This is a genomic window from Streptomyces sp. NPDC004111 (assembly GCF_042874215.1).
Lineage (GTDB): Bacteria > Actinomycetota > Actinomycetes > Streptomycetales > Streptomycetaceae > Streptomyces.
Map to the genome: position 1 here is coordinate 115,344 of NZ_JBIAMU010000018.1, position 57,671 is coordinate 173,014.

The window sequence follows — 57,671 nt, forward strand, 5'->3', positions numbered from 1 at the left end:
CGTCCCGGGCGTGTTCCACGACACGCGGGGTGGTCATGTCGATGACACCGGCGAGGACCGGCACGCGTCCGGCGGCGGCCTCCACGACCGTCTCCAGGGCCAGGGCCCGCTGCCGGTCGGTGAGGAAGGCGACCTCGCTGCTGGAGCCCAGCGCGAACAGGCCGTGCACACCCCCGTCCACGAGATGCCCGACGAGCCGGGCGAGCGACGCGGTGTCGACCTCGCCCGCCGCGTCCAGCGGGGTGCAGACGGGCGGGACGACGCCGCCGAGGGGCTGGGACCAAGACATGGGAACTCCAGGTTGTGCGGGTGCGGTACGGGAGGGGCGGGGCCGTCCGGCAACGGGCGGCCCCGCCGGTGTCACGAGGTGGAGACGGTCAGCGAGGCGTCGCCGTAGGCGTGCTGCCAGCCGCGGATCCGGTAGTCCGCCGTGACCTTGACGGACCCGGCGGACGCGCCGGCGGGCACGGTGACGGGAACCTTCACGGTCGCGCCCTGACCGGGTGCGAGGGCCGGAACCGGCACGGCGGGCGCGCTGTAGCCCTGCGGCAGCGTCAGCGCGACGGAGCCCGCCGGGACGGCCACGTCGTTCTGGCTGACGACGCGTACGTCGATCCCGGTGGTGGTGCCCGCCCGCAGTGCCGCGGGCGGGGTGACGGTGACCGGCGCGCAGATGCCGCCGAGCCACCGCAGGTCGAAGGAGGAGTAGGTGATCCGGCGGTAGTCGTCGCGCTCCCAGAGCAGACCCGTGCGCGGGTTGGCCGCGGTGCCGTCGCTCAGCGGGGTGAGCGTCGAGTAGGCGGCGGAGCCGGTCTCGACGGTCCTGCGGATGGGCCAGTTCCTGCCGTTGTCGCAGGACAGTCGCACGGTGAGGTTGCTGCGACCGCTGGTGGTCGCGGTGTTGCTGAACATCAGCCACTGGGCGCGCGGGTGCGAGGGGTCGACGTTCGGCGCGAAGCGGGTGATCGAGCCGTTGTTGGCCGGGTCGGGCAGTTCGGTGTCCGGCTGGAAGGGCGTGTAGGTGACGCCGCCGTCGCTGGAGTACGCGACGGTGCGGTACGGGGCCGACCGGTTGTTGAGCATGACGCGTCCGTCGGAGAGTTCGACGGTCTTGTTCTCGTCGCCGCCGGGGCCCACGGGCGTGCCCGTCCGCCAGGTCTTTCCGTGGTCGTCGCTGTAGGCACTGACCGCGTAGTTGGCGCCGTCGCGGCGGATCGCGTACTGCTGGATCAGCCGGCCCTTGTGGGCGCCGCGGCGCAGCTGGATGCCCTCGCCGGAGGCCGCGAACATGCCGCCCCAGGCGGGGTTCTTGAGGTCGGCGGTGATGCGCTCGTGCCGCCAGGTCAGGCCGTCGTCGTCGGAGTAGCTGTAGTCGGCCTGGAGGACGTTCGGGTCGCTCTCGTCGTTCCCGGTGGCCGAGCCGAAGAAGCCCTGGTTCACGGACGCGGCGTAGAAGAGGAAGATCCGGCCGGTCTCCCGGTCCACCAGCAGGCTCGGGTCGCCGAAGCCCTTGGGGGCCGCCTCCTTGCGCACCACCTGCTGGGGCTGCCAGGTGGCGCCGCCGTCGGTGCTGCGCCGCATCACGACGCCGATGTTGCCGGGCAGGTCCCCGAGCGTGGGGCGGGCGTCGTAGGCGGCGAGGACGGTGCCCCGCGACGTCGTGGTGAGCGCGGGTATGCGGTAGTACGGCGAGCCGGTGCCGGCGGTCGCCAGGTCCTGCGAGGTGAGGGTGCCGGCCTCGGCACCGTGGGCGGCGGTCGTGGTGGCGGCGACGAGGGCGAGCGTCGCGGCCAGTGCGGCCAGGGGGACTCTTCGCTGCATGAACGGGCCTCTTCTCGGGAGGGAGTCGGTCGAGGGGCGAGGAGGGAATCAGGCGGGCTGGGGTTCGGGCAGGGAGGTGGGGCCGGAACGGGCACCGGGGGAGAGGAGCGCGCGCACCCAGGAGAGCTGTTCGCGCCGGTGGTGTCCGCCGCCGCCCTCGTGGCCGTTGAACTCGTAGACGCGGACGTCCTTGGGACCCGCGTAGCGGTGGTAGGCGGCGAAGCAGGTGGAGGGCGGGCAGACGTCGTCCATCAGGGCGATGGAGAACAGCGCCGGGGCCGAGGCCCGGGAGGCGAGCAGCGCTGTGTCGACGTGGTCGAGCGTGCCGAACACCGCGTCGGCGCGGTCGCGGTGCAGACCCAGGTACGCGGCGATCTCGGTGTACGGTCCGGTGGCGCAGATCCGGGCGGCGCGCCGGATGTCGCAGAGGAACGGCACGTCGGGCATCACCCCGGCGAGGCCCGGCACCAGGGCGGCCACCGCCAGGGCGATGCCGCCGCCCTGGCTCAGGCCGGTCACCACGATCCGCTCCGGATCGACGGCCGGGTGGTCGCGGAGCGCGTCGACACAGCGCACCGCGTCCGTGAACACCCGCCGGTAGTAGTGGGTTTCCGGGCTCTGTACGCCCCGGGTCAGGAAGCCCGGTACCGAGCCGCCCAGGGTCGCCGTGTCGGGGGTGTCCCCGCCGGCCGTGGACCAGCCCTGGCCGCGGGTGTCCATGACGAAGTGCGCGTATCCGGCGTTCGCCCACAGCACCTGCTCGTGGGCGAGGCCCCGGCCGCGTCCGTAGCCGAGGAACTCCACGACGCAGCCGAGGGGTTCGTCCGTCCCGGTCGGCAGGTGCAGCCAGCCCCGTACGGGTTCGCCCGCGTGGCCCGGCACCGTCGCGTCGTACGTCGTGACGTGGGTCAGCCCGCTGTCCACCGGGACGAAGCGCGGGCGCCCGCCGACGGCGCGGGACTCGGCCAGGGTCCGGGTCCAGAACCGGTCGAGGCCGGCCGGTTCGTCGAGGTCGGGCCGCAGCGCCAGGCACTGGGCGAGCGTCAGGTCCGTCAATGGCATGAAGGGGCCCCGCTGGGAGAGAGGTGGGTGCGGCGCGGCGCGCTGGCATGGCGCGCGGCAGCGGCCGGCACAAGACAACGGCAGACATCTGATGTCTGCTGTCCTGGGACCATAGAGTTGTCCGGCGAGGTGCGTCAAGTGCTGCGGGGCGAGGAGCAGTTCGCCGGGCGGGGCTCCCGCGGGGACCCGCGGGGGAGGGGCACAGCGAAACGGCGCACGCCCCCGGTGGGGACGTGCGCCGACGGCCGGTGCGGCCGGGTCAGCCGCGGGCGCGGGCCTCGGCGAGACGCCGGCGCACGGGCGCGTAGTGCTCGGTCAGCGCCGCGGCGAACTCCGCGGCGTCGCGGGCGCGCACGGCGTCCACGATGCGCTGGTGACTGGCGATGGTGGCCGCCTCGTGCTCGTGCGTGAACACGTCGAGGTGCGGCGCGACGATGACGTACACGTCCCAGAACGCCGCGGACAGCTGGCCTATCAGGTCGTTGCCGAGCGGGGTGACGAGCAGGGTGTGGAAGGCCCGGTCGGTGTCGACGAAACCGTTCCCCTCGCCCGCGTGCCCCTCGCGCATCGCGTCGACACAGCCCTGGAGCCGCTCCACCTGTTCCTCGGAGAGCCCGTGGACGAGACGCTCGGCCATGCTCCGCTCGAAGAGCTCCCGCACTTCGACGAGGTCGGCAAGGACCTGGAAGTCGTCGTCGGGGCTGAGCAGTCCGCGAAACGCCAGGCTCTCCACGAGCGCCGACATGCTGAGCCGGCCGACGTACGTGCCGTGCCCGTGCCGTACCTCGACGATGTCCAGGGCGGTCAGCACCCTGATGGCCTCCCGCACGCTGGAGCGGCTGGCGCCCAGTGCCTCGCACAGGGCCGACTCGGTCGGCAGCGGGTCACCGGGGCGGAGCTTGTTGCGCAGGATGTACGACTTGATTCCGTCGGCCACCTCTTGCCTGAGCGGCTGCCGCGCCGCCTTGGGCTCCGGCACCGTCGCCCTCTGTTCCACCGCCACCTCTTGACCCCTCCCGTTGGCCGGACTACCTTCCCACACTATCAAGGCATCGGACATCAGACATCTGATGCCCAGGGCAGTGGGGTGATCACCGCACTCGCCGCCGGAACGACTGCTTCCTCGGCCGTCGTCAGTCTCCCTCTCTTCCGCCTGGAGGACCCCCTTGCCCTCGCGCAGCACTGCCGGCGTGGACCGCCGCACCTTCCTGAGAATCACCAGCGCCCTCGGTGTGACGACCGCGATCACCACCGGCCTGACCGCCTGCGGCGGCCCGGCGTCCACCGGTGGCGGGCAGAGCACCGGCGGCGACACCTCCACCATCGAGGCCGGCCTGTCCTACCCGCTGTCCACCGGGTTCGACCCGATGATCACCTCCGGCGCCACGCCCTACGCCGCCAACATGCACATCTTCGAGGGACTGGTCGACCTCGACCCGGCCACCCTCACCGCCCGCCCCGCCCTGGCCACCGCCATGCCGCAGCGGATCAACGCCACCACGTACCGCGTCGCACTGCGCCAGGGAGCCACCTTCCACGACGGCTCCGCCGTCACCGCCGACGACGTCGTCTTCAGCTTCGAGCGGGTCCTCGACCCGAAGAACGCCTCACTCATGGCTCAGTTCGTGCCGTTCATCGACAAGGTGAACGCGGTCGACCCGGGCACGGTCGAGTTCAAGCTGAAGCACCCCTTCGCCCTGTTCCCGTCCCGGATCTCCGTGGTGCGCATCGTCCCCAGGAAGATCGCAGGAGCGGACGCCAAGGCGTTCGACGCCAAGCCCGTCGGCTCGGGCCCCTACCGCTTCGTCTCCGCGGTCCGCGAGGACAAGATCGTGATGGAGGCGTACGACAAGTACAACGGCCCCCGCCCCGCCAAGGCCAAGAAGATGGTCTGGCGCCTCATGTCGGACCCCTCCGCCAGGGTCAGCGCCCTGCAGTCCGGCCGCGTACAGGCCATCGAGGACGTGCCCTACATCGACATCAAGGGCTTCACCGGCAGGAACAAGGTCGAGTCCGTGCAGTCCTTCGGCCTGCTCTTCCTGATGTTCAACTGCGCGGACAAGCGGTTCGCCGACAAGCGCGTGCGCCAGGCACTGCACTACGCCCTGGACACCGAGAAGATCATCAAGACCGCGCTGCTCGGCAACGCCGAACCCGCCACCGGCTACGTACCCCCCACCCACCCCGACTACCACCGGGCCGCCACCGTCTACGGCCACGACGTCGCCAGGGCGAAGAAGCTCCTCGCCGACGCCGGAGCACAGAAACTGTCGTTCACCCTGATGCTCACCGACACCGGCTGGGTCAAGGACATCGCCCCCCTCATCAAGGAGAGCTGGGCGGCGGCCGGCATCGACGCCACGCTCGACATCGCACAGTCCCCGGCCCAGTACGCCAAGGTCGACAAGGGGAACTTCGACGTCCTGGCCGCACCGGGCGACCCGTCCGTCTTCGGCAACGACGCCGACCTCCTGCTGCGCTGGTTCTACTACGGGTTCTGGCCCGAGAAGCGCTACGGATGGACCGGCTCGCCCGCCTACAAGCAGACCAAGTCGCTGCTCGACCGGGCCGCGAGCGCCCCCGACGAGACCCGGCGCAAGGAACTGTGGGGACAGGTCATGGACCTGGTCGCCGAGGAGGCCGCACTGTACCCGGTGCTGCACCGCAAGCTGCCCACCGCCTGGAGCGGCGCCGCGCTCCCCGGCTTCAAGCCGCTGCCCACGACCGGACTGTCCTTCGTCGACGTCGGCCGCGCCTGAGCGGCACACCGCAAGGCCGCCGGGCCGGCCCGCTCCCCGACGTGCGGCCGGCCCGGCCCCAATCCCTAGGAACCTCACGATGGTTGCATTTCTCCGGCTCGCGCTGCGTCGCGTCGCGATGATGCCGGTGATGATCCTCGGCATCGCACTGCTGGTCTTCGTGGTCCTGCAGTTCTCGCCGGCCGATCCCGCCTACAACGCGCTCGGCGACAGCGCGAGCCCCGAGGCACGGGCCGCCTTCGCCGAAGCACAGGGCCTCAACGACCCCCTGCCGGTGCGCTACTTCCACTTCCTGGGCCAGCTGGTGCAGGGCGACCTCGGCGTCACCGTGCCCCCCAGCCAGCCCGTCGTCGACCGCATCACCACCGCGTTCCCCCTCACCCTCCAGCTCACCCTGCTCGGCCTCCTGCTCGCCGTCGTCCTCGCGCTCGTCCTCGGCGTCACCAGCGCCATGTACCGCGACCGCTGGCCCGACCAGGTCTTCCGCGTCCTGTCCATGGCCGGGATCGCACTGCCCTCGTTCTGGCTCGGCGTCCTGCTCATCCAGCAGTTCGCCCTGAACACACCGCTCTTCCCGACCGGCGGCTACGTCAACCCCGCCGAGTCCCTCGGCGGCTGGCTGCGCTCCCTGGCACTGCCCGCGATCTCCCTCGCACTGCCCGTCGCCGCCTCCCTCGCCCGCCTCGTCCGCACGTCGATGGTCGCCGAACTCGACCGCGACTACGTCCGCACCGCACGCGGCAGCGGCCTGCCACCGTTCCTGATCATCCGGTCGGTGCTGCGCAACGCCCTGGTCACCCCGCTCACCGTGCTCGGCGTCAAGGTCGGCTACCTGCTCAGCGGCGCCGTCGTCATCGAGGCGATCTTCGACCTGCCCGGCATGGGCAAGCTGATCCTCGAAGGATCCACCGGCGGTGACGTCGCCCTCGTCCAGGGCACGGTGCTCACCATCGCCCTCGCGTTCCTCGTGGTGAACGTCGTCGTCGACCTGCTCTATCTGCTCGTCAACCCGCGTATCAGGACGGTGTGATGTTCGCCCCAAGCTCCCTCGCCGGGCGTCTCGCCCGGCCCGGCACGCGGCTGCGCCGCCTGCCCCCGGCCTCCCGGATCGCGCTCGGCGTCCTGCTGGTCGTCGTCCTCGGCGCGCTCCTCGCGCCACTGCTGACCCAGGACCCGCTCGCCACCGGAATCCCGGCCCAGCCGCCCGGCGGCGACCACTGGTTCGGCACCGACCGGGCCGGCCGCGACGTCTTCGCCCGCGTCGTGCACGGCGCCCGCTACTCCCTCGCCATCGGCCTCGGCGCCACCCTGCTGGCCCTCGTCCTCGGCTCACTGCTCGGCGCGCTCGCCGCCACCTCGCGCAAATTCGCCGACGAGTCGGTGATGCGCACGCTGGACGTCGTCATGTCGTTCCCGCCGATCGCCCTGGCGGCCGTCCTGGTCGCCGTGTTCGGCCCGAGCCTCCCGGTGATCGTCTTCACCATCGCGTTCGTGTACGCACCCTCGCTCGCCCGCGTCGTGCGCGCGGGCGTCCTGGAGCAGTACGGCGAGGACTACGTCGCCGCCGAACGAGTCATCGGAGCCCGGCGCGGCCACATCGTGCTCCGGCACGTGGCCGTCAACTGCGCGGCCCCGGTGCTGGTGTTCGCCACCGTCATGGTCGCCGACTCGATCATCTTCGAGGCCAGCCTGTCCTTCATCGGCGCCGGAGTGCAGGACCCCGACCCGAGCTGGGGCAGCGTCCTGGCGTACGGCCGCCAGATCCTGCTGTCCGGCGGCTGGTGGGCCACCTTCTTCCCGGGCCTGTGCCTGCTGATCACCGTACTCGCGCTGAACATCCTCTCCGAGGGCATGACGGACGCGGCAGCCTCCCCCGACAGGTCCCGCACCGACGGCGAGGCGCCCGCCAAGGCCCCCGCGGCCGCCGTCACCGACGCACACGACGTGGACGCCGCCCTCACCGAACTGGCGGCGCGGCTCACCGGCACCGAACCCGCCGTCCGCCCGCTGCCCGACGACGCCCCCGCCCTGCTGACCGTACGCAACCTCACCATCCGCTTCCCCGACCGCTACGGCGACACCCGCGTCGTCGACGACATCTCCTTCACCGTCCGCGAGGGCGAGACCCTCGGCCTGGTCGGCGAATCGGGCTGCGGCAAATCCGTCACCAGCCTCGCCGTCATGGGCCTGCTGGCCCGCAACGCAGAGGTGGAGGGCGAGATCCGCTACCGCGACCGCGACCTGCTCAAGCTGTCGCCCAGGGAACGCCGCGCCCTGATGGGCCCACAGATCGCGATGGTCTACCAGGACGCCATGTCCTCCCTGAACCCGTCCGTCCTCATCGGCACCCAGCTGGGCCGGCTCACCTCGCGCGGCGGCACCCGCACCCCGGCCGAACTCCTCGACCTGGTCGGGCTCTCACCCGAACGCACCCTGCGCAGCTACCCCCACGAACTCTCCGGCGGCCAGCGCCAGCGCGTCCTGATCGCCATGGCCCTCTCCCGCAGCCCCCGCCTGCTCATCGCCGACGAGCCGACCACCGCCCTCGACGTCACCGTCCAGGCCCAGGTCGTCGAACTGCTGGTGCGACTGCGCGACGAACTCGGCTTCGCCATGGTCCTCGTCTCGCACGACCTCGCCCTCGTCGGCGACCTCGCCCACCGGGTGGCCGTCATGTACGCGGGCCAGGTCGCCGAGGCCGGCGCCACCCGTGCCCTGCTGACCGACCCGGCCCACCACTACAGCCGCGGCCTGCTGGGCTCCGTCGTCTCCCTGGAAGCGGGGGCCCAGCGGCTGCACCAGATCCGCGGTGTCGTACCGGCGCCCCGCGCGTTCGGTGCGGGCTGCCGCTTCGCCTCACGGTGCGCCGCAGCCATCGGACTCTGCGCCACGACCCCGCCACCCGCCGCACCTCGCGGCACCGACGAGGACCACCTGTTCGCCTGCCACCACCCGGCTCCCGCCGCGCAGCCGGCGCAGCCCCTGGGGAGCACCCGATGACCACCGAGCACCCGCACCCCGGCCCCCGGGACACGGCAGCCGACCCGCACGGCACCACCGCGGCCCCGCGGACCACCACCGCGGCCCCGCGGACCACCACCGCGGCCCCGCGGACCACCGCCGGGGCCCCGCTGATCCGGCTCGACGGCATCCACGTACAGCACAGGGCCCGCAGCGGCGGCGTCTTCCGCAGGGACACCGTCCACGCCCTCACCGACGCCACCCTCGAAGTGCGCCGCGGCGAGATCCTGGGCCTGGTCGGCGAGTCGGGCTGCGGAAAGTCGACACTGGCCCGCGTGGTCACCGGACTGCAGCGCCCGACCGAGGGACAGGTCCACTTCCGCGGACGCGACCTGTGGGCGATGAGCGCGGCGGAGCGGCGCGGGGAGTTCGGCCCCGCGGTGGGCGTGATCTTCCAGGACCCCTCCACCGCCCTCAACCCGCGCCTGCCGGTCCGCCGTATCCTGCGCGACCCCCTCGACGTGCACCGCCGCGGTACCGGGGAGGCCCGCGAGGCACGGGTGGCGGAACTCCTCGACCTGGTCGGGCTGCCCGGCCACACCCGGGACGCCCTGCCGGGCCAGCTCTCCGGCGGGCAGCGCCAGCGCGTGGCCATCGCCCGCGCGCTCGCGCTCGAACCGGAACTGATCGTCGCCGACGAACCCACCAGCGCGCTCGACGTGTCCGTCCGCGCGCAGATCCTCAACCTCCTCACCGATCTGCGCGCACGCCTCGGCCTCGGCATGGTGTTCATCTCCCACGACGTCCAGACCGTGCGCTACCTCGCGGACCGCATCGCCGTCCTCTACCTCGGCCGAGTCGTCGAGGAGGGGCCCGCCCACGAGGTCACCGGCGGCCCCCGCCACCCGTACACCGAGGCCCTTCTGTCGGCGACCCCGAGCCTGCTGGAACGCCCGGAGCGCATCGTGCTGCACGGCCCGGTGCCCTCCGCCACCCACCCGCCCACCGGCTGCCCCTTCCGCACCCGCTGCTGGAAGGCGGACGACGAGTGCGCGACCGCGTTCCCCGCCCGCACCGAACCCACCGAAGGACACCGCTGGCACTGCGTCCACCCCCAGCCGGACCCGCTCGGGGCCGCACGCACGCGCTGACGCACGGCGGGAGCCCGCCCGCGGGCGATCCGGCCGGACGGGTGTAGGTGTTCCGTGCCGTCAGCGGGGTGTGCGGGTGACGGTCAGGCCGTGGGCCTCGACGAGGGCGACGGCCTTGCCGAGTGCCTCGTCGTCCAGCCGGCAGTGGTCGGGAACGGTGATCCGCGCGGTACCGAACTCGTTGGACAGGGCAGTACCGGAAGCGACGTCCGCCGCCTGCGACTGGTACGCGCCGTGCACGGCCTTCGCGAAGAGCTTCATTCCGAGGGCTCGATCGGTGAGTCTCATGGTTCCCCCTGCTGGTCGGTGTCCGCCTGCGTGGTCCGCCGCGTACGAACTCATGATCATGCCGTACGTCCGCGCGGGAGGACCTCCCCACCCGAAAAAGGCCTCGCGGGCGCGCAACGCCACGAGGCCGGCCGGGGCGTGCGGCCGGCCGCCGCGGGGGACGGGCCGCCGCCGCGAGGAGTGCGGCGACGGCCCGTCCAGGTGCGGCGGGGTCAGCAGGGCTTGATGTACCAGGTGCGGACGCCGACGCTGTGCGCCACGTTCCGGTCGGCGTACGGGGCCGCCGTGGTCAGGATCGTCCTGCGGTCGTGGTTCTTGAACTTGGCTTTGGTGCCCCGCGTCTGGTTGTTGATGTAACGGGTGGGGACCCACTTGCCGCTGATGTACCAGTTCTTGCAGTAGTAGAGGTCCTTCCACGTCGACTTCCCGGTGGAGGTGTTGCGCAGCTTCACGCACAGCGCGCCGGACGGGCAGCTCTTCTGCACCGACACCTCCGCCGGCGCCGACGCCTGGGCGGGTGCGACACCGGCGCCCAGCGCCAGAGCCGCCGCACCGGCGACGGAAACCGCGGCCACTCGTCCCTTGATGTTCGACAGTGCCATGACACGTCCTCATGTGATCGGTCCTCTGCGCGACTTCTGCCGCGTGCCGAGCAGCGTCACCGGCGGCCGCACGACCGGACAACGTGCTTCGGCCCTGCCCGAAACACCCGGGACACGTTGTCCGACGGGGGCGTACGGTACCGGCTGACGGCGGGGAGGTTCGGTGCCGAGCCTGCCGCGACGGTACGAGCGGCCCGGCAGAGGTGGGCGGGACCGGCCGCGGGAACCACTCACCCCAAGCCCCCACCAACTCTGACAGGAAGCCGATATGACGCTCCAGCAGATGAGTCGCACCACCCTGTGCATCGCGACCCGGATCACCGGCCGGGGCCGGTGGGAGGTGCTGCTGGGGGAGAAGCTGTCCGGGCCCGGGACCGGGAAGATCGTGGTGATCGGCGGGCATCTGGATCCCGGCGAAAGCCCCGAGGAAGCCGCCGTTCGCGAACTGGAGGAGGAAACCGGGCTCCGCCCGTCCGGCGACGTGCTGCACGTCGCCAACCTCACCTTCACCTTCCCGGAACAGCGCTGGGACCACAGCACCCCGGTCTTCCTCGCCACCGGGCTCGAAGGCAGGCTGCGGGAGTGCGAGGAGATCCGCCCCGGCTGGTACCCGGCCGACGCCCTGCCGCTGCACCGCATGTGGGCCGACGCCGCCTACTGGCTCCCGCAGGCACTGCACGGCATCCGGATCAAAGCCGCCGTCACCTACACCTCCGGCAGCCGCGAACACGTCGTCACCGCCCGCCTCGCACCCCTCACCGACCTCGACGAACCGCTCTCGCTGGGCGCCCCGGTGCCGACGACCCCCCGACCGGCGCACCACTCCGGCACGGGCCCCTCGACCGGGCTCTGAGTACGCTCAGCCGCCGTCGCCCTCGAATGCCCGCAGCAGGTCCGCCGCGATGCTCACCGCGATCGTGGCGGGCTCCTTGCCGGTGATCCCGGGGATACCGACCGGAGTCTTGATCCGGTCGATCGTGCTGTCGTCGTGCCCGCCCTCGGTGGCCAGGCGCTTGCGGAACCGGGCCCACTTGGGTGCGGAGCCGATCAGCCCGATCGAGCCGAGACCGGGCGTGCGCAGAGCCGCGTCGCACAGCGCGGCGTCCTCGGCGTGGTCGTGGGTCATGATCAGGACGTGGGTGCCCGGCGCCAGATCCGCGAGCACCTCCTCCGGCAGCAGCGGCACGTGGTGCACATGGACCTCCGCCACCGCGTCCGCCAGCACGCCGAGGCGCTCGTCGGTGAGGACGTCCGGGCGGGTGTCGATCAGATGCAGGTCGAGGTGGTGCCGGGCCAGGAGGCGCGCGAGTTCCAGCCCGACGTGGCCGACACCGAAGATCGCCACCGCGGGCACCACCGGCAGCGGTTCGGTCAGTACGGTGACGACTCCGCCGCAGCACTGCACACCGTGCCGGTTGGTGACCTTGTCGTTCAACGCGAACTCCCTGAGCTCCGGCTCCGCACCCGATGCGGCGATTAGCTCGCGGGACCTGTCGATCGCGACGGCCTCGATGTTGCCGCCGCCGATCGAACCCCACGTCTCGGTCAGCCCCACGACGAGCTTGGCACCGGCCTTGCGGGGCGCGTGGCCGCGCACGGCCGCGACGGTCACGAGCGCGCCGGGTTCCCGGCGGGCCCGCAACCGCGCGACCGCGGCCACCCACGTCATGTCAGGCATTGCTCAGAGCACTCGTGCCGGTGCGGATCCCGTCGCCCTCGTGCCGCCCGTCGCCCTCGCGCGCGGACTCGACGGCCCAGTACACCGCCTCCGGGGTCGCCGGAGAGGCCAGTTCCACACTGGTCCCCGCGGGCCCGAAAGCGGCGGCGGCCTGCCGCAGCGCTTCGCGGACCGAGAAGGCCAGCATCAGCGGAGGCTCGCCCACGGCCTTGGAACCGTAGACCGCGCCCTCCTCGGTGGCGTTCTCCATCAGCGTGACGTTGAACTCCTCGGGCATCTCCGAGAAGCTCGGCAGCTTGTACGTGCTGGCCGCCTGCGTCTGGAGGCGGCCCCGGTGCGGGCCCTCGCCGGTGTCCCAGCGCAGGTCCTCCAGCGTCAGCCAGCCCGCGCCCTGCACGAACCCGCCCTCGACCTGACCGATGTCGATCATCGGGGAGAGGCTGTCGCCGACGTCGTGCACGATGTCGACCCGCCGGATCCTGTACGCACCCGTGAACCCGTCCACCTCGACCTCGGTCGCGGCGGCCCCGTTGGAGAAGTACTTGAACGGCGTGCCGCGGAAGCTCTTGGCGTCCCAGTGCAGCCCCTGCGTCCGGTAGAAGCCGGCCGCCGAGAGCTGGACCCGCTGGAAGTACGCGGTGCGCACCAGGTCGTCCCAGGCCAGCTCCTTGTCACCGCCCAGGACGCGGGCGACGCCCTCGACGATGCGGACGTCCGAGGCGTTCCCGCCCAGCTGGGACCCGGCCACCTGGTGCAGCCTCTCCCGCAACTGCTCGCAGGCGTTCTTGATCGCGCCGCCGTTGAGGTCCGCGCCCGCACTGGCCGCCGTGGCGGAGGTGTTGGGCACCTTGTCCGTACGGGTCGGAGCCAGCCGCACCCGGTGCAGCGGGATGCCGAGCGTGGTCGCGGCCACCTGCATCATCTTGGTGTGCAGGCCCTGGCCCATCTCGGTGCCGCCGTGGTTGATCAGGACGGAGCCGTCCTTGTAGATCAGCACCAGCGCGCCGCCCTGGTTGAAGGCGGTCAGGTTGAACGAGATGCCGAACTTGATGCCGGTCAGGGCGATCGCCCGCTTCGTGTGCGGGTGGGCCGCGTTGAACGCGGCGATCTCGCGCCTGCGGTCGGCGAGGTTGCCGTTCTCCTTCACCTGCTCCCACACGGCGGAGATCCGGTCGGCCTGCGTGACCGGCTGGCCGTACGGTGTGGTCTGGCCCTGCCCCGGCCGGTAGAAGTTGCGTTCGCGCAGCTCGACGGGGTCCAGTCCCAGCAGGGGGGCGACCCGGCCGAGGATGTCCTCGATGACGAGCATGCCCTGGGGGCCGCCGAAGCCGCGGAACGCCGTGTGGGAGACGGTGTTGGTCTTCGCGATACGTCCCGCGACGCGCGCGTTCGGAATCCAGTACGTGTTGTCGATGTGGCACAGCGCGCGGGCCAGCACCGGCTCGGACAGGTCCAGGCTCCAGCCGCCGTCGGCGGTCAGCGTGGCGTCGAGGGCCTGGATGCGGCCCTCGGCGTCGAAGCCGATCCGCCACGAGGAGTGGAAGCCGTGCCGCTTGCCGGACATGGTGAGGTCCTGCGTGCGGTTCAGCCGGAAGCGCACCGGTCGGCCGGTGAGCTTGGCGCCGAGCGCGGCGACGGCAGCGAACCCGTGCGGCTGCATCTCCTTGCCGCCGAAACCGCCGCCCATCCGCAGGCACTGCACGGTGATCTCGTGCGCCGGGACGCCGAGCACGTGCGAGACGATCTCCTGGGTCTCGGACGGATGCTGGGTGCTGCTCTGGATGAACAGCTGCCCGCCCTCGTCGACCATGGCGAGCGCGGCGTGCGTCTCCAGGTAGAAGTGCTCCTGCCCGGAGAAGGTGAACTCGCCGGTGAACACGTGCGCGGAGTCGGCGAACCCGGCGTCGATGTCCCCGGTCTCCATCAGCGGCCGGGCGCCGTGGAAGCTCCCGGCCTCGATGGCCTCCGCGACGGTGACGATCGAGGGCTTCTCGTCGAGCTCGACCTCCACGGCCGCCGCGCCGAGGCGGGCCGCCTCCAGGCTCTCGCCCAGCACCCACGCCACGGCGTGGCCGTGGAACATGACCTCGTCGGGGAAGAGCGGCTCGTCGTGCTTCATACCGGCGTCGTTCACGCCCGGTACGTCCGCGCCGGTCAGGACGCGGACCACACCGGGCACGGCCAGTGCGGGCCCGGTGCGGAGCGCGGTGATGCGGCCGTGCGCCTTCATGACCTGGACCGGGTAGGCGTGCAGGACGTCCTTGGTGCGGTACACGAGGTCGTCGGTGTACAGCGCGCCGCCGGTGACGTGCTGGTAGGCGCTCTCGTGCGGCATGGAGACGCCGACGACCGGCTTCTCGGGGCGTTCGGACAGCTGGCTCATGACGAAACCGCCTCGGTGGTCTGTGCGTACAGCTTCTTCAGGCTCGTACCGAGCATCGCGGACCGGTAGAGGGAGCTGGCGCGGTGGTCGCTCATCGGCGTGCCCTCGCCGCGCAGGACGCGGGCGGCCTCGTCCACGGTCTCCTGCGACCAGGGCCTGCCCTCCAGGGCGGCCTCGGTGGCCAGCGACCGGATCGGGGTGGCGGCGACGCCGCCCAGACCGATCCGGGCCTTGCGGACGATGCCGCCCTCGATGTCGAGCGCGAAGGCGACGGCGACGCTGGAGATGTCGTCGAATCGTCTCTTGGCGATCTTGTGGAAGGCGGTGGTGCGGGAGAGCGGCGTCGGAATGCGCACCGCGCGGATCAGCTCGTCCGGGCGGCGCACGCTCTGCCGGTAGCCGGTGAAGTAGTCGGCCAGCGGGACCGTGCGCTCGCCGTCGGCGCCGGCGAGCACGAGCGAGGCCTCCAGCGCGAGCAGCACCGGCGGGCTGTCGCCGATGGGGGAGCCGGTACCCAGGTTGCCGCCGAGGGTGGCGCTGTTGCGGATGAGCCGGGAGGCGAACTGCGGGAACAGCTGGTCCAGCAAAGGCACGCCGCCGTCGAGACGGCGCTCGATCTCGGTGAGAGTGAGTGCCGCACCGATCTCGACGTACTCGGACTCGGCGCGCAGCACCCGCAGTTCGGGCAGCCGGTCGACGGCCACGACGCAGTTGTCCCGGCGGGAGCGGATGTTGACCTCGACGCCGTGGTCGGTGCTTCCGGCGACCACGACCGCCTCCGGACGCTCGCGCAGGGTCCGCAGCGCCCCTTCGAGGGTCGCGGGGCGCAGGAACGTGCGACCGCCCTGGGTGTACTCGGAGGCGACCGGCTCGGGCGGGGACTGCTCGCGGCGCCGGGCCAGCGGATCGTCCTCGGCCGGCCGGTCGAGTGCGTACGCGGCATCACGGATCGGCCGGTAGCCGGTGCAGCGGCACAGGTTGCCGCTCAGCGAGTGCAGGTCGAACCCGTTCGGACCGTGCTCGGCATCGGCGCCGTGGCCGGCGGCACCGTCCGCGTCCTCGTGCGCGCAACGGTCCGGCCGGTAGTACTCCGAGGCCATGCTGCAGATGAACCCCGGTGTGCAGTAACCGCATTGGGAACCCCCACGGTCCGCCATCTCCTGCTGTACGGGGTGCAGGGCCGGGGGAGTGCCGGCCGCGCCGGGGGTGGCGAGGCCCTCGGAGGTGACGACCTCCTGGCCGTCGAGCGCCACTGCCGGGACCAGGCAGGCGTTGATCGCCACCCAGTCGGTCGGCTTGTTCACCCCGGGCCGGGCCACCAGCACGGAACAGGCCCCGCACTCACCCTCGGCGCAGCCCTCCTTGGTGCCCGTGAGGCCACGCTCGCGCAGGAAGTCGAGCACTGTGGTGTGGGGGGCATCCGGTGCGACGGGGGTTTCTTTCCCATTGACTGTGATTCGCGCACCTACCATGGCAAAACCTCTTTTTTGGGCACAGTAAACCTCGTTGCCGTCATGGCTATTTCGGAAGCTCTCTATTTCGGTGACGCAGCCTTCGACGGCGCGGCCGCACAAGCGGGCGCGCAGACCGGCACGCGGCGAAGTCCGCGCGATGCCACAGGCGGTGAAAGAAATCAAAGGGGGCCGTACGTGCGCGATTTGGGCACATCGGCGAGGCTGCCTCAGCAGCCGTGTGCTACCCGCCCCGGAGTCCAGGCGGTCCGCCGAGCGAGGCGCTGCAGGTCGGAGAGTATCGACATCCGACTTCGCCTCCTTACGGCTTGACGGTGCACGGATGAATCCGTTCGAAATTACGACGCCGAGGGGAGGCCGGTCAAGCAACCAGCGAAAACTGGCAAGCAATTGCAAGTATGAGACGAAATAGAATTCAATTGCCCCATTTTCACAGAATAGGTTGCATTGCCCCCTGCACTGACTCGATCACAGCCACCCCTCTGCCACTCCGCCCACCCCGATCACTCCAACCACTCCAACCGCTCAGGGCGCGGAACTCCGACCACGGACCACGGCTCCGCACCGAAGTGACCGGCGGCAATGGAGGATTGGCGCCATGGAATCTTCTCGTTTCGATGTGGACGCCTTTCTGCGGCAACCGCTCACCGCACGCATCGCGACCGGCGGGCCGACGGTGCGCCCCGTCTGGTACCTCTGGGAAGAGGGAGCCTTCTGGATCCTGACAGGCCGGTGGGCCCGGCTGTGCGACCGCGTGAAGGACGACCCGAACGTCGCGCTGGTGGTGGACGAGTGCGATCTCGCGACGGGGCTGGTCCGGCAGGTGGTCGCTCGCGGCCGGGCCGAACTGGTGCCCTTCGACGTGCCCCGGGGGCGGCGCAAGCTCGCCCGCTACCTGGGACCGGATGCCAACTTGCAACAGGATGTCCGAGCCCGTGCAGCGAGATGTCACGAAGGCTTGCAAGGTTGTGGCCTGCGAGAAGGTCTGCATTCAAGTGCGCTCGGGCGTGGTGTGGCGTTGTCACCTCGCTGCAAATCCGCAGGACGTCTCGCTGCAACCCTCAGTCAGATTGACATGTACGCATCACTAGAGTGAATTCCTACCCTTGCCCTTGAGGAACGAATCATGACGGGAGAATGCCGATTAATCAGCGCTCCTGAGTGCGCGGGTTGCCGGCGTCCCTTTGTGTGTGTGGTGAGGATCATGAGCTGCGCGGTGGCCGGAAAGTCGCGCGTACGGCCGACCCCTACTCGCGTGGGGAATTCGCCTGCTATTCGGCGTACACCGGCATCAAGACCGCAAAACCCCTGCTCGCGCGGGGAGTGAGCCAGCCGTGTCGGGCGATTTTCGCGAAGGCCACCACAAGATCCCTACATGCGCTGGGAGCCCGAGGAGGCCGGCCGCAAGGTGGATGTGGCCGCCGCAAGGCCCCTGCTTGCGCTGGGAGCCCGGCACCGTCGACAGAACCCGCAGGGCCCGGGCCGCAAGACCCCTGCTTGCGCTGGGAGCCCGTGGGTCGCGCATAGTCCTGCGGAGTTTCCCGCGCAAGACCCCTGCTTGCGCTGGGAGCCCTCTTTTTGACCTGCGCTCTTGTGATGGTTTTGCCGGTTCTTGACTGGGTTTGATGGCATGGTCAATGTGAAGGGTTTTTTGATCTTTTCTTGTAACTCAAGGCGAATTTTAGCAGTCCGGTTCGGACTGCAGGGGAGAATTATCGGGATTCTTACCCGTGGGGGTGGTTGTGGACCCCGTGGTGCCGGGACTGAGGTCCAATTGCGGGAGGATGCGGGCCGGGCGCAGCGAGGTTCCGGGGCTTTTGTACCCTTCCGTCCCGTGGGGAGGTTCCCATGAGTGTGGCGATCAGGAGTGCCGTCGTTGCTGACGAGGCTGCCCCCGATATCGATGTCAAGGACACTCGGCTGCGTGCTGCCGCGGTAGCCCATCTGCTGGCGTTGGAGCGGGCCGGTATGTCCGGCGGCGGCCAGGTGGCGATCTCAGCGGATTCGTTCCGGTGCACGAAGAGGACGGTCTACCGGTGGATGGCGAGGGCCCGTGCTGCGGGCGGCCAGTATGTCCCGGCAGAACGGAAGCGGCACCATCTGACGCAGGAAATGCACGATGCGTATGCGCTGTTCTGCGGCCGCGCCAAGGAGGCCTACGACGACCTCAAGAAGCGTGGCCGACTGGGGCCGAAGCCCTTCAGCTACGACACGTTCTGCCGCATGATCCGCCGTGAGTTGACACCCGCGTACCGGGCGGGTCTGCGGGGCGGCGAGGTGGCACGGCGCGCCTACGACCTGCGCTGTGAACGGCCGCGCGGGCACCGCAATGAGGCCTGGGAGGCGGACCACAAGGAAGCAGACGTGTGGGTGGATGTGGAAGGCACGCCCCGCAAGCCGTGGATCACCCTGTTCGTCGGCTGCTCCCACGACGGCATCATGGGCTGGGCCGTCACCCCGCACGAGGCAAGCAGCGATGCGGTCCTGCTGGCCTTTCGTGACGCGGTGCAGACCGGAGGAGACCACGGGCCCTTCGGCGGGCTTCCCGCACTGGTGCGCGTCGACGGGGGAAAGGACTTCCGGTGCGATGCGCTGAAGGAATCGTTCGGGAAGTTCGGCATCGCCCACGTGATCCTGCCGCGCGGGCACCCGGAGCTGAAAGGAACCGTCGAGGCCATCAACGGTGCCATGAAGGAGATGCTCTTCGTCGGTCTGCCCGGGTTCACCGAACGGCCGACGAACGGGGTGAGCCTGAAGAGGAAGCCAAAATCGGTCGAAGGGCTCCTAACCTTCGAGCGGTTCGTCCACGAACTGCGCACCTGGGTGCACCAGTGGAACTACGAGCACCGCATCCGCAACCTCGAGAACCGGACGCCCAAGGAAGTGTGGGACGCCGACCTTACCGTCCTCAGGGAGGTTGACCCCGCAGCCCTGCACGCCTACAGCCTCAAGGCCGCCCGCGGCGACCGCGTGATCGGCGGCAGCGGCATCGCCTGGAACAACGCCCACTACCTCACGCACGAGCCGTGGATGAGCCAGCACATCGGGGACAAGGTGACGGTCCGCTACCAGCCCCACCACACACAGCAGATCGAGGTGTACGACGCCCGCACCGGACGCTATCTCGGTTCGGCCACCCGGCAGGACGAGATCTCCGCACAGCAGCGCAAACTGCTCCGCGCGGCCAGCTCGCGCGAGGCACGGCGGCTGAAGCAAGCTCTGGATAGGACTGCGAAGCAACTCCGGGAGCGTTTCGCGGCGACCACCGAACCGGCGGCGCCCCAACGTCTCGACGCGCTCACCCGGCGTGAGGCGGACGCGCAACTGCGCACCCTGGGCGCGGCCCCCGACCTGTACCTGCAGCCACAGGACCTTGGCTGGCTCCCGGAGCCTTCCCCCGTCTGGCACCAGGACGGCCGCCCCGGCGGCCCCAACGCCACGGCCTGCGCGGCCACCGCCACCGACCGCGGTGGTCCGCTGCTCCCGCGGCGCAGCGTGTGGCGCGACGAGGACCTGCCGGAGCCCAACGCCGCCTGGCTTGCCGCCGTCCAACCGGACCCGAAGGAGGAACGGTGAGTATCTACGGCGCGGAACATGATCACTTCATACAAGTGCCGGGCATGCGGCACGTGGCCACCCGGGCTACCCGGCTCAACGAGAAGAACCTTCGACTTGCCATCGACACGGCGCGCATCATGTGCGTCGACGGAGGCGTCGGTCTCGGCAAGTCCGTGGCGGTGAGGAACAATCTGCGCTACCTCGCGCCCGACGACACCCTCTACTTCGACCTCCCGCGGCCCTTCCTCGCCCCGCGGGAGGCGGAGCGGCAGGTGGCCGAGGCGCTGGGGCTGCCCGAAGGCACTCCGAACACGGACGCCTACATCAGGGCAGCGCTGCAGGACCGGCAGCGTGTTCTGGTCTTCGACGAAGCGCAGAACCTTCATTCCCTGTTCCTCGAGTACCTCCGAAATCTCTGGGCCGACACCACCAACCGGACCACCATCGTCCTGGTCGGCACCGGCATCCGGCGGCGGCTCCACCGGCTGCACGCCTTCTTTTCCCGCGTCAACCCCTGGCAGCCGTTCAGCCCGCTGCTCCCCGACGAGATCCTCACCGTGATGCCCCACCTCCATGCGGTGTGGGCCCCGCTCAGCCACGAGGACCTCCTGTGGGTCAACGAGAGCGCCTGCCACGGCAACTTCCGAATGTGGGCTGCCAGCACCGACGTTCTCACCCGCGCCCTGGAGGAGGAGAAGCAGCGAGGCAACCCCGACCCGCAATTCACCCGTGAGCTCTTCACCCGGGCCGTGCAGGGACTCACCGCCCGCCCCCCGGAGGCGCTCCCCGTCTACCGGCTGCCGGAACCGCAAGCCGCAGGAGCTGGCCCCGAGCCTCTTTCCCCTCCAGCGGAGACCCGAGGGGACACCGCGCCGGGCGACGACACCCCTCCGCCGGCGTCGTCCGAGAACTAGGCCGGCGGGCGTCCCGGCGAGGGTGCTCCCGGCCGCCGTGCCCTGCCGCCGGGGTTGTTGCCGGGTCCGCCCACGCGAGGAGCCGACACCGGGGCCGGGAAAGGCACCGGCCCCAAACCCAACGAACGCTCAGCCCGCTGGCCCCCGGGGCCCTTCGGGCCCGGGGCGGGAGCACAGGAGGTGCGCTGTGGGAGTGGTCGAGGACGGTGCGGTCCGGGGCCTGGACCTGCGCCCGTGGGGGAAATGCATACCGGGAGTGGAACTGCTGGTATACGCGCTGCTGTTCCACCTGATCGATGTGGCCGCCCTGGTGGGGGAGCTGTGGGACCGGTTCCTCACTCCGTCCCAGCGCGCTGTCATCACCCAGGGGCTGGGGGTGCGGAGGAAGGAGGCCCGCGCCCTGGCGATGTTCTGGGGAGGCTGCCACGACCTGGGAAAACTGAGCCCGTTCCAGGCGTGCGAGCCCGCCGTCTGGGCGGGCATCGGCGAGGACCTGCGCGCTGACGCCTGCGGCTGGCGGCTGATGCGCCACGAACGTGCCTCCATGCACGCCATGGTGGGCATCCTCGCCCGCTTCGGCTACCCGCTGGACGGCAACGCGAGCCCCGCGGCGCGGGTGGCCCAGATCGTGGGCAGCCACCACGGACAGTGGCTGCAGCTCGACCTGCACGGGGCGGCCAGCCCCGCCCGGGTCCGCCAGGAACTGGGCGGGGCCCTGTGGCAGGGCCTGCGCTACCGGTACGCGGCGCAGATTCGCCACCTCACCGGCGCCCATGCGGTGCCGTCCCAGGTGTCGGTGCCCGCCGCGGTCCTGCTCTCCGGGTTGATCATGGTGGCCGACCGGCTGGCAAGCCAGCCTCACGTCTGGATTCCGCTGGCGCAGAATCCCAGCTTCGGGGCTGCCCAGCACTACGCCTTCGTCCGCGGCCCGGCCCTGAGCGGTCCTCACGAGCCGGAGGACACCTGGGCGGGGGAGATCGTCACTGCCTCCGGTCTGGACCGCGTGGCCCTCTCGGCGTCCCCCTTCCCCCAGGTGCACCGCGGCGTAGCCGCCCCCAACTTGATGCAGCGCTCCGTCATGCAGCAACTGCCTCCCGTGGTACGGGAGGTGGGGGCGGGCATCCTGGTGATCACGGACGGCACCGGCACCGGCAAGACCATCACCGCCCTGGAGGCTGCCCGGATCTTCAACACGCACTGCGGGAGCGCCGGGATCGCCATCCTGCAGCCCACCACGGCGATCGCTGACGCCATGCACGAGACACTCGTGGACTATGTGGCCGCGCACCACCCCGACCGGGCGCCGGTCACCCTGGTGCACAGCCACAGCTGGCTCTCCGCCGCCTTCCCCGACTCCCACCTGGCACCCGGCGGACAGATCACCCTCGACGACCTCGCCCCGGACACCGAGGAGAACGGCCGCCCACCGCGCCAGGTGACCGTGCCCGACGCGTTCCTCCGCGGCTGGGACCGGGCCCTCCTCGCCCCGTTCACCGTCGCCACCGTGGACCAGGACCTCATGGGCGTACTGCCGGTGCGGTACAGCGCCCTGCGCCTGCTGGGCCTGTCCGGGCACACCGTCGTCATCGACGAGGCCCACACCTACACCCCCTACACCCAACATCTCCTCGGGCGGCTGCTGCACTGGCTCGGTGCGATGAAAGCCCCGGTCGTCCTGCTGTCCGCCACCCTGCCTGCGGACACCGGCCAGCACCTGGTCCGCGCCTACCTGGCCGGAGCCGGCCACGACGCCCGCCAGCTCGCCCGCAGCGACTACGCCACCGCCTACCCCGGCTGGCTGTTCGCCGCCGCCCGCGACGGTACCCGCACCGTGATGCACCCCGCCCGACGTCGCGCCCACATCACGGAACACCGGCGCTCGGTGACCCTCCGGCGCCAGCCGGTCCACTACCGCGAACTCGAGGACGTCCAGCGGCACTTCGACCCCGCCGAGCGCCTGGCGTGCATCGCCGACACCCTGACCCCCCTGGCCCGCCACGGCGGCTGCGCCGTCGTGGCGAACGCCTCCGTGGCCGACGCGCAGGACACCAAGGTCTACCTTGAGCACCATCTCCCCTGGACACACGCCGAGGACGAACTCCTGCTGCTGCACGCCCGGACCCCTGCCCAGAAGCGCGAGATCCTCACCCGGCACGTCCGTACCGTGCTCGGCCCGCGCGGTCCGCGCCCGCACCGGCTGGTCGTCGTCACCACCAGCCTCCTCGACATGAGTCTCAACGTCGACGCCGACCTGATCATCAGCGACCTCGCCCCGTACGCCGACCTCATGCAACGCCTGGGCCGGCTCTGGCGCTTCGAACGCACCTGGCAGCTCCAGCGCCCCCGGGCGGTGGGGGAGCGGCCCGCCTGGGTCCGCGACCAGGGACCCCTACTGATCGTCCTCGACCCGCTCGGGCACAAGCCCCACACCCTCCCCGAAGCCTGGACGTCCATCCACTCCCCCTACCTCCTGCACGCCACCTCCCGCCTGCTCACCGCGCCTCCCACCCACACCCACCACCTCACTCTCCCCGACGACGTGGCCACCCTGGTGTCCGCCGTCCATGCCCCCACCCCCGCCCAGCAGGCCGCCCTGCCCGCCCCCCCTCACCGCGCTTTACCACGCCCACAGCGCCCACCAACAGGTCGAAGACCACCTCGGCCTCACCCGGGCGATCCCGCCCCCCAGCCGGGTCGCCTCCATGGCCGACCTGCACCGCCTGCCCACCACCGCCGCCAGGGCCCCCACCCGCACCGGCGCCCGCCCCCGCCGCCTGCTGGCCTGCTACCGCCAGCTCACCGGCCTCACCCTCGACCCCCACGGCCACCTGCCCCTGCCGGCCGGCCCCACGCTGCGCCCCGCCGAGATCCGCACCGTCCTGGACCGCACCCTGTCCGTGCCCGACGCGTGGACGAACGGACAGCCACCCCACCCGGAGATCCCCGAGGCGTGGCACGCACACCCGCTCCTGCACGATCTCGTCCTGCTCGTGCACGACCCGGCCGCCCCCGCAGCCGTGCCCTTCGGCCGGCACCTGCTGCGCCTGGACGACGCCCTCGGCCTGGTGCACAACCTTGCGGACCGGCTGCCCCGGGACCGTCGGCGCTGAGCTGCCGCACACAGCCCAAGGGACGAGGAAGCCGCGAACCTCGCAGACCGGACCGCGCAACCGCCCCCACCACCGGTGCGCGACCGGCTGCCAGGCGACATGCGCCTGCCCGGGCAGTTCCCGCCCTCGAGCGGCCGCTGGCCGCCGAGAGAGCCCGCCGCGCGGACCGAGCCCCACATGTTGCCGGAGGCCGTCCGAACCGTCGTCCACAGGCAAGCAGCAGGGCTCGCCCCGTGGACGAGCCCTGCCCGAGCCGCCCCGGCTCAGAGGCCGAAGCTGCTCTTGTCGTAACGAGACCTGCACCTTGTGCACGGCAGCTTGTCCGTGCTGGTCCGCTGCACCCGTGTGAGTACCGCACACCGGGCACTTGTGTCCCCTGGGCATGACGCCTTTCCCCATACGCCGTCGGGCACCCCATCGTCGCGCATTGGGCCGGAGAGCAGTCCGTGAGCTGCGGACACGGAGGGAGAACCGGCTAATGATCAATCAGCAGCCCGGGCACCGTGTGGTCCCGGGACGGCGGCGAGCCCCATGCTGGCCGGGGAGCGAAACGCCTGCAACCGCCCCTCGGCGGCCCTATGCGGACGCGCGGGGCGGACGGCGCCGAAAGCTCCCCGGGAGCACGCGCGGTCGGCAGAGCGCCGGATGGGGCGCGCAGTGCCTGACGGGCGCGAACGGCGGCCGCTGGGGCACCTCGCTCGGGCAACTCTTCCCCAAGGAGCGCCCCGGCAGGGCCCCTGGGGGGGGGCACACAGGAGCTACGGGCCGCGGACAGCAGCGGGAAAGTGTACTCCGCGATGCAGTCGCCCATGGGCGCATCCGCAATATCCGGTCCCCGCAGCGGGCACCTGCTTCGCTCGAAAGACAGCGCGGGAACGGCCCTGCCGTTCCCCCGCACCGCGCGCCACCCGACGGGCCCCGGCCCTGGCCGTCCCGGGCCTCGCCTCGCCGCCCGGCCCGAGGGAGTCGCGCAGGAAGGCCCCTGCGCATGCCCACCGCGACCTACCCCACCGACCTGAGCCCGTGGATACCGGTCCACGCCCAGGACGGCCCCGCCATGCTCGGCCTGCGTGCCCTGTTCTCCCGCGCGCACCGCATCACCCAGCTCACCCTGCCAATACCGCCCGCCGCCTCCGGGCTCTACCGCATCCTCACCGCCATCACGGCCCGGCTCACCCGCCTGGACGACCCGCAGACCCCACTGAGCGCCTGGACCAGGGAACGCAGCCGCCTGCTGACCGGGGACAGCGGATTTGACGAGGCCACCGTCCACGCCTATTTCGACAGCCACGCCTGGGACCTCTTCGACCCCTGCCGGCCCTTCCTGCAGGACCCCTCCCTCGCCACCCAGTGCACGGAGACCGCAGGGATCAACACGCTCGTCTACGGTCGCCCCGCTGGCAACAACCTCGCCTGGCACTCGCCCCACAACGACACCGCCCCCCAGCCCGTGTCCTGCGACGAAGCGCTGTGGCACCTGCTCATCCACCACTACTACGGACGCTCGGGAAACGTCACGCCCCGCACCGTCGGCCACGTCAAGAGCTGGAAAGGAACCGCCGGCCCGCTGCGCTCCACACTGTCCTTCCACCCCCTGGGCGCCACCCTGTACGAAACGCTCCTCCTGCACCTGACGCCCTACCAGGGAGACGGGGACCAGCCGCCCGACCAGTGCCCCTGGGAACGGGACGCACCCCCCGACCCGGTCGCCCCGCAGCCGCCGCTCACCTGGCCCGGTCGCCTGCTCACCGGACGCTCCCGGCACGCCGCCCTGCTGGTGCCCACCGAGGACGGCAGCGCCGTTGCCGACCTCTACCTGACCTGGGCCGCCCACCACCGTACCGCTCCCAAATTACCCGCCACCGACCCTTATCTGATCTACGATGAGGTCGCCGTCCGCCCGCAGCTGCCCGTCCAACAGCACCGCCACCCGCGCAAGGCCGACACCGCCCGCGCCCTGTGGCGCGACCTCGACGCCCTGCTCCTGGCCGGCGACGAAACCGCCACCACCCAACGGCCCACCGTCTTCGCCACGCTCAACGACCTGCCCGAGCGGATTGCCATGCGCCTGCGCGTGCAGGTCTGCGGCTTCGTCCAGGAAGGACAGGTTCGCGACACCGCCTGGTACACCGCCTTCACCCCGCCCCTGTGGACCTACGCGCAGGAACACGACCCCGCCGCCGCACGGCGCATCGCCGACGCCCGCACCGCCGCCGAAGCCCTGGCCGGCACCCTGTCCCAGGCCGCGACCCGGGCCTGGCAGGACGCCACCGCCCCGCGCGCCACCACCCGGCCCCGGACCCCCCGCACCCCCTCCCCATGGGCCCGGGACGCGCTGGAGCGGTACTGGCCCCAGGCCGAGACCGTGTTCTGGGACCTGGTCCGCCACCCCGACCCGCACGACACACAGATCCGCCCCGCCTTCGCCCGCGCCGCCCTCGCCGCCCTCCACGCGGCCACCGCCCCGGCCCTCGCCCAGTACCGCAGCGCCGGCCCGGCCCTCGCCCGCGCCACCGCCGCCGTGCGTGCCGCAGCAGCCCCGCACCGCCCCCGCCCGAAAGGCCGCCGCCGTGCCCAGCCCTGAACCGCCCCGCCCGCCGCAGACCACCCCCAGGCACACCCCGGAAGAACGCCGCCTGCACTGCGACCAGTTCGTTACCGAGGTCCGCGAGCTGTGCACCGTGCCCCAGATCCGCAACACCCTCGCCCGCGGCCTGGGCCGCCCGGTGACACACTGCCAGCCGCAGCAGAAGTACCTCACCCGCCTCGCCGACGGGTACGGCGCCCGCCGCGCCCACTTCACCCTCGCCTGCCTCATCGCCCAAGAACGCCCCAGCCACCAGGACTCCGCCCCGCCCCGCTTGGCGTCGACTGGCACCGGCGCCCCAACCTCGGAGCCTCCTTCGCCCGCGCCGCCGCCCACCACCCGCGCGACCGGGCCCACACGGAGGAGAGACTGCAGGTCCTCATCCGGCTCTCCGCCGACCTCCTGCACACCATGCTGCCCGGCACGGCCCGCTACCTCCTGGAGCGCGGTGCGGTCCCCGACTGGGCGGTCCTCCTCGCCGACCTGGCCCTGTGGGACTACGCCCGGGACACCATCGCCACCCGCTGGCTCGACGCCTACTACCTCGCCCCACCCGCCAGCACCCGGCCGGACCCCGGCCCGCCCCGCAGCACCCCCACCCCCCTACGCACCCGGGAGATCTGACATGCCCGCCCGCTACCTCGACCTGCACGTCCTGCAGGACATCCCGGTGTCCTGCCTGAACCGCGGCGACCACAATCTGCCCAAGACCATGACGATCGGCGGGACGCCGCGCAGCGTACTCAGCAGCCAGTGCCTCAAACGCGCCTGCCGCACCGCCCTGGAAGCCGACCTGGGCGAACCGGCCGCCCGCACCCGCCTGCTGCCCCTGCGCCTGGCCGAGGCCCTGCGCACCGCCGGCTGGCCCGCCGACCTGGCCGCCTTCGCCGGCGCACAGATTGCCCGCTGCGCCACCGCGCAGGGCCTGCCGACCGACCCGGAGCACGCCCTGCGCACCCGCACCACGCTCTACCTGCCCACCACCGATCTCCTGGACCGGCTCACCGCCCTGTGCACGGCACACCGTCCCGCCCTCGAGCGCGGCCTCGCCACCGCGCAACAGGAGGCCCCGGTGGGCACGGAGGCAGATAAGGGCAGCACCGCAGACCGCTGCCTGCCCACCGAGGCGATCGTCGACCTGGTCACCGCCCGCACCGCCACCATCAACCTCTTCGGACGCTTCCTGGCCGAGCTCCGCGCCGCCGACGTTCCCGGCGCCGTCCAGATGGCCTGGGCCTTCACCACCCACACCGCCGACCTGCAGCCAGACTTCTTCACGTCCGTCGAGGACTGGGCCCGTCCCGGCGAGCCCGGGGGCACCTACCTGAGCAGCACCTTCCTCACTGCCGGCGTCTTCTACCGCTACTCCAGCGTCAACCTCACCGAACTCACCCACACCCTGGGCGGCGACCGCGAGCAAGCCATCGAACTCGCCCTGCTGTACGTCGGCACGTTCCTCACCGCCCTGCCGAAGGCCAAGACCAACTCCACCGCCCCGCACACCCTGCCCGACCTCGCCCACTACGTCGTCCGCGACCGCCGCCCCGTCTCCTACGCCGCCGCCTTCCACCGGAGCGTCCGTGCCGACCCCCACGGCGGCGGCCATCTCAGCCCCTCCCGCCGGGCACTTGCCGAGCACGCCGCCGCCCTCGACCGGCTGCTGGGCACCCGCCACCGGATCGCCCACGGCTACTGCGCGGGCTCCACCGACACCCTCGATCCCCTCGGTACCCGCCACGACAGCTACGACGACCTGCTCGCCGCCCTCGCCCGTGCCGCCGCCGAACCCTCCGCACCCCTACCGCCCGCACGCCTCAACCCAAGCCCCGCCAAGGCCTCCCGATGAGCACCCCCGCCCCACCCCCGACGCCGCACCCCGGGCTCCTGCTGCGCCTGGCGGGGCCCCTGAGCGCCTACGGCACCCCCAGCACCGTCGTGCACCGCCCCACCGCCCCGCACCCCACCCGCGGCGCCCTCATAGGCCTGTTCGCCAGTGCCGCCGGCCGCGCCCAGGAACACGCTCTCGCCCCGCACACCGACCTGCCCGGCACCCCCGCCTACCACGACCTCACCTTCACCGTGCGCATCGACAACCCCGGCACCCCCTACACGGACTTCCACACCACGGGCGGCGGATACCCCCGCGACCAGCAGCTCCGCACCAGCAGCGGCGGCCGCCGGGCACCCGGCAAGTCCACCGCGACCAGCCGCCGCCAGTACCTCGCCGACGCCGCCTTCACCGTTGCCGTCCAAGGACCCGCCCCCCTCCTCGACCGCCTCGCCGCCACCCTCGAGCACCCCCACTGGGCCCCCTACCTCGGGCGCCGCCCCTGCATCCCCGACGAACCCCTCGTCCTCGGCCGCCCCCTCCGGGACCCGCTCACCCAACTCCTGCACCACGTACCGCTCACCCTGCCCACGCCCCCGCCGCACGACCAGCCCACCGTCCCCGTCGCCTTCTGCTGGGAATCCCCGCCCACCCACACCCCCGCAGACGCCCACTACTACCTCGCCAACGACCCCGTCGACCTCGTCCGCACCCGACGCCGCCACCGTCTCTATCCCGTGTGGCGCACCACCGAGCACCTGCCCGCCGCCCTGTACGCCGGGCCGCGTCCACTGCCCGCCCTGACCGCCTATCTCCAGCGGGAGACACCGTGCACACCGCCACGCTGACGCGCATCCACCTCAACCTCAACAACCGCACCGTCCGCCGGGACCTCGCCGACTACCCGACCCTCCACAGGACCGTCATGCTGCTCGCACCCGACGGGCTCGGACCTTGCCCCCGCCAGGAAGCCGGACTGCTCTTCCGCCTCGAACCCGAGAGCGACCCGCCCGTCCTCCTCATCCAGAGCACCCAGCCACCCGACCTCTCACGCCTCCCGCCCCTCTACGGCACCACCGCCATGCACAGCCTTGAGCACCTCTTCGCCGGCCTGCACCCGGGCCGCCGCGTTTGCTACCGCATCACCGCCAGCCCCCTCCGCTGGGCACACCACCCGCCCACCCAGGACCCCACCACCGCGCCTCCCCGCCGCAGCACGCCCGTGCTCCTGGCCGGCGACGACGCCCTCGCCTGGTGGCACCGCCGCGCCACCGCGGCCGGGCTCGCCCTGGAGAGCAGCTCCATGAGCCCGCGTCCCTTCCGCCGCGCCAGCGCCCGGCCCGGCCCCTGGTACCGGCTCACCCAGTTCGACGGCACCGCCCGCATCGCCGAGCCCGAGATCCTCGCCCAGGCCCTGTGCGCCGGCATCGGCAAGGCCAAGTCCTACGGGGCCGGCCTCCTCACCCTGGCTCCCGCCTGACCCGTCCGGGCCCCTCCGGCCGGGCACACCGTGCGCGGCACCGGTGGGCGCCTGGGCGCCCACCGGTGCCGCGGTGACGGCTCTGCCGCGGTGCGCCGGGCGGTGCACACCCGCCCGGCCCGCGGGCCCGCCCGCACGAGGGCGCCCGCCCCCGGCAGCGGGGCACGCTGTCAACGGCACCATTCCCGCCGCGGCCGCACGAGTGCGGGCCGCGCCGCGCGCTGCCGCAGTCCCGCAGGAGCGCACAGCCCCGCCCCCATGAGCAGGGCAGGTCGCAAAGGGTCTCTCGCCCAGCACACCCGCACCGGGCGGAAACCGGAAACCAGATGTCGATGTTGAGCGAGAGGCCTGTTTCAGGTCATCCCACCCCAAGCCGGTCCCTCGCAGCCTACGGTGTCGCATGCTGTAGGCACTTGCATCCGCACCGTGACACCTCCGGTGGGGACTCCACAGGGGGAGGAAACGCAATGAGCGATGCACTGGGATTTCCGGTACTGGCCGCATCGGCGCTGACGCAGGCCATCGGGTTTCTCTACCGCCGTGCCGAGGCGGTCCTCGACCGCCGGGCGGCGCGCAGGGGCGCTGGGGAACCGCACCCTCCGGAGGAGATCCCGGAGGTCGTGGCGGGAGAGCCGGGCGGCGAGCGCGACTTCGACCCGGGCAACGTGACGGACGACCGGGTCCACCAGCTTGAGACACTGCTGGAAGTACTTGCGCTGTACGAAGAGCAGGGACTGTCCCTCAACGGCCAGGACGAGCGGTTGCGGCGGACCCTGGGCCGGATCCGCGCTCTGCTGGAGGAGATCTACCAGCGGCGCATCACCTTCGTCGGCGAGGACCGTCCGGCGAGCGGCAGGCGGATCGTGGCCAGGGCCGGCGACGTGCACGGGGTCTCCCGGGCGCTGAAAGCCCGCCGTGCCGGCAGCGGCGCGACCTTCGACGTGGAGCACACGGCAGAGGTCATCCACCCCGGCGGCGAAATGACCAGCGTCGAGATCGACGACCTGAACTGAGCGCGCCGCCGCGGCCCACTGCCGCCGGGCCGACGGGATCACCATCAACGGGGGAGACCTCCATGGACCCAGCCCTGCCCCAGGAACCCATCGAGACCGCCGGAACCACCCGTCCGGCGGACACGGCCGACCTGCCCAGCACGGAGCGCGACGGTGACTGGCCACCCCGGCAGGACCCGCCCAAGCCGCACAGCACGAACGGGCCGGCGCCCGCCCCCGCCCCCCTCGGTCGACTCCCCGGCCAGCCGGCAGAGCCGGGCGCGGCAGGCGGAGCACAGACCATCACCCGGGCACTCGCACCAGAGGACCCCGCCGTGCGGGAGGCGCGCCGCGCGCTGCAAGGAGCAGTGGCCGATCTGCGCCAGCAGGCGCTGTTCAACTTCGGTGAGATGAACGCGGTCAAACTCACCGCAGTGCTCGGGCAACTGCTCGAACACTCGGAACTGCCGCGCCCCTACCTGGAGACGGTCCGCGCTGTCTTCGCCGAACCCGAAGGCTACCGAACCGCCTACGCACGGCTCCGGCAGCCGGGTGCCGTCCTTGTGCTGCTCCGTGAGCCCGGGGCCGGGCGCACCTTCGCAGCCCACGCCCTGCTGGCGGACCTGCACGTGAACACCGGTGCCAGAGTGGGGCCGCTGAGCTTCGGCGGCTCCGCCCGCTTCCCCTTGGGCCGCCTGCCCACGGAGCAGAACGCCGGATACCTGCTGGAACTGCCCACCGACGAAGACGACACGCTGGCAGTCGCTGACGACTTTGGGGCACTGCTCCCCAACATCCAGCAGGCCCTTGCCCGGTACTCCTCCCGGCTGATCGTGCTGACCACCCCCGAGCAGTGGCAGCGCATCCGGGGCGGTGCGCCCCACGACGCCGTTCCCCACCTGGGCCGCCCCGACCCGGTGGCGATGGCCCGTGCCTGGCTGAACGCCGAAGCCCCGGACCTGGACACCGGCAGCTGGCTGGCCGACGCGCGCATCCAGGAGCTCCTGTACGGGCAGGCCCCCTCGGACGTGCTGTCCGTCGTTGCACTGATCCTGAAGGCCGACCGCTCCCGAACGCACAGCAGGGTGCAGTCGGCGACGGACGAGCAAGGCACCCGCACCACCGAAGCGGACGCCTTCAACGCCAGCGTGCAGAGCGTGGTCCACGCCCGCACCGCCTGGCGCCGGGAGCTCCTCGCCTGGCACAGCACACCCGGGCGTACGCACTTCGAGCGGAACTTCCTGCTGGTCGCGGCGCTGCTGCGCAATGCGTCCGCCGCGCACATCTACGTCAAGACGGCGGAACTGTGCCGCGAATTCGCCACCCAGGTCTCGCTCCACGGGCAGGAGGCGCCCGGCGTCCTCGAACTGGTCGACAAGATCGAAGCCGATCTCGACCCCACCGATGACACCCTCAGCTTCAGCCGACCAGGCTGGGACGACGCGATCCTGAGCTACTTCTGGGTCGACCGCCCCGCCGCCCGAAAGACCTTCCTGAGCTGGATGGCCGAGGCCCCCACCGCCGCCAAGCCGAACGATTTCCTGGAGTCCTTCTCCCCAGAGGAACGACTGCTGTTGGCCAACCGCGTGGGTGCCTTCGCCGTCCGCTGGGCCGCCCGGCACCGCAAGCCGGATCCCCTGGAACGGATCATCTGCGCCTGGCAGCGGGACGAGGACCTGTGGAAGGCGGCGATCGAACTGGTCTCCGCAGCCACCTTCCATCCGAGGTTCGGGCGGTTCGTCCACGAACTGCTCCTGCGCTGGTCCAAGAACAAGGAGGAAGCGGCCCTTCCCCGGCTCACCGTCGACGTGTGCGCAGGAGAATTCGGCCGCCGCCACACCGCCAAGGCCATGGTGCGCCTGCAGCACGCCGCAGCCTCGGACGATCCGGCCGTACAGAAATCCCTGCACGCCGCGGTCCGCACCATCTGGGCCGACAGCACCGCCCGCGAGGGCCTGTTCAAGGCCGTCTCCGCCTGGTGCGCCCCCAGCTCCCCGCGGCGCGTCTCGGGCCGCCGCTCCTTCGCAGCCCTGGCCACTTTGACCGCCGCCCGCGGGCAGAGCGAGCCCGCCGTGCCGGTCCTGCTGCAGAGGAGCGACGAGGACGACTACCTGCCCCCGCCCCAGGACCTGGCCACCGGCTGGAGCGCCCTCCTGTCAGCCGCCGAGGACGACCCCGAGCCCCTGGCCGCCCTCGCGCTGTGGATGGACACCGCCCACCAGCGTCAGGAACTGCGGCCACTCGTGTTCGGTGCGCTGCGCGGCGCCCTCACCGCGGCCGACTCCGACCTCGCCCGCGCACTGCGCAACCGGCTCACCGACCTGCTCTACGCCTGGCAGCCGTTCCCCGCCACGGAAGCGGACCCGCAACGCGTCCGGCTGCGCCACGAACTCACCGACCTCCTGTTCCACGACCGGCGCCAGGCCGTCGCCCCCTACCACCCACGTGCCGCACGCACCGCGGAGACGAGGTGAGGCGGCGCACGCTCCGCACGCCCTCCCGGCAGGAGGCGGAACACGGCGGCAGCTGGGTACGGGAGTTCACGGACGTGCTCGCCAGCTGCGACGCCGGCCTCACCTTCACCGCAGTCTTCCGTGTCGAGTGGCAACGTTCACCCGACGAGAGATCCGCCGCTCCGCCGGGAGACGCCGGGCGGGCCATCCGGATGCTCGCCGAACACCTCGCCGGGCAGCGCAGCGTCCTGCGCTGCGCGGCTCTTGAACAGGACATCAACTACGACCTGCGCCAGCGCCTGCCATGGACCACCGACGGAGTGGAGATTGTGCGGGCACACGTCACGCTGCGCTGCGACGAACACACCCGTACCAGTGCCCACCGTCTTGCCCAGCTGCACCGGGAGGAGGAACTCGCAGAACTGGCGCGCCGCCAGGCCTCAGCACGTCTGCAATTCCTCCAGCACGAAGTACTGCGCACCCCCGCCACGGCTCGCCTCTACCTGATGCTGGAGCGCACGGGACCGCAACTGCCGTCCGAGACCGACCTCGACGCCCTGGTGCAAGACGTCCAGAAGTGGCATCCCCAGGCGCAATGGGTCGTGGTGGCGCAGCTTCTGCACACCTTTCTCGGCAAACTCAGTCCCGGAGACACCCGGGACCTCCTGCGCACCTTGCGCGCCCTGTTCCTGGACTACGGAGAAAAGGAGCTCGCCGAACGGCTCCCTGCCGGCGAGCCGGCCCCGACGACCGAACACCCGACATGAGGCCGTCGAGCGGCACTGGCCTGACTCTGTTGCGCGTGGTGCTGTCCCCGCGGACGAGCTGGCGCGCCTACAGGGCAATGCGCCGCACCCCCGGCGCCCTCGGCTTCGACACGGCCTGGCGCCGGGCCCGACTGGCGATCCACCCCGACGAGGCCCCGTACCTGATCCGCGGACACCGTGCCGAGCAGCCAGAGCCCCGACGGCGCCCGCCATGCTGACCCTGCACGCTCGGTGCTGCGCCGGATGCCGCCGAGGCCAAACCGCCGGCCCGATCCGTGCCGGCCCTCACCTGTCCGGGCGCCAGGCAGGATCGTGGCGGGCGGCGGGTTCCTGGGCGGGCAATGAGCCGTCCTCGGGTTCTGTGTCCTGCGGGGCAATGTTCCCCGTCTGGGCGGGGCAGAGCATTTCAACGCCCTCTGCTTCGAGGGGTGTTGCGGTCGGAATTCGCGCCCACACGGTCTTTCCCGTGCTTTCCGGCCGGGAGCACCCCCAGGCGGTGCTGAGCGCGGCCACGATGTGCAGGCCGCGTCCGGTCTCGCTGGGCACGGGGAGGTGCTGGGGCGTGGGTACGCAAGGGCTGGGATCCGCCACGGTGCATATGACAGCCTGGTGCCTGCGTACCAGGCCGAACCAGGCCAGGGCGCCGCTGTCCTGATACTGCAGGGCGTGCTGGAGCGCGTTGGCGCTGAGCTCCCCGGCGACGGTCACCGCGTTGTCCGCGTAGGCGGAAAGCCCCCATTTGATGAGAACATCCCTGACAAATCGCCGGACCTGCTGGAGGTCTGCGGGATCGGAGCCGAAGCTCCGCGCGGAGAATTCCCCCGCGCTGATTCCCAGAGTCAGTCGGCGGCGGCTCTGCCGAGGTTGAGGGCGATGCGGTAGTCCACGTACCGCTGCGCGAGCAGGAACTGCATCACGACCAGGGCCCAGAGCAGCGGGCTCTGCCCAAAGCGGCGCATCAGGAAGAACGCCATGCCCGCGATGAAGTACGGGGCGTAGATCGGCATGGCGAACACGTTGACGAACTCGCTGTGCAGGGAGGGGCCGATGGCCGCGAACACGGTCCATACCCCGCAGAACACCAGCAGGTTGCGGTACGTGATCCCGAACAGCATCACCACCGCGATCAGCAGGTAGAACTTCAGCTCCACGAACAGCGTCCAGTACACATGGTCGATGTCCGGCGTCCCGTTGCCCGCCTGCAGCATCGTCATGTTCACGACGACGTGCTCCCACCCCTTAATCGGAAAGACCTCAGGGAACATCTTCAGGAACACCGCCGTCAGCGGCACCGCGACCCAGTACGCGGGAAAGATCCGCGTCACCCGCGAGACGGCGAACTCACCGACGGTGCGCCCCCACAGGCTCATGGGGATGACGAAGCCGCTGATGAGGAAGAACAGCTCGACGCCGAGCCAGCCGAACTGGGCGAAGTCGAACAGGGTCGGGAAGATCGTGGCGGGCTTGTGGCCCCAGGCGTGGTTCAGCGCCACGTAGTGGTAGAGCACCACGATCAGCGCGGCGACGAGCCGCAGCCCGTCCAGCGCGCTGAGCCTGCTCTTCTTCGCCGTCGGGCGTGTGTTCATGCCGAACCTTCACCGCACCCGCCCTGGTCAGGGGCCGGCGCATGAGTGGAACACCCCGTGGTCAGCGAGGCGTAAACGATAGGTGATCGATGTATCGGTGCGTATGCCGCACATTCCTCGTGCGCAGTTGGTGGTACGCCTCACGCACCGTCATGCGCACTCGGGTAGTCCCGGCTCCTGCGGCGTGCCCGTGCGAGCGAGCTGACAAGCGCACGACGACGTGGCGCGGTGGGTGGTGTTGGTGGCAGCGGTGGCCGGCCAGTGTGTGAGGACGGGCCGGCCACCGGTCGTGTGGTGCTGGTGTTACGCGGTGGCGAGCTTCAGGGTGCCCCAGGTGTTGCCGGGGGTGGCGACGTTGTGGGCGGAGGAGATGTTGCCCTTGCCGTCGCCCTGGTAGTGGTGCATGGTTCCGTCGGCCCAGACGGCCATGACGTCGTCAATGCCGTCGCCGGTGAAGTCGCCGGCGACGATCTGCTTCATGCCGCCCCAGTTGGTGCCGCCGGGCTGGACGGTGTTCGTGCCGGCGAGGACGCCGTCAGCCTTGCCGGGGTGGATGTGCAGGCTGCCGTCGTGCCAGACGGAGGGGATGTCGGCGATGCCGTCGCCGTTGAAGTCACCTGCCGCGAGCAGCTTCATGGAGCCCCAGCCGGTGCCGCCGGTCTGGAGGATGTTTTTGCCTGTGAGCCCGCCCTGTCCGTTGCCGGGGTGGATGTGGAAGGTGCCGTCGTACCAGATACCGGCCAGGTCGGCGACGCCGTCGCCGGTGAAGTCGCCGGCGATGACCTGCTTCATGCTGCCCCAGCTGTTGCCGTCACCCACCGGGACCTGGTCGGCGACCTTGCCGTTGCCCAGTCCCTTGTACAGGTGCAGGGTGCCGTCGCCCCAGATGGCCATCAGGTCTGCCGTGCGGTCACCGGTGAACTCACCGACCATGAGGCGCTTCATGCCGCCCCAGTTGGTGCCCCCCAGTTGTGCGATGTTCGTTCCCGTCAGGCCGCCCTTGCCGTTGCCAGGGTGTACCCGCAGGCTGCCGTCGTACCAGACCGCTGTGAGGTCGGCGATGCCGTCACCGGTCAGGTCGTCCTGGGACAGGAAGGTCGTCTTCTTCACCCACGTACCGAGGTCATCGGCACGCGAGGCGACCGCGCCGGTGCGGGTCTCCGTCTTGTCGGTGCCCAGGCAACCGCCCTGCCAGGAACGGCTGTTCACCCCGACGAGCTCGGGGACGCCGTCCTTGACCCGGAAGGCCGGGCCGCCGGTGTCACCCTTGCACAGGACGGACTTGCCGACACCGTTGAGGCCGAGCGCGACCCCGTCGGCGTAGTCGACGGAAAAGTCGCCGGTGTGCAGGTAGTCCGGTACCCACTCGGTGCTAGTGCGGCCGAAACCAGCCGCCTTGAGCGTCTCGCCCGCCACGGGGGCGGTGGAGCTGATCTTCACCGGGGCGATTCCCTGCACCCGGGTGGAGAGCTTGGCGAGCACCACATTGCGGTCGTCACTGGTGACCAGCTCGACCACCTCGCGGGTCTGCACCGCGCTGCTGGCGAGGTCGGAACCGCCTACGCGCACCGTCGTCTTCAGGACGGGCTTGCCGTCACCCGCGCCTCCGCCGGGGGTGGTGGCGAAGCAGGTGGTGGCGGTGATGACCCACTGCGGGTGGACCAGGGCGCCGGTGCAGGCCTGCTGGCCGGAGCCGATGTTCAGGTGGGCGGTGAAGGGGTACGCCTGGGCTTCCGCGGGAGTGCCGGACAGGGCTGTGGCGGAGGTGCCGGTGAGCGTACTCAGGGCGGCGGCCGCGGTGAAGAGCCCTGCGGAGCGTATGGCGATTCGTCGCATCGTGCGTGTCTTTCTGGTGGTCTCATACCTGGCGCCCATGTGCAGGGACGTCAGAAGGCTCGGGGCCAGTCACAGGCAGTGCATGCATGAACGCTGAGGCCGGCTCGCCAGCGTTGAGTTGGCGCCAGCTGTGGGGCCGGTGTCTCGCTGTGGCGAGAGGGGCCGGGAGCGGGCAGTGGAGAGCGTTAGGCGTCAGCGATGGCAGTGACCGTGCGGGTGCACTACGAGTGTGATGGTCCCCGGAGGATGGCTGGGGCTTGAGGTTGCCGCGCGCAGGTCAGAAGCACGGGGAACGTGAGCCTGAGTTAGCCGGTGATGCGGAGCTCGACGAGGACGGAACGCTGCTCTCCGTTGGGGGTGTCGGTCTCGCCGATCTGGGTGACTTCGTTCTTCGGCGCGTCGTAGACCGTGCTCGTGCCGTCGGCCTTCACGGTGGCCTTCATGGCCCGGTCCTGGGTCCACAGGTAGAAGGCTTCCGGGATCTCCAGGGTGAGGTAGCCGGAGGTGCCGGTGGTGGTGAAGCAGAAGCCCTTCTTGTCCAGTCGGGACTCCACGAAGATGTCGCGGGCGTCACGGCAGGATTCCCTGCCTTGGTCGCCGGCACCGCCCTTGAGCACGATGCGGCCGTCACCGCGCTTCAGGACGATCTTGCGGTCCTGCAGGAGCTGCTCCGCGCCGGGGTAGCTGAAGTCCTCCACGGCGGAGGGCATCGCGGCGGCGGCGCGCGGGTCGGTGGGTGCCGCTGCGGCGTTCGCGGTGGCGAATCCAGTGATCGTTCCCCCCAGGGCAAGCAGGCCAAGCCCCCCGGCCAGTACCGCCTTGATCGATCGAATTTTCACAACAAGCCTTCATTTCTAGGTTCTAGACATGCATCCACCTTCGAAGTGGAGCCAGCGCAAGTTATCAGTAAAGAAACCGTAAGGAAAGCGTGTACGATCATCCGGCCGCTTGCACTTGTGCGAGCTGTGCACTTACGCAACGACCAACACATGAACCTCCGTTGAAGGCGCCTGCCAGCCCGTTCACGGTTGCCGTGAGGGCGCTGCCGCATACCTCTAGACCAGGGCGTGCGCAGGCCGCTCGGGGGTCACGCTGGGGGAGTACATGAAAACTTCAAGAACCCGCAGAGCGTTCTTTCTTGTAAGGGAGAAAAGCGGCAAAAAGGGTATGGCCGGGGGTGCGCGCCGTCTGACCGCCGTCGGGATCGCTGCCTCAGTTCTTGCCGGTGTTTTGGGCACCAGCCCCGCCGCTGCCGACGAAGCTCCCGCTGGGGGGGTGGACAGGTGGGAACGCGACTATGTCGTGCGTGCGTGGCAAACAGGCGGCCCAGGAGTGAAGGAGGCGGCTGAGGCAGCCTTGGCTGGAACCGATCAGGACATCATGAAGTTCATCGACTTCGAGGATGACCTGGCGGAGTACCACGACAACCGCGTCGCTGCCGGGCAGATGGCCAGCGTGAGTGGCAACGGGGTTCGAGAGGCTGCCAAGAAGGCGCTTGAGGGCACTGAGGAGGATTTGGAGAAGTTCCTTCTCGATGGGTGGAGGGACCCGCAGGAGCAGGACAACCGGGTCCGTGTTGGCCAGATCATGAGTACCGGCGGTAACGGTGTTCGCGACGCGGGCAAAGCCGCCCTGGAGGGCACCCCGGCGGATGTCGATAAGTTCCTGGAGGAAGGGCAGTTCGACGCCCGGATTACCGACCAGCGGGTTGAGGTCGGTCAGATCATGAGTGTGGGCGGGCCGGCCACGAAGGCGGCGGGCAAGCTCGCCTTGCAGGGCTCCCCGCAGGACGTGGCTGACTTCCTTGCGAGCGGCCAGTTCGTTGCCCGTGCCCGTGACGGGGAGCAGGCCACCATTGCGCAGCTCGCCAAGCAGGCCGAGCAGGCTGGCCGTCGGGCCAAGGAGCAGACTGACGCGGCGGTGGAGTCGTCTCAGCGTGCGCTGGTGGCTTCGGCGCTGGCCAAGCAGGCTGCGGCGAAGGCCGCGACGGAAACTCAGGCTGCGGGCAAGGACTCCGTGCGGGCGGCCAATGCCGCGAAGCGGGCTGCGGAAGCGGCCCGTGGCGCGGCGGCCGAGGCGCGGAACGCGATCGGTGCCGCCCAGGCCGCGAACGCAGCGTCCCGGACAGCCGCTGCCGCCGCTGCCGCGGCAGCGTCCGCAGCGACGAACGCGGCCAACGCGGCAGGCCAGGCCCGCAAGGCTGCCGCAGATGCGGCGACGGACGCCTCGAAGGCTGCCGACGCCCGCAGGCTGGCCGCAGTCGCCAGGAAGGCGGCCGATCTTGCCACGAAGTCGGCTACAGCATCCGAGCAAGCCGGCCGCGCCGCCGAAGCGGCGGACAACGCGGCGGGTGCTGCGCTGAGTGCAGCGGACAACGCCACCGCCGCGGCCGACGCGGCTACCCGCTCGGGTGAGTTCGCCGGCCAGGCTGGTGCCAGCGCCGCGGAAGCTAAGGCCGCCGCAGCCGAGGCACGGCGTAACGCCAACGCCGCCACCCGGGCTGCCAAGGCGTCCAGCGCGCTGGCACGCAAGTCTGCCGCAGCCGCCTATCAGGCCCGTGACGCTGCGCGCAGCGCCGCCACCCATGCCCGCAACGCCGCCGACGCCGCGGAGAACGCAGCCAACCACGCGGGCGATTCCGCCACGGCTGCTACGGAGTCGACCAAGCACGCGGGGGAGGCCAAGAACGCCGCCGACACCGCCGAGAAAGCGGTCGCCACGGCCAAGCAGGTCTTCGAGGTCGCCCGGGACGCCGAGGCCGAAGAACTCACCGACCGCACGACCGCCGGCGTGGAACAGGCCGAGACCCGCAGCCAGGACCGTATCGAGCTCAATGCGAAGGTTGCCGCGGCGGTCAAGGACATCTACGCCCTCGATGGTGAAGCGGCCCAGCTCGCCAAGGACGCCGCCCCCCCGGCCGCGGACCCCAAGGGCATCGCGTCCAAGGGACGCGCCTTCGCGGTCAAGGCCATGAAAAGCGGCGATCACGGCCCCTATACCCAGGAAGCCGCGATGGCCGCGCTTTCAGGTGATGACGCCGAGGTCGTCCTCTACATGCGTACCGGACGCAACCAGGCCGTTGCCCGTGACACGCGGTTCCGTGTCGAGCAGCTTGCTGCAGACAGCCCTTATCAGGTGGTCCGCGACGCAGCCACCGAGGTGCTCAAGGGCAGCGACGAGCAGGTCGAAACCTTCCTGCGCACTGGGCAGTACCAGGTCGCGGTCACCGAGTACCGCATCAAGGTCGGACAGATCCGCAGCACCGGCGGCCCTGGACTCAAGGAAGCCGCCAAAGCACTTCTGGAGGAGAACGACCCGAAGAAGCTCGCCACCTTCGTCCTCGCCGACCAGTATCTCGAACGCAATACCGACGAACGTGTCCTGGCCGGCCAGATCATGTCCACCGGCGGCCCCGAGGTCAAGGCCGCGGCCCGGATCGCCCTTTCCGGCACCCCGGAAGACCTCCACGAGTTCATTGAGCACGGGCAATACCAGGCAGACAGCATGGACCAGCTGACCGCCACCCACCTCGCCCAGACCACCCAGCTCATCGCCCACGCCTCCCGCATCTCCGCCAACGCACGGGCAGACTCCTGGCGCGCAGCCCAGGTCGCAGCCATCGCCCGCAAGGCATCGACCGAAGCCAACACAGCGGCCACCCAGGCCCAGAAGTCGGCCGAACAGGCCAACGGATACGCCAAGGACGCCAACCAGTCCGCCACCGCCGCCGAATCCTCCGCGGCCAAGGCCGCCAAATCTGCGGCAACAGCCCGCCAGGCCGCCGAGAACGCCAACCGCGACGCACGCAGCGCCGAACTCTCCGCACACCGCGCACAGTGGTCCGCCGACTACGCGGCCACCTCCGCCCGGAAGGCCCGCGAATCCGCAGACGACGCCCGTCGCAGCGCCGAAAACGCAGGTAAGGACTCCATCGCGGCAGCAGCCGATGCGGCTGCAGCCCTGAAGAAGACCCTGGAACTGCGCCAGTCGGAACTGGAAGCGGAAAAGCGCAAGGCCGAAGAAGAAATCAAGCAGAAGCAGCAGAAGGAGGAGGAAGCACGCAAGAAGAAGATATGCATGCCGGTCACGACGTACCGGGATACAGACCATGCAATGAACCAGTGCATCCTCTCCCAGATAAAAGTCGACTTCAAAGAACTCTTCAAGAACACCGTAAAAATCGCAGGGGAAATAACCGGCGTCACCGGCGTTCTCGAATGTTTCAAGGACCCCGACTTCAAACGCTGCTCCATCGCGATCGCCGAAGTTCTTCCCGCAGGAAAGGTCCTCAAGCTCCGCCACCTCACCAAGATTGGTGACTTGGCTGACGCATTTCGCGTCCGCAAGGGACTGAAGTGCGTAACCTGCTTCCTGGCAGGAACCAAGGTTCTGATGGGGGATGGATCCCACAAGGTCATCGAAAACGTCCGTCTCGGTGACTTGGTTACCGCCGCTGACCCGGTCACCGGGCGCACAGCGTCCCGACCCGTGACCAATCTCATCATCACCGCGAGCGACCGGTGGTTCAATGAACTGACCGTTAGCTCCAAGAGCGGCAGCGGGAAAATCAGTCCTACCGAGGAGCATCCTTTCTGGTCTCCCTCGGCAGGGAGATGGGTTAAGGCATCCGACCTGCACGTGGGAATGACACTGCGAACGACTACTGATACCGAAGTCGTCACAGTGGAGAAGAACCGGGCTTACGCGCTCAACGTGCGGACCTACAACCTGACTGTCGCCGACCTTCATACCTACTATGTTCTGGCGGCAAATACGGCTCTACTGGTCCATAACTCCGACGGAATATGTGGCATATGGTCAGGCGAACTGCAGAAGTTGCCCAAGGGGAACAATGGTCACGTGCGCATAATAGATTCTGTCGACGAGCTTCGGGCAACCTTTACGCGGTGGACGACGGGTGCCGAAAAGCTCCCGGCGCGGGGGCCAAAGGTTCCCGACGTGTACAAATTGTCAGATGGTACCGTAATGCAGTGGCGAACTGCATCAAGGTCAGGCGGGGAGACGATCGATATCTTTCCGCCTCAGGGTAAGGGAATGAAGGTGCATCTCCCTGATGCGTGAACAGGAAATCTGGCAGGAGATCCTCGAAGAAGGCCTCGATGATTGGGTTCCGGTAGACAGGCTTGTCGGCTTGGCTAAGGAGTACTCTGAGGATCATGGTGGCAGTTATAAGGATCTGGTCTCGAGAGTTCTTTCGAGTTTGCTGACGAAAGAACTGATCAGGGTTGGTGAGATCGGCGAAGATGGGTTCGAAGCCTGGCCTGGGGACCAAAAGGAGGTAGAAAGAAGGGTCGTCATGGCTCTGGGTGAGTCGGGCTGGGTTCCTGCAGGCGATGTCTGCTGGCTTGCGAATACAGCCGCTGGGGATTGTGCCGCAAGGGAACTGAGGGTGACCCTCGAATCTGATTCCGACATCAACTAGTTCATCTCTGGGGCAGGGTCGACCTGATGGTCGACCCCGCCCTGTTGATTTTGCTATTCACCTTCGACTTTCTGCCGACGCAACCGCTTGAACTCCTCGGTGTATCGCTTCGTGTACGGTCATGTCCCCTGTGGTGGTGTAGCCGACGTGAGTTGATCTTTGTCGCGGGGGTGGAGCGAACTTTCACTCCGGGCCGGACCCTGGACGCCGCCCGCATGACTCACAGTGACCGATTGGGGCGCTCCGAGCAGGAATACGCGACACCTCAACATGCGAGCTCACCCGTCCTGAAGCCGGAGGAGCACAGTCACTGCTGCACTGTCCGATCAACCTCAGCCCAGCAGAAACGAACCGCCACCATTGCGCAACTGGGGTTCCCTGAATGAATCTGGGCGGTGAGAACCCCGCGTCACCTCGACGTCTTGTAGCTGAATGGCCGCTGCCGTGGCCCCACTGCCGGAAGATCCGGAAGCGGGGCACAGTGCTGTCGAGGGGCCTTGCGCAGAACGGAGTTTCCGCAGGTCTGCTGGCGTTTTTGCTGGTCGCCGGATCTCACGTCCAGGTACCAGAGCGAATTGCCGTCGTCATGTGCGAGCGACGGGGGCATCCCACAGCCTCCCGCCCCAGGCATCAACCGGTTCGGGACATCAAGCCACGCCCCGCGCTGTCCATCCCACCCTGCCTGCACCGCTCCAGGCACGTTCCGCCGCCCGGCGTCCAGGGCTTGCTGCGCAGGTTGTGATCTTGCGTCAGCAGCACCGGTGCCCTACCACCCGCAGGCTGGTGGTGGGCCCGCGCGTCGCCGCACCGGGCGACCGTGACCGGCTTCTCCGGCACGACGACGGCCAGGACCGCGACCGCCCCCCACCTCCGCAGCGCCCGGACGCCGCGCCTCAACCGCGCACACCGCGGACCATGCACGCAGCGCCCCGTACGCCTCCCCGTGCTCGATCCCGCCCTCGGCAAGGAAGCGGGCGTTCTTCCGCGTCCACTCCTGCACCAGTTTGGTGTCGCCGATCCCGTCCAGCAGCGCATACGACCGCAGCCCACGCCGCGTCCGTGCGGTGGTCGCGTCGCACTGGAACCGCCGGCTGCCCCGATCCTGCCGCCGGGCATACAACTCGTTCCTCACCGCAGCGCTACCGGCACATCGACGACGCCGAACTGCGTGCTGCCGTCGACCGCATCGAGATGCTCCAGGAGCCGCCATGACCCTTCCCGCCACCACCACCCAGCTCACGTTCCACGAACGGCCCGAGTGGACTGCCTGGCTGCGTGAGCAGCTCGACCCACAGTGGCGTGTGGGGGAGTGGGAGGCCCAACGGTGGCTGTTCACCGGCGACCTGGACAGCCACCGTACCTCGTCCTCCCGCTGCCGCACCCAGCGGTGCGACGCCGTCATCCGCGACCCGGCATCGTTCTGAAACTACTGCCGCGAGAACCGGCTCAAGAGCGGCCTGCCACGCGAGGAGTTCGCCGCCACCTTCGTTCCCGACCGCGCACAGTCTCTGCGCGGCCAAGTCTCCGGGCAGTGCACCATCACCCGCGACGGCCGCCAGTGCGTGCGCCCCCAAGCCTCGAAAGGGCTCTGCCCCGCCCACGCAGGCGCCTTCCACTACCACCAGGCCCGCAACACCATCGATCGCTGGCTGCGTGAGCTCGTCACTCCGTTCACCGACGAGCTCACCTGCATGGTCGAGGAGTGCTCGGGGCCCTCCATGAACTCAACGGGGCTGTGCAACTACCACTGGCGCGCCTGGTGCAGCGTCAACCGTGCCGACCCCACTGCCCGCCGGATCCCCGCCGCGCAGTGGGCCCAGACCCAACAGCCCTACCTGGGAGTCCACCAGTTCACCCTCATCCCGCTGCCCGAACCGGTGCGCTGGGAGATGCGCTACGCCCTGCAACAGACCGACCAATGGGTCAGAGTCCTCCAACCCCACTGGATCCGCAGCGTCATCCGCGGCCAGGGAACATCCCCGCGTGTACGGGGAGCAGTCTATCGGGGGTTCTGCCTGGCCGACGTTGACGGGACCATCCCCGCGTGCGCGGGGAGCAGGAGATGGCGGCCGAATGCGGGCCGTGCGTGGAGGGAGCATCCCCGCGTGTACGGGGAGCAGAGTGCGTCCAGCTCCGCGTACGGGTCGTGGGTGGGAACATCCCCGCGTGTACGGGGAGCAGCCGTTGTCCGTCGCCCCACCGATCAGGGTGTGGGGAACATCCCCGCGTGTACGGGGAGCAGCGGGCAGCACCGAGTACCCCGCGGCCCATCTCGGGAACATCCCCGCGTGCACGGGGAGCAGGAGCCGGAGACTGCGGGGGAGGGCTACGTCCCGGGAACATCCCCGCGTGCGCGGGGAGCAGGTTATGGCGGAGGCGCAGCCCCAAGCCCCTGGGACCATCCCCGCGTGCGCGGGGAGCAGGAGGAGCGCGCGGCGGCGGAGGCGGGAACATCCCCGCGTGCACGGGGAGCAGCACCCGTACTGCCTGCTGCACCGGCAACGGCCGGGAACACCCCCGCGTGCGCGGGGAGCAGTCAGCCCGCAGGGCGGGAGCGGCACCACGAGGGGGACCATCCCCGCGTGCGCGGGGAGCAGTCAGCCCGCAGGGCGGGAGCGGCACCACGAGGGGGAACATCCCCGCGTGCGCGGGGAGCAGACCGTGAAGCGCACCCGCGCCGAAGCGATCGAGGGACCGTCCCCGCGTGCGCGGGGAGCAGCCGTCGGCTCGGCGTAGACCCTCGCACCGTCAGGGACCATCCCCGCGTGCGTGGGGAGCAGGCCGTGGTCTATGCGTACAAGAACTGGGGGTGGGGACCATCCCCGCGTGCGCGGGGAGCAGGTCGCGTCGCCCTTCTCCACGCTGTGCCCGATGGGACCATCCCCGCCGTGCGCGGGGAGCAGGCGGACCAGGTCGGCATCCGGCAGGAACGAGAGGGACCATCCCCGCGTGCGCGGGGAGCAGCGCAACAGGACCAGCACATCCACCGTGGTCGCAGGACCATCCCCGCGTGCGCGGGGAGCAGACGTACTGCTGCATGTGCAGGCGCTCGGCCGTGGGACCATCCCCGCGTGCGCGGGTAGCAGCGGTCATCGACCGTGACCGTCTCTCCCGTCTCGGGACCATCCCCGCGTGCGCGGGGAGCAGACGGACTACGACAACGACCAGTCGACCCAGCGGGGACCATCCCCGCGTGCGCGGGGAGCAGCGCTGTGCGGACTGCTCGACGGTCTCGGCGAGGGGACCATCCCCGCGTGCGCGGGGAGCAGTTGGTCTGCATGGGTACGGGGACGTCCCCGACGGGACCATCCCCGCGTGCGCGGGGAGCAGACAAGATGACCGAGGCGGAAGCCCTCAAGGAGGGGACCATCCCCGCGTGCGCGGGGAGCAGGCGGGACGCGACTGGGCAGGATTCGTTGCCGCGGGAACATCCCCGCGTGCACGGGGAGCAGAAGATGATCCAGAACAGCGACACCGTCGGAATGGGAACATCCCCGCGTGCGCGGGGAGCAGCGCAAGAAGTTCCCCAAGGACAGCAAGGGGCGGGGAACATCCCCGCGTGCGCGGGGAGCAGTTCACCTTAGCCCCGTCGAACTTCGCTTCCTGGGGACTATCCCCGCGTGTGCGGGGAGCAGCACCTTGGCGTCTGTCTCGCCACTCTCGATACGGGACCACCCCCGGGCGCGAGGGGAGCAGGTCGAGGCCGTCTCACGGTGCCGCCCGCTTCGGGGACCATCCCCGCGTGCGCGGGGAGCAGCTGCGCGGACTGGCGGAGACGGCCCGGGTGTCGGGACCATCCTCGCGTGCGCGGGGAGCAGTTACCGAGGAAATCGACGCGTGCCGCAACGCGGGGACCATCCCCGCGTGCGCGGGGAGCAGCACTCGATCTTCTCGCCCCATCCGGACATGCCGGGACCATCCCCGCGTGCGCGGGGAGCAGGCCCCGACCGTGACCCGTGTCCGCAAGGGCACGGGACCATCCCCGCGTGCGCGGGGAGCAGCTGCGCGAGGAACTGCGCGAGCTGGGCGAGGAGGGACCATCCCCGCGTGCGCGGGGAGCAGTGATTGGCGCGGTCGAGGTGCGCCGTCCACTGGGGAACATCCCCGCGTGTACGGGGAGCAGTCGGTCTGCCACAGTCCAGGTACGACCATCGGGGGAACATCCCCGCCTGCACGGGGAGCAGGCTTGAAGCGGCGCTGTACGCCCTCTTCGGCGCGGACCATCCCCGCGTGCACGGGGAGCAGGCGGACTGCGCGGACTGCTGCAGCAGAATGCTGGGAACATCCCCGCGTGCGCGGGGAGCAGGGCCGGGTCAGGTACCGGGTGTGGACCCCGCAGGGAACATCCCCGCGTGCGCGGGGAGCAGCGCAGGCCGGGGTGTCCTGGCGACGGCTGCCGGGGAACATCCCCGCGTACGCGGGGAGCAGTCTTCGTGAGCTGGTGTTTTATCGCCGGGGGTGCTGGTTTCTGGCTACTTTCGCCGAGTCGGGCATTCTGTGCATAGCGTCCGCGGGTTCTTTCGTTCGGGTTTGCCGGGGGCGTGGCGGGGTGGGGCCATCGTATGCGGCGGTGTGGTGTAGCAGCGGGGCCGGTGGGGCCGGGCAGTTTCCTCATCCTGCGTACTGGGGGATGGTTTTGCCGGTACTGATCGTGGCATGGCTGTTGCGGAGGGGCCGGGCTTAGGGCTTCGGGGACGATTGTCGGGGCCGGCGCGGGCGGTGTGGGCGAAGCATGAGCGGGACACTGGCGGGTGGCTGCCGTTGTGGCGGCATACGGAGGACAGCGCGGCGGTCGCGGGGCTGGTGTGCTACGAGTGGCTGCCGGCGAGCGTAAGGGCGCTGGTGGCCGGTTCGTTGCCGGAGGGGCCGGTGCAGGCGCGGCGGTTGGTGGTGTGGCTGGCTGCGGTGCACGACATCGGGAAGGCGACACCGGCGTTTGCCTGCCAGGTGGAGTCCCTTGCCGATGTGATGCGGGGACACGGGCTGGAGATGCGTACTGCGCGTGCGTATGGGCCGGAGTGGAGGCTGGGAGCGGCACGGGTGGACGGATCGGCAGAGCGGGCAGTTCACGGTGATAGTCGGAGGGCATCACAGGGTGCCTCCGAGCATTGCAGCTGCTAGATCTGGATGCGCGCCTGCAGCTGCTTGCCACGCGTGGTCCGAGCTATGCGGTGTGGCGGCGGGTGCAGGAGGAGTTGTTCGACGCGTGTGCCGAGGAGTACGGGGTCGGTGGACTGCTTGGCGGATGGCGGGCGGTGAAGCTCCCTCAGCCGGTGCGGGTTCTGCTCAGCGCGGTCGATGCCGGTGGCGGGGCTGATGGTTGTTGAGGCGCCGATGAGGGAGGGGAAGACGGAGGCCGCGCTGGCCGTGGCGGAGGTCTTTGCCGTGCGGGCGGGTGCGGGCGGGGTGTTCTCCGCGCTGCCCACGATGGCGACCGGCAGTGCGATGTTCCCGCGGTTGCTGGGATGGCTGGAGTGGCCGGTTGTGCGATGGGCGGAGAAGGGCCGGTGCTCTTCTGTGGGTTTGTTCTGCGTCCTGGGCTCTCGGCGCAGGGGGATTTTGTTCACGGTGGGCTGCTCGTAGGACGGGTGTCGGAGGCTGTGTGGATGGCGGCGATGTGGTGGAGGCGGGGGATGACGTCGGGCTCGAGGTGTGCCAGGGCGGGCAGTGTGTGGTTCCAGCTGGCGGTGCGGAGGCTGTGGTGGAGGAACCGGGCGGCTGCGGGGTTGTCCGCTGGGAGGGGGGTGACAGTGCGCGCCAAGTGCTGGATGGTGCGGGTGAAGGGGGCGGGGCGCAGGGGATCGGGTGCGGGGGTGGGGCGGGTGGGGGTCCGGGCCAGGAATTCCGCCACGGCGGTGAGTGCGAGGGCGCGGTGGGGGGCGTGGTGGTGGCGGGTGGCGATGGACAGTGCGGTGTCGAGGTCGCCCAGCGCTGCGTGGACGACCGCGAGGGCGGCGGTGGGGGAGTGCGCTGGGCCGCGGTTGGCCATGTCGCGGTGCAGCCAGCGTAGTTGTGTGCCGGGCTCGTGTCCCTGGCCGATGTCCAGGAGGGCGTGGACGAGGACGGTCTCGGGGAGCCAGCTCTCGGGGCTGTGTGTGGTGCGGTAGTCGCGTGCGGCTTCCTCCATGGCGCCGAGCGGGTCCTGGCTCACCGTTTTGTCGGGGGCCCTGGCAGGGAGGAGTTCGGCGAGGCGTGCCAGGGTTGCGAGTCTCCCCTGGGGTGTTCTCCGGCTCGCGTCCAGGGCCCGGAGGAGGGGGTGAAGCAGGTCCGCGGCCGTCTGGGGGGCGTGGGGGAGGAGCGCTGCTGCCAGGGCGATCCGGGCCAGCCGGTCGGTCGTTCGCCATGCTGCGGTGCTGCTGCGGTCCGCGGGCTTGTGGATGGCACTGAAGGCGTCGAGTGCCTCCTGCGTCTGGCCGGTGCAGGCGTGCGCGTGTGCAATGTGTGCCCAGGTGGTGTCGTCGCGGGGGGTGTCTGCGGGCGAGCTGGGGCCGGGGAGGTGTTCGGCTGCCTGGCAGGCGTGCCGGCGTGCCTGCGCGGCCTGGCCCATGTCCGCGAGGGCGATCGCGATGGCGGCGTGTGTGCGTGCTCTGACTGCAGGGTGGTGGCATCGGACGGGCAGCGACGTGGCGGTGATGGTGGCGTCGGTCTGGACGAGTGCTGCTGCCAGGTCCGGGAGCCAGAAGGGGGAGCCGCTGAGATCTGGTACGGGCAGCTGGGCCAGCGCTAGGTCAAGGTGCTGTGTGGCACCGGTGGGGTTGTCACGGTTCGCGAGCCGGAACGCTTCGTTCGCGAGTTCCTCGGCGGTTTCGAAGGGGGGCTTCTCCTGGTCGGGGTGTGCTTCCAGGTCCGGCGTTGCGGTGCGGAGCGCGTGTTCTGCCTCCGCGCGCAGGGCCCGGACCTCATTGTCGGGTGTCCCTGTATGGGTGAGTGCCTGAATGACCTGCACGAGGGTGTGACGGACGGTGGTTGCCCAGTGGATGTGGTCGGCGGCCGGAGAGGGCGCGGTGCCCTGAAGGAGCAGGTTCTGCAGATGTCGGCGGGCCGTCGTGGCGATGCGGGTGGCATCGGCGGGGCGGGCTGTGGCCACCAGTGAGGCAAGGGCCGCCAGGGTGCCGGCGGTCCCGGGTGCGGGCGGCGTGTCCTGGAGCTCCTGGGCGAGGCGGAGGGCGCGGGCGTGGAGGCGTCTGGCCCGCTGGGGCGCGGTGGCGGTGACGGTTTCCCAGATCTGAACGGCAATGGCGGTGGATGGTGCATGGCCGGACTCGGCGGCCAGGCCGTCGGCCTCTGCTTCGAGGTCGTCCAGGAGCAGCCGTACCAATTGCGGGTGCTGTGGCTGCAGGAGTGCGGCGGCCTCGGCCCATGCTTCGTACCGGGTGGAACTGGGCCTGCGGGTTGAGCGGAGCAGGGCGAGTCCGTCCTGGTGCTGCCCGGTCGCCAGCAGGGCGAGTGCGGCCTGGCAGGCTGCGGCTTCTGCTGTCTCGGCGTGCTCGAAGCGCTGTGCTGCGGACAGGGACGTCCTTGCGCAGTGGGCTGCTTCCTGGGCGGTCTTCCCGGCGTCCCTGTGTCCTAGGTCTGCCAGGACGCGGGCCACCTGGGCCAGTCCTGCGGCCTTCGCCGCCGGCTGGGGCGAGGTGGTGGCCAGAGACTTTGCCCGTTGTGCATCGCCGAGTCGGGCGACCGTCTGTGCGATGGCGGGCGGCAGGGGCTCTGTGTGCGCGCGCAGGGCCTCGCGGGACACGGCTGTTTGTGCCGCGACGGCCAGGCTGTTGGCAGGTGGCGGGTCTTCGGGCGAGGAGATGAGGGTGAGATCCGCGAGGGCAATGTCGGGTCCGGAGCGCTGGATGAGGCGCAGCTGGCGGCGAGGATCCAGCACGAGGGCCTCAAGCCTGCCGGTGTCTTTGCTGCGCTGCACGAGCCGGGTGTAGCCGGTGAGCAGGTAGCTGGGTGTGTCCGTGGGCCAGCCGCTTTCCCAGTAGCGGTCGGCCCAGGAATGAAGATCTCGCGTGTAGGTGCGCAGTTCGTCCTTGCCCAGGGCGTGGGAGGCGGCGGCACGGAGCTCTTCGTGGGCCAGGACGAGTGGTTGCAGGCCGGCCGATGAGTCCTCTCCATCCGGTGCGGTCAGCAGGGCTCGGTCGATCATGGTGGGTGCGAGGCTGCGGCTGGCCACCGTGCGCAGCATGCTGAGCACTTCGAAGTGCCGTGCGCCCGTGACGGCCGCCAGGTCTGCTGCGGTCAGAGATCCTTCTGCCACGGCAAGGACCCCCACAAGCGGCGCGCCGACCGTCCGGTCGTGGAGCAGGGAGGCCAGTTCGTGCAGGGCCGTGTCCCGGACGACGTGGGCCGCGGGCGAGGGGGCCAGCCGGCGTACGACGTGGGGGTCGCGGAGCGGGTGGCCGTCGAGGTCGGACGGGAGAGGCGGGTGGGCGCGCCCGGAGACGATGATGCGCATGCCGTGTGGGGGTTGTCGGGGGAGGAGCGCGGCGATGCTCTGTCTGCCCAGGGCGGCGTCGCCGTCCTCGTCCAGACCGTCGACGATGAGGACCAGTCGGCGGCGGCGCACGGCACTGGTCCGTGCGGCGGCTTCGAACAGTGTGTGCAGCTGGTCGGGATCACTGTGAGGGGAAGCCCGGGGGCTGGGGGCTGCGGCGGTGGCGAGTTGGTCGCCGACGGCCCGGAGGAAGTCCTGTCGGCTGTTCGTGCCCAGGCGCCGGGCGATGAAGTAGTGGGCAGCATCGATGCCTGCGGGCAGCCGGCGGGTGGCGAACCAGGCGAGAAGAGCGGATTTGCCCGCCCAGGCGTCCGCTTGCCACCACACGTAGGACGGGCCGCTGTCCGGCGCGGTGACGAAGGCCGACAGGGCGTCCAGTTCCTCCTCCCGGCCGGTGAACGCCGTGGGGAGAGCGCTCTGCAGGGCCTGGGACGGCAGGCCGAGCAGACGGCCTTTCGAAGAGTCGTCAATCTTCCCTCCCCTGCCGCCCTGACTGCTCCTGCTGACCGCGCGCGCGGCATCGAGCCGAGCCTTCCAGATGCGGATGTCTGTCTGCCGGTGGCCCGGTGAGCGCAGGGATGCCTGGTCCTCCAGGAAACGGATGAGGGCGTGCAGAACGAAGCGGACCTGCTCCGGCTCGGAGGGGACCGACCTTTTCCCCTTGCCGAGCCATTCGCCGAGCGAGGACTTCGATATTTTGAAAGTCCTCGCCCCTGCAGGCCTGTTGGGCCTGGTGTCCTTCAGGCTGGCGAGTTTCCGGTAGGTGTGCACGCGGCTCCCGCCGGCGGCTGCGTAGAGGGCGCGCAGCTCCGCCCCGAAATCAGGGTTGCGGGCGCATGCGACATCAGGGGCCCCCTGGTTGTCCGTGCCTGCGGAAGACTTCTCCGGAAAATCCATGCCCCTCACCCTGACCTGCAGAAATGTGCTCTGCTTCTCTCGCCGGACGTCGCCGGACACCCTCCGGACACCGGATACCTAAGGGACCCGCCCGGCGGAGCAAGCCGCCGGGCGACCACGTGAAGGGAACACCGTGTCCGTTCTGATGTCCGTCGTAGAGTCCGTGTTCCAGGAGGCAGCCACCGTCACCGCGGTGACCGGCCTCGTCTATACCAGCACCGTTCTGGCGGTGGCCGCCGCGGCTGTCGTCTCTCGGGATCCGCAGCGGCGCCGGGATGCCCGGGCGACGCTGACGATTCTGACCCGCCGCACCACCAAGCGCTGACACCGGCCGCCCTGAATTGCTGCGGGCCGTCTGCAGGCGGCCCGCAGCAAAGGGGCACCCACCACCGGGAAGCGGCTGACCGGGCGGAAGCACGGTGCCGAGCGGGGATGCGGCCAACAGCGCCGCGGTCGGGTAGCCGCCCCACTTGCCCGCAGCGGGTACCGGCGACTGCCGTCAGGTTCAAGGTTGACAACCTCGTGAGCCCTCCCTCGCGATGTGCCTGCCAGCTGCAACCTGGCGCCAGGTCCAGCCACGGATGAGGCGTGCGGTGCCTCGCCTCCTGGAGATGCTCCCCGGAACCGTCCTGCCGGCGGAACGGGGAATGCGTGAGGTGCGGTGGCTTCTAGCGGGTCAGGATCAGCCCGCAGCTGTACGGGCGGGCGTGGCCCAGGCCGTTGGACAGGACGTTGACCAGGGTGTCGGGGTCGGTGACCGTGAGGGTGCCGCGGATCTCGGCACGGCCGATACGGACCGGCTTGTTGCGGTGGGCGCTGGACACGGTGGGCAGCATGCGGATTGCCAGCGTGTCTGGGTCTGCGGTGGCGCCGATGCGGGCCACACCGTCCTCAACGGAGGCGGGTTCACCGTCGGGTTGCAGGCGGCGCGTGAACCACCGCTTCACATGCTCCGGGGTGGAGTGCGCGGTCCGGACGCTGCGCCCCTGCGCCCTGCCCGGTTCGTCGGAGGGGCCGCGTCGGGGCTTGCTGCGGGTCGGGTTGACGACCGTACGAAAGCCCACGGACTCGCCGGCCTTGAACGTGCGGTCGACGGTGATGACGTGCGGCGGTGCGGTGTGAGCGGCCCGCGGGATGCGGTTCCAGTCCCCGGGGATTCGGGACTGCACGACCAGGACGAGTACAGCGGCCTTGAGATCCAGCGACCACGTCGAGAGCAGGCCCATGTGAGAGCGCGCGGCCGGGTCGCCGTCCTCCACCCAGCCGCGGAACCCGCTCATCACGGTGCGGTGCATGTCATGGGCGTCGACCAGGGACTTGGCGACCAGGGGATGGCGGGCGTCGAGCGACAGGATGCTGTGGGTCGCGACGAAGCGGGCCGAGGCGGCATCGGTGCTGCTCACGGAATGATGTCCCAATCGGTGGCGGTGGGGGCGATGCTGATGCGGGTGCGGCGTTCCCAGCGTGTGGCGTGGACCCGGTGGGCGGGGTCGAAGCTGACTGGCTGGTCGTTGGTCTGTGTGGCCCCTCGTACGCCGGGCGCCGTCTGAATCCAGGCCCATGGCCGCCGCTCGGGCCCGCTTGAGGTTTCCGAGGGGCCGGGGACTGCGGGGAGCAGGCGTTTGGCCGTGAAGGCCTCGGCGATTGTTCCGGGAAGGATCCCTGCCGCCAGCGTGCCTGAGGGCGGGCAGGACTTCCGGCCGAGCCAGAGCAGCCGCTTGGGATGTTCCAGCGCGTGCGCGATCTCTTCCAGCAGTGCGCGGTCGGTGTGCTGCAGGCCCACGATGAACGCCGCATCGGACAGGTACCAGCGCTCGGTGATCAGCGCGGTGCGCGAGAGCTTTGCGGATACGAGGGCTCCGGAGAGTGGGTCGGTCCTGATCTCCTTGGGCGCTCCGTACCAGCCTGCCAACGGGTGATGGCCGAAGCCCTCACCCTGGGCTGACTCCAGGCTCCCGGCGACGGCGGCCGCACGGCGGTGGTCGGTGATGATGTCCCGCGGGCTCAGAGGGAAGCGGCCTCCGCCCACGGTGTGGTAGTCGCGGACCGGCGTGCCCGGGTGATCGGCGCGCACGCCGAAGTCCAGGCGCGCGAGGTCATCTACCGCATCGGTGCGGTCCCGGCCCAGGGCCGCCGCGCACATGCCCACCACCGCGGACTTGGTGGGCCGGCTGTGGGTGTCGCGGTGGGAGAACCGGGAGGCCGCCCCCCAGGACTGCAGGGGAGCGGCGCACCGGACGAGAAGAACGTGTGTCACCCCGTCAGCTCCTCGGTACGGATCACCGGCGTTGCGCCGACGTCCGTGAGCGATCCCAGGAGTTCGTCGATCTGCGGGTCGTAGGTCAGGACGCGGCCGGACCTGATGTCGGGGCGGCGGCGGCTGACGAACGAGTGGTGCTTCAGCAGCCGCTTCACCGCGGCCGGGCCGGCCGGCCCCTCGCCCCCCTTGTCCAGGGGGTTCTCGTCGACGGGAGCCTGGAAGGCGGCCGCGTAGTTGTAGGGCCGCTCGCCTTCGAACGCCAGGACCAGTGCGGGCAGTGATCCGGTGGAGGCGGTCGAGTTCTTCTTCGCCTCGGGAAACGCGTCCACGAACGCAGTGACGAACTCCCTCTCGGCTGCCACGGACAACTCTTCAGCCTCTTCTGCGTTCATGCCCGCGGCCCGCAGGTTGCTCCGCAGCTTGACCCGGTCGAGGACCGCATGCCGGTAGAAGGTGCCAGTGATCAGCGACTGGTAGCCGGTCATGCCGGCGCCGGCATCGTCAGCCGCGTCGAGGAAGTCCAGCGCGTTCTTCTTGCGGTCGAGCTTTGCGTCGTCGGCGGCGGCGTAGAAGTCGTCGACCTGCTCCGCCTCGTGCACGGTAAAGGCGTGGCTGGACTGGACGGCTCCGTCCACGTTCGGAGAGTCAGCGATCTCGGCGAGGAACCGGCCGTACAGGGCGATGTCGATGGCATCGCGCGGCGCGAGGGCGGTGAGGACCGCGGCACGGGACGCGGCGGGCAGCGCGGGCAGCTTGGCATCAGCCGCGTCTGCGGCTTCCGGTTCGCTGGGCTCCTCCTGCGCGCCCTTGCGGCTCTTCTTTGCCTTGACGGCGGCTGCTGCCTGCGCTTCGAGGTACTGGGCCGTCCAGGTACGGAGCTCTTCTGCCTGCTCGCTGATGTGAGCGGCGATCCGCACACCCGCGTCGGAGGGCGCGAAGAGCAGCACCTTGGTGAGGTTCGCGACGGTCTTCTTTCCCACGTCGCCGAACTTCAGACCGGTCGCCTCGATGACGGCCCGCGCGGTGCGCAGAGCCTCCCCCTGTTCCCAGCCGTGCACAGAGCACAGCTCCCGGCTGGCGATCAGCGCCCACTCCCGCGTGCGCAGGCCGGTGCTGCGTCCGGCCAAGGCCCCGATGCCTGCGTTGGCCCGGTCTCGGGTGTGGACCCGCTCGGCGCGGCGCCGGGCCTGACTTGTGATCATGTGCCGCTCGCTCCCGCCGTAGACGATGGACTTGGGCGAACCGTTCTCGTCCCGCACGGGCAACACGGCCACGAGCGTTTCCAGCAGGTGCAGGGAGAGGAACTGGCTGCCGGTGGGAAGGGAGTCGCTGCTCACGTAGTGGTGTCCTTCTGAGGAGATACGGAAGAGGGCGTGGCCGGCGTCCGGGACCCGGCCGATTTCCCGGCAGGCATGTGGAAGGCCACGGCCCATTCGTAGGAGATGCGGGCCTTTCGGTCGTGCCACCGGCTGAGGTCGTCGGCCAACTGGGCCCAGGACGGCGGCGGTTGGCCGCAGGCGCGCAGCCGGGCGACCCCGTGCTGGAGGTGGCGCCAGGGAATGCGCCGACTGGCGACGATGCGATCGGTGAGCCGGGCGGCACCGGGGTCGTCCGGGCCACGGCCTGCCGTGCCGCCGATACGCCGGGCTGCCTCACCGAAGCTTCCGAAGCCGTAGGCGGGCGTGGACCGGCCCTGGTGGTAGACCGCGAACAGAAAGGCCACCTGCTCGTAGATCTCCCGCTGCTGCTCGCCAGGGCTGAACCAGATGGCCCGGAAGTGCGGTTCCTTGCGGAGCCGCGGGCGACGCAGGTCGGCCAGGCTGCCGTACTGCCGGTTGCGTACGAGGCTGGCCAGCCAGGTGGTGAGCGCCAGACTGTTCGGGCTGCATTCCGGCCCGGCCGCAGGCTCGGTCTCGATGGTCACGTGCTCTCCGTTCGGAGTTCCGCTGGTGCCTTTGCCGAGGCCAGTTCGCCATCGAACCGGTTCAGCGCGACGGCCTGGGTCTTGGCCCCCTGCGAGTTCCGCGGCAGTGAGTCGAGGCATTCGACCAGGAGCCGGCGGGCAGCCGCGGACACGGTGGCTGCGTAGTCGTGCAGACCTTCCTTCACCGGCGTACCGAGAGCGGTTTCGTCCATCAGAAGGTCGAACGGCTCCCGCGTTGCTTTCCAGTGCTGGTCACGTACGTCGAACCGTGCGATCTGGCTCGCCTTGTCAGCGGGTTTTGGGTTCGGGTAGGCGACAGTCCAGGCGGCGAATGCCGCTTTGCTCAGGGCCTTTGCGACATACTCGGCGACTTCTGACCCGCGGAAGGACGCCTGGTAGAGCTGGGCTTCGAGACCGGGGGCGAACGGGAACGTGCCGTCCACCCAGGCAATGGCCGTGGTCTGCTTGGCCACCAGCCCAACCGTCCACAGCTCCACCCGCCGTGACGGCTGCTGGCCGGGCTCGGGGGCCACGTCTTCCGGAGGGAAGAGCGCCAGCCGGCGGTACAGCGTCGCACCGTTGTTCCCTCGCCCGGAGGAACGTGCCTCGTCCACCGCCGCGTACAGGGCATGGGCGTCACGCCACACGGCGCGGGTAGCCGAGGCCCACAACGGCTTGGTGGCGCCGTCCGACTTCGTGACGTACACGGCGTCCTGCATCTGATCCTGTGCCAGGGACAGCACTTCGCCCGCCCCCAGCAGCACCCGGTCGACGCCGTCGCCCCTGGGCGTGGGGCGCATCAGGATGGACCGGCCCAGGACGCTGTGCAGGTCGGCGGGTCCGGTCACCGCCCGGCCCGCGGCCTTGGCCGCGAAGCCCCGGCGTTCTTTTCCTGTGGTCCAGGAGAGGTTGAGCTCGCCGGGCGGGCCGGATACCGGTGCCAGGTTCAAACGCAGTGTTTCGCCGAGCGTCGAGCCCAGTGCCACGACCCGGATCCGGGTGCCGAGGCGGCCGGCGGCGAGTCTGGTGAGGGGATCTCCCAGTGTTGCCTTGCCGGAAATGCGAGCCCGTCCGGCAGGCCCGTACACATGCTGGGTGAGCATCGCCCGGAAGGCCTGAGCGGCAGGCAGCGGAGCCGGGTGTTCCAGGTGATGTTGGTCGAAGAACTGGTTGTAGTCGCCGACCCGCTCGATCACCAACTGGGCGGGCCCGGAACCGTGCTCGTCGAGGAACGGCGCTAGAAGAGCGTTCTGCCCCAGCGGCTCGGCAGGATGAAAGAGGTCCCAGACCTCGTCCTCAGGACGGTTGACGAGCCAGTCCGCTGCCGGACGCAACGCGTCCTGCTCGTCCACCCACGCCGGCCACTTGGCG

Annotated in this window: 40 protein-coding genes, 2 pseudogenes and 1 CRISPR repeat array (2 of these 43 cut by a window edge); of the genes and pseudogenes, 23 read left to right on the top strand and 19 right to left on the bottom strand. The window is 70.4% G+C overall.

Annotation, left to right across the window (positions count from 1 at the left end; genetic code table 11):
* The 4 genes from ACFYVL_RS31430 to ACFYVL_RS31445 form a co-directional block, all read right to left on the bottom strand.
* Nucleotides 1-289, bottom strand: partial view of a dihydrodipicolinate synthase family protein gene (locus tag ACFYVL_RS31430; protein WP_389250873.1) — the 5' end (the start) only. The gene continues 671 nt to the left of window position 1, outside the view; 289 of the gene's 960 nt are visible here — the first part of the coding sequence; its start codon is at nucleotides 287-289; the stop codon falls past the left edge of the window.
* Nucleotides 290-360: 71 nt separating this feature from the next.
* Nucleotides 361-1,821 (bottom strand): exo-alpha-sialidase, encoded by a 1,461-nt coding sequence (locus ACFYVL_RS31435; RefSeq protein ID WP_389250875.1) that lies wholly within the window; start codon nucleotides 1,819-1,821, stop codon nucleotides 361-363.
* Nucleotides 1,822-1,869: 48 nt separating this feature from the next.
* A complete protein-coding gene (locus tag ACFYVL_RS31440) occupies nucleotides 1,870-2,883 on the bottom strand; it encodes an acetylxylan esterase (protein WP_389250877.1) in 1,014 nt (337 codons plus the stop codon).
* Nucleotides 2,884-3,142: 259 nt separating this feature from the next.
* Nucleotides 3,143-3,886, bottom strand: a complete 744-nt coding sequence (locus ACFYVL_RS31445; RefSeq protein WP_389250879.1) for a FadR/GntR family transcriptional regulator — start codon at nucleotides 3,884-3,886, stop codon at nucleotides 3,143-3,145.
* A gap of 163 nt (nucleotides 3,887-4,049) precedes the next feature.
* Here ACFYVL_RS31445 and ACFYVL_RS31450 point away from each other — a divergent pair, with 163 nt between their 5' ends.
* From ACFYVL_RS31450 to ACFYVL_RS31465, 4 genes are all read left to right on the top strand, one after another.
* Nucleotides 4,050-5,642 carry an ABC transporter substrate-binding protein gene (locus ACFYVL_RS31450; RefSeq protein ID WP_389250881.1) on the top strand — a complete coding sequence of 531 codons (1,593 nt, stop codon included), beginning with the start codon at nucleotides 4,050-4,052 and terminating at the stop codon, nucleotides 5,640-5,642.
* A gap of 79 nt (nucleotides 5,643-5,721) precedes the next feature.
* Nucleotides 5,722-6,672, top strand: coding sequence for an ABC transporter permease (locus ACFYVL_RS31455; protein WP_389250882.1), 951 nt, complete (start codon nucleotides 5,722-5,724; stop codon nucleotides 6,670-6,672).
* Nucleotides 6,672-8,642 carry a dipeptide/oligopeptide/nickel ABC transporter permease/ATP-binding protein gene (locus ACFYVL_RS31460; RefSeq protein ID WP_389250884.1) on the top strand — a complete coding sequence of 657 codons (1,971 nt, stop codon included), beginning with the start codon at nucleotides 6,672-6,674 and terminating at the stop codon, nucleotides 8,640-8,642. Before ACFYVL_RS31455 ends, ACFYVL_RS31460 begins: the two co-directional genes overlap by 1 nt.
* A gap of 131 nt (nucleotides 8,643-8,773) precedes the next feature.
* Entirely contained in the window at nucleotides 8,774-9,754 is a 981-nt protein-coding gene (locus ACFYVL_RS31465) for an oligopeptide/dipeptide ABC transporter ATP-binding protein (RefSeq protein WP_389251032.1), read from the top strand.
* A 60-nt stretch (nucleotides 9,755-9,814) separates the two neighbouring features.
* Here the strand turns inward: ACFYVL_RS31465 and ACFYVL_RS31470 are convergent, their stop codons facing one another.
* Both ACFYVL_RS31470 and ACFYVL_RS31475 read right to left on the bottom strand, forming a co-directional pair.
* Nucleotides 9,815-10,042, bottom strand: coding sequence for a hypothetical protein (locus ACFYVL_RS31470; RefSeq protein ID WP_389250885.1), 228 nt, complete (start codon nucleotides 10,040-10,042; stop codon nucleotides 9,815-9,817).
* 212 nt (nucleotides 10,043-10,254) lie between these two features.
* On the bottom strand, nucleotides 10,255-10,644 hold the full coding sequence (locus ACFYVL_RS31475) for a hypothetical protein (protein WP_389250887.1): 390 nt from the start codon (nucleotides 10,642-10,644) through the stop codon (nucleotides 10,255-10,257).
* A 283-nt stretch (nucleotides 10,645-10,927) separates the two neighbouring features.
* On the opposite strand from ACFYVL_RS31475, the gene ACFYVL_RS31480 reads away from it, so the two are divergent.
* Complete coding sequence (locus ACFYVL_RS31480; RefSeq protein ID WP_389250889.1) at nucleotides 10,928-11,497, top strand: 8-oxo-dGTP diphosphatase; 570 nt, start codon at nucleotides 10,928-10,930, stop codon at nucleotides 11,495-11,497.
* Nucleotides 11,498-11,503: 6 nt separating this feature from the next.
* Here the strand turns inward: ACFYVL_RS31480 and xdhC are convergent, their stop codons facing one another.
* Genes xdhC through ACFYVL_RS31495 form a run of 3 tightly spaced genes read right to left on the bottom strand, consistent with a single transcriptional unit; the run spans nucleotide 11,504 to nucleotide 16,177 of the window.
* Nucleotides 11,504-12,313 carry a xanthine dehydrogenase accessory protein XdhC gene (xdhC, locus tag ACFYVL_RS31485; RefSeq protein WP_389251034.1) on the bottom strand — a complete coding sequence of 270 codons (810 nt, stop codon included), beginning with the start codon at nucleotides 12,311-12,313 and terminating at the stop codon, nucleotides 11,504-11,506.
* A gap of 1 nt (nucleotide 12,314) precedes the next feature.
* The gene (xdhB, locus tag ACFYVL_RS31490; protein WP_389250891.1) at nucleotides 12,315-14,705 is read right to left on the bottom strand and encodes a xanthine dehydrogenase molybdopterin binding subunit; all 2,391 of its coding nucleotides are present in this window, start codon (nucleotides 14,703-14,705) and stop codon (nucleotides 12,315-12,317) included.
* Nucleotides 14,702-16,177 carry a xanthine dehydrogenase small subunit gene (locus tag ACFYVL_RS31495; RefSeq protein ID WP_389250893.1) on the bottom strand — a complete coding sequence of 492 codons (1,476 nt, stop codon included), beginning with the start codon at nucleotides 16,175-16,177 and terminating at the stop codon, nucleotides 14,702-14,704. The genes xdhB and ACFYVL_RS31495 overlap by 4 nt, the downstream gene beginning before the upstream one ends.
* Nucleotides 16,178-16,775: 598 nt before the next feature.
* On the opposite strand from ACFYVL_RS31495, the gene ACFYVL_RS31500 reads away from it, so the two are divergent.
* The 13 genes and pseudogenes from ACFYVL_RS31500 (at nucleotide 16,776) to ACFYVL_RS31560 (ending at nucleotide 33,866) form a co-directional block, all read left to right on the top strand.
* A complete protein-coding gene (locus ACFYVL_RS31500; protein ID WP_389250895.1) occupies nucleotides 16,776-17,273 on the top strand; it encodes a pyridoxamine 5'-phosphate oxidase family protein in 498 nt (165 codons plus the stop codon).
* 752 nt (nucleotides 17,274-18,025) lie between these two features.
* Nucleotides 18,026-19,753 (top strand): Mu transposase C-terminal domain-containing protein, encoded by a 1,728-nt coding sequence (locus ACFYVL_RS31505; RefSeq protein ID WP_389250897.1) that lies wholly within the window; start codon nucleotides 18,026-18,028, stop codon nucleotides 19,751-19,753.
* A 53-nt stretch (nucleotides 19,754-19,806) separates the two neighbouring features.
* Complete coding sequence (locus ACFYVL_RS31510) at nucleotides 19,807-20,649, top strand: ATP-binding protein (protein ID WP_389250898.1); 843 nt, start codon at nucleotides 19,807-19,809, stop codon at nucleotides 20,647-20,649.
* A gap of 256 nt (nucleotides 20,650-20,905) precedes the next feature.
* A pseudogene (locus tag ACFYVL_RS31515) lies at nucleotides 20,906-22,921 on the top strand (CRISPR-associated endonuclease Cas3''); the annotation flags it as partial.
* Between the two features lie 430 nt (nucleotides 22,922-23,351).
* Nucleotides 23,352-23,759, top strand: coding sequence for a hypothetical protein (locus ACFYVL_RS31520; protein ID WP_389251036.1), 408 nt, complete (start codon nucleotides 23,352-23,354; stop codon nucleotides 23,757-23,759).
* Between the two features lie 988 nt (nucleotides 23,760-24,747).
* Nucleotides 24,748-26,343, top strand: coding sequence for a type I-E CRISPR-associated protein Cse1/CasA (gene casA / locus ACFYVL_RS31525; protein WP_389250900.1), 1,596 nt, complete (start codon nucleotides 24,748-24,750; stop codon nucleotides 26,341-26,343).
* A gap of 90 nt (nucleotides 26,344-26,433) precedes the next feature.
* Nucleotides 26,434-26,970, top strand: coding sequence for a type I-E CRISPR-associated protein Cse2/CasB (locus ACFYVL_RS31530; protein WP_389250902.1), 537 nt, complete (start codon nucleotides 26,434-26,436; stop codon nucleotides 26,968-26,970).
* Nucleotide 26,971: 1 nt separating this feature from the next.
* On the top strand, nucleotides 26,972-28,192 hold the full coding sequence (gene cas7e / locus ACFYVL_RS31535; RefSeq protein WP_389250904.1) for a type I-E CRISPR-associated protein Cas7/Cse4/CasC: 1,221 nt from the start codon (nucleotides 26,972-26,974) through the stop codon (nucleotides 28,190-28,192).
* Nucleotides 28,189-29,022, top strand: coding sequence for a type I-E CRISPR-associated protein Cas5/CasD (gene cas5e, locus ACFYVL_RS31540; RefSeq protein ID WP_389250905.1), 834 nt, complete (start codon nucleotides 28,189-28,191; stop codon nucleotides 29,020-29,022). Before cas7e ends, cas5e (ACFYVL_RS31540) begins: the two co-directional genes overlap by 4 nt.
* Complete coding sequence (locus ACFYVL_RS31545) at nucleotides 29,004-29,654, top strand: type I-E CRISPR-associated protein Cas6/Cse3/CasE (RefSeq protein WP_389250907.1); 651 nt, start codon at nucleotides 29,004-29,006, stop codon at nucleotides 29,652-29,654. The genes cas5e (ACFYVL_RS31540) and ACFYVL_RS31545 overlap by 19 nt, the downstream gene beginning before the upstream one ends.
* A gap of 467 nt (nucleotides 29,655-30,121) precedes the next feature.
* On the top strand, nucleotides 30,122-30,667 hold the full coding sequence (locus ACFYVL_RS31550) for a hypothetical protein (RefSeq protein WP_389250909.1): 546 nt from the start codon (nucleotides 30,122-30,124) through the stop codon (nucleotides 30,665-30,667).
* Between the two features lie 62 nt (nucleotides 30,668-30,729).
* Entirely contained in the window at nucleotides 30,730-33,120 is a 2,391-nt protein-coding gene (locus ACFYVL_RS31555) for a hypothetical protein (RefSeq protein WP_389250911.1), read from the top strand.
* A gap of 74 nt (nucleotides 33,121-33,194) precedes the next feature.
* Entirely contained in the window at nucleotides 33,195-33,866 is a 672-nt protein-coding gene (locus tag ACFYVL_RS31560; protein WP_389250912.1) for a hypothetical protein, read from the top strand.
* A 285-nt stretch (nucleotides 33,867-34,151) separates the two neighbouring features.
* Here the strand turns inward: ACFYVL_RS31560 and ACFYVL_RS31565 are convergent, their stop codons facing one another.
* The 4 genes from ACFYVL_RS31565 to ACFYVL_RS31580 all read right to left on the bottom strand — a co-directional run bounded on the left by ACFYVL_RS31565 (nucleotide 34,152) and on the right by ACFYVL_RS31580 (nucleotide 38,127).
* Nucleotides 34,152-34,796: an ATP-binding protein gene (locus ACFYVL_RS31565; protein ID WP_389251038.1), complete on the bottom strand. Its 645-nt coding sequence runs from the start codon at nucleotides 34,794-34,796 to the stop codon at nucleotides 34,152-34,154.
* Complete coding sequence (locus ACFYVL_RS31570; RefSeq protein WP_389250914.1) at nucleotides 34,706-35,452, bottom strand: acyltransferase family protein; 747 nt, start codon at nucleotides 35,450-35,452, stop codon at nucleotides 34,706-34,708. Before ACFYVL_RS31570 ends, ACFYVL_RS31565 begins: the two co-directional genes overlap by 91 nt.
* A 303-nt stretch (nucleotides 35,453-35,755) precedes the next feature.
* Entirely contained in the window at nucleotides 35,756-37,288 is a 1,533-nt protein-coding gene (locus ACFYVL_RS31575; protein ID WP_389250916.1) for an FG-GAP-like repeat-containing protein, read from the bottom strand.
* A gap of 305 nt (nucleotides 37,289-37,593) precedes the next feature.
* Nucleotides 37,594-38,127, bottom strand: a complete 534-nt coding sequence (locus ACFYVL_RS31580; RefSeq protein WP_389250917.1) for a hypothetical protein — start codon at nucleotides 38,125-38,127, stop codon at nucleotides 37,594-37,596.
* A 328-nt stretch (nucleotides 38,128-38,455) separates the two neighbouring features.
* Between ACFYVL_RS31580 and ACFYVL_RS31585 the strand changes: the two genes are divergently transcribed.
* The 4 genes and pseudogenes from ACFYVL_RS31585 to ACFYVL_RS31600 all read left to right on the top strand — a co-directional run.
* Entirely contained in the window at nucleotides 38,456-42,370 is a 3,915-nt protein-coding gene (locus ACFYVL_RS31585; protein ID WP_389251040.1) for a polymorphic toxin-type HINT domain-containing protein, read from the top strand.
* Nucleotides 42,363-42,731 carry a hypothetical protein gene (locus tag ACFYVL_RS31590; protein WP_389250919.1) on the top strand — a complete coding sequence of 123 codons (369 nt, stop codon included), beginning with the start codon at nucleotides 42,363-42,365 and terminating at the stop codon, nucleotides 42,729-42,731. The genes ACFYVL_RS31585 and ACFYVL_RS31590 overlap by 8 nt, the downstream gene beginning before the upstream one ends.
* 1,208 nt (nucleotides 42,732-43,939) lie before the next feature.
* Nucleotides 43,940-44,155 carry a hypothetical protein gene (locus tag ACFYVL_RS31595; protein ID WP_389250920.1) on the top strand — a complete coding sequence of 72 codons (216 nt, stop codon included), beginning with the start codon at nucleotides 43,940-43,942 and terminating at the stop codon, nucleotides 44,153-44,155.
* A 545-nt stretch (nucleotides 44,156-44,700) separates the two neighbouring features.
* Nucleotides 44,701-47,159: a CRISPR direct-repeat array (repeat unit 24 nt; unit sequence CATCCCCGCGTGCGCGGGGAGCAG).
* Between the two features lie 228 nt (nucleotides 47,160-47,387).
* Nucleotides 47,388-48,206: pseudogene (locus tag ACFYVL_RS31600) on the top strand (CRISPR-associated endonuclease Cas3''); the annotation flags it as partial.
* A gap of 88 nt (nucleotides 48,207-48,294) precedes the next feature.
* On the opposite strand, the gene ACFYVL_RS31605 reads toward ACFYVL_RS31600, so the two are convergent.
* Entirely contained in the window at nucleotides 48,295-52,116 is a 3,822-nt protein-coding gene (locus ACFYVL_RS31605) for a hypothetical protein (RefSeq protein ID WP_389250922.1), read from the bottom strand.
* Nucleotides 52,117-52,261: 145 nt separating this feature from the next.
* On the opposite strand from ACFYVL_RS31605, the gene ACFYVL_RS31610 reads away from it, so the two are divergent.
* Nucleotides 52,262-52,441, top strand: coding sequence for a hypothetical protein (locus tag ACFYVL_RS31610; RefSeq protein ID WP_389250924.1), 180 nt, complete (start codon nucleotides 52,262-52,264; stop codon nucleotides 52,439-52,441).
* Between the two features lie 343 nt (nucleotides 52,442-52,784).
* Here ACFYVL_RS31610 and ACFYVL_RS31615 read toward each other — a convergent pair whose 3' ends face one another.
* The 5 genes in view from ACFYVL_RS31615 to ACFYVL_RS31635 are tightly spaced (each overlapping or abutting the next) and all read right to left on the bottom strand, a layout consistent with a single transcriptional unit that may run on beyond the window.
* Nucleotides 52,785-53,519: a type I-E CRISPR-associated protein Cas6/Cse3/CasE gene (locus ACFYVL_RS31615; protein ID WP_389250926.1), complete on the bottom strand. Its 735-nt coding sequence runs from the start codon at nucleotides 53,517-53,519 to the stop codon at nucleotides 52,785-52,787.
* Nucleotides 53,516-54,373, bottom strand: coding sequence for a type I-E CRISPR-associated protein Cas5/CasD (gene cas5e / locus ACFYVL_RS31620; protein WP_389250928.1), 858 nt, complete (start codon nucleotides 54,371-54,373; stop codon nucleotides 53,516-53,518). The genes ACFYVL_RS31615 and cas5e (ACFYVL_RS31620) overlap by 4 nt, the downstream gene beginning before the upstream one ends.
* Entirely contained in the window at nucleotides 54,370-55,713 is a 1,344-nt protein-coding gene (locus tag ACFYVL_RS31625) for a type I-E CRISPR-associated protein Cas7/Cse4/CasC (RefSeq protein WP_389250930.1), read from the bottom strand. The genes cas5e (ACFYVL_RS31620) and ACFYVL_RS31625 overlap by 4 nt, the downstream gene beginning before the upstream one ends.
* Entirely contained in the window at nucleotides 55,710-56,300 is a 591-nt protein-coding gene (gene casB, locus ACFYVL_RS31630; RefSeq protein WP_389250932.1) for a type I-E CRISPR-associated protein Cse2/CasB, read from the bottom strand. The genes ACFYVL_RS31625 and casB overlap by 4 nt, the downstream gene beginning before the upstream one ends.
* Nucleotides 56,297-57,671 carry the 3' portion of a type I-E CRISPR-associated protein Cse1/CasA gene (locus tag ACFYVL_RS31635; RefSeq protein ID WP_389250934.1) on the bottom strand. Its footprint extends 239 nt past the window's final position, so the window shows 1,375 of its 1,614 coding nt (coding positions 240-1,614); the start codon falls outside the window, past its right edge — the gene reads right to left on this strand; the stop codon is at nucleotides 56,297-56,299. Before ACFYVL_RS31635 ends, casB begins: the two co-directional genes overlap by 4 nt.

Bases quoted from the DNA above. Each gene is read 5' to 3' on its own strand.
- ACFYVL_RS31435 (WP_389250875.1), bottom strand. From the start codon at position 1,821: ATGCAGCGAAGAGTCCCCCTGGCCGCACTGGCCGCGACGCTCGCCCTC.
- ACFYVL_RS31440 (WP_389250877.1), bottom strand. From the start codon at position 2,883: ATGCCATTGACGGACCTGACGCTCGCCCAGTGCCTGGCGCTGCGGCCC.
- ACFYVL_RS31455 (WP_389250882.1), top strand. From the start codon at position 5,722: ATGGTTGCATTTCTCCGGCTCGCGCTGCGTCGCGTCGCGATGATGCCG.
- ACFYVL_RS31460 (WP_389250884.1), top strand. From the start codon at position 6,672: ATGTTCGCCCCAAGCTCCCTCGCCGGGCGTCTCGCCCGGCCCGGCACG.
- ACFYVL_RS31470 (WP_389250885.1), bottom strand. From the start codon at position 10,042: ATGAGACTCACCGATCGAGCCCTCGGAATGAAGCTCTTCGCGAAGGCC.
- ACFYVL_RS31475 (WP_389250887.1), bottom strand. From the start codon at position 10,644: ATGGCACTGTCGAACATCAAGGGACGAGTGGCCGCGGTTTCCGTCGCC.
- ACFYVL_RS31480 (WP_389250889.1), top strand. From the start codon at position 10,928: ATGAGTCGCACCACCCTGTGCATCGCGACCCGGATCACCGGCCGGGGC.
- xdhC (WP_389251034.1), bottom strand. From the start codon at position 12,313: ATGACGTGGGTGGCCGCGGTCGCGCGGTTGCGGGCCCGCCGGGAACCC.
- xdhB (WP_389250891.1), bottom strand. From the start codon at position 14,705: ATGAGCCAGCTGTCCGAACGCCCCGAGAAGCCGGTCGTCGGCGTCTCC.
- ACFYVL_RS31495 (WP_389250893.1), bottom strand. From the start codon at position 16,177: ATGGTAGGTGCGCGAATCACAGTCAATGGGAAAGAAACCCCCGTCGCA.
- ACFYVL_RS31500 (WP_389250895.1), top strand. From the start codon at position 16,776: ATGGAATCTTCTCGTTTCGATGTGGACGCCTTTCTGCGGCAACCGCTC.
- ACFYVL_RS31505 (WP_389250897.1), top strand. From the start codon at position 18,026: ATGAGTGTGGCGATCAGGAGTGCCGTCGTTGCTGACGAGGCTGCCCCC.
- ACFYVL_RS31520 (WP_389251036.1), top strand. From the start codon at position 23,352: ATGGCCGACCTGCACCGCCTGCCCACCACCGCCGCCAGGGCCCCCACC.
- casA (WP_389250900.1), top strand. From the start codon at position 24,748: ATGCCCACCGCGACCTACCCCACCGACCTGAGCCCGTGGATACCGGTC.
- cas7e (WP_389250904.1), top strand. From the start codon at position 26,972: ATGCCCGCCCGCTACCTCGACCTGCACGTCCTGCAGGACATCCCGGTG.
- cas5e (WP_389250905.1), top strand. From the start codon at position 28,189: ATGAGCACCCCCGCCCCACCCCCGACGCCGCACCCCGGGCTCCTGCTG.
- ACFYVL_RS31550 (WP_389250909.1), top strand. From the start codon at position 30,122: ATGAGCGATGCACTGGGATTTCCGGTACTGGCCGCATCGGCGCTGACG.
- ACFYVL_RS31555 (WP_389250911.1), top strand. From the start codon at position 30,730: ATGGACCCAGCCCTGCCCCAGGAACCCATCGAGACCGCCGGAACCACC.
- ACFYVL_RS31570 (WP_389250914.1), bottom strand. From the start codon at position 35,452: ATGAACACACGCCCGACGGCGAAGAAGAGCAGGCTCAGCGCGCTGGAC.
- ACFYVL_RS31575 (WP_389250916.1), bottom strand. From the start codon at position 37,288: ATGCGACGAATCGCCATACGCTCCGCAGGGCTCTTCACCGCGGCCGCC.
- ACFYVL_RS31585 (WP_389251040.1), top strand. From the start codon at position 38,456: ATGGCCGGGGGTGCGCGCCGTCTGACCGCCGTCGGGATCGCTGCCTCA.
- ACFYVL_RS31590 (WP_389250919.1), top strand. From the start codon at position 42,363: ATGCGTGAACAGGAAATCTGGCAGGAGATCCTCGAAGAAGGCCTCGAT.
- ACFYVL_RS31595 (WP_389250920.1), top strand. From the start codon at position 43,940: ATGACCCTTCCCGCCACCACCACCCAGCTCACGTTCCACGAACGGCCC.
- ACFYVL_RS31605 (WP_389250922.1), bottom strand. From the start codon at position 52,116: ATGGATTTTCCGGAGAAGTCTTCCGCAGGCACGGACAACCAGGGGGCC.
- ACFYVL_RS31610 (WP_389250924.1), top strand. From the start codon at position 52,262: ATGTCCGTCGTAGAGTCCGTGTTCCAGGAGGCAGCCACCGTCACCGCG.